The sequence below is a fragment of the Streptomyces sp. NPDC087310 genome (genome assembly GCF_044744405.1).
Classification (GTDB): Bacteria; Actinomycetota; Actinomycetes; order Streptomycetales; family Streptomycetaceae; genus Streptomyces.
The window spans coordinates 456,867-513,423 of the sequence record NZ_JBIUYF010000005.1 but is presented as its reverse complement, the minus strand read 5'-3'; the positions used below and the strand labels follow the sequence as shown (position 1 = coordinate 513,423).

The window sequence follows — 56,557 nt, the reverse complement described above, 5'->3', positions numbered from 1 at the left end:
GGGTGGTGGCCGGGCCGGCGGTGGTGACGGGCGCGCTGCTGGCGTTCCACCGGGCCGTGCCCAACTCCGTCGGCCGGCTGGGGAGTCTGCTGGAGGCGTTCCTGCCCTGGCTCGGTGTGGTGGTCGTGGTGCTGCTCGGGCTGGCGTTGTGGCGCCGCTCGGCCGTGGCGCTGGCGGCCCTGCTCCTGCCGGTGGCCGCCTGGACGTACCTGTTCGGCGGGCTGCTGCTGCCCGGGGCTGAGCCGGAATCCGACGACCTGGTGGTGGTGCAGCACAACGTCAGCGACGAGAACGCCGACCCCGCGGGTACGGCGCGTGCCCTGGCCGGTGCCGGGCCCGATCTCATCGCGCTGGAGGAGCTGGTGCCCCCGGCGCTGGCGGTCTACGAGAAGACCCTCGCCCCGGACTACCCGCACCACGAGGTCCGGGGCACCGTCGGACTCTGGTCGAAGCACCCGCTGGCCGATACCCGGCTGCTGGACATCAAACCCCGGGGGATCGGGGAGGGTTGGAGCCGTGGGCTGCGGACCGTGGTCGACACACCGCGGGGCGAGGTCGCCGCGTACGTCGCGCACCTGCCCTCGATCCGTGTCGGGGCGAGCGGTCTCGCGTCCGCCCTGCGGGACGAGAGCGCCGGCCTGCTGGGGGAGGCGGTCGCCGCCGAGAAGGTGAAGGCGGTGATTCTGCTCGGCGACCTCAACGGCACGGTCGACGACCGGGGCCTCGCCCCGCTGACCTCCCGGCTGAACGTGGCGGAACGGGGCATGGCCTTCAGCTTCCCCACCGCCCTGCCGCTGGCCAGGATCGACCAGGTCATGGCCCGTTCGGGGACGGTCGCCGATATCCGTACGCTGCCCGCCACCGGCAGCGACCACCTGCCGGTGGCCGCCCGGGTCAGGCTGGACTGAGGCCGGACTCCGTTCAGACGGCGTCGGCGCCGTGGGAGGTCTCGGCCACGTCGACCATGGCGGAGCCTTCGCGGCGTATCCGCTCGACCCCCCAGGCGCCGAGCGGCCCGAGCGCCTGGTTGAGCGTCTGCCCGTGCTCGGTCAGGGAGTACTCGACGCGGGGCGGCACCTCCGCGTACACCTGCCGGTGCACGAGACCGTCCGCCTCCATCTCGCGCAGGTGCTGGGTCAGCATCTTCTCGCTCACTCCCGGCAGCCCGCGGCGGAGTTGGGCGAAGCGGCGTACGCCATGGGCGTCGAGTTCCCAGAGGATCAGCCCCTTCCACTTGCCACTCACCACGTCGAGCCCGGCGTCGATGCCGCAGATGTAGGGCCCGAGTCTCGACGTCCTGGCCATCGCTGATCTCCTTGCTCACAGGTGACTTGAAGGCGCGTACCGCTTACGAGAAGGTAAGTACCGCAGAAAATAGTGGGTACTTCCGAGAATAGTGGCGCCCTCCGAGCATGGAGGGGTGAACGAACAGCAGAGACACACCACGCGGCAGAACAGCGCTGTCACCGTGATCGGCCTCGGCCCGATGGGGCGGGCGATGGCCCGCACCCTCCTCGCCGCCGGCCACCCGGTCACCGTCTGGAACCGCACCGCGAGCCGGGGAGACGGCCTCGTCGCCGACGGGGCGAGGCGCGCGGCGGCCCCCGGCGAGGCGGTCGAGGCGAGTGACCTCGTGATCCTCAGCCTCACCGACTACCGGGCGATGTACGACATCCTCGGCGGCGCCACCGCGTCGCTCGCCGGCCGGACGCTGGTCAACCTGAGCTCCGACACCCCGGACCGCACCCGCGAGGCAGCCGCCTGGGCGGCGGGGTACGGCGCCGCCTTCCTCACCGGGGGTGTCATGGTCCCGGCGCCGATGGTCGGCACGCAGGCGTCCTCCGTCTACTACAGCGGCCCCGCCGAGGTGATGGAGCGGCACCGCGCGGCGCTGACCCCGCTCGGCGGGGCGCGGTATCTGGGCGAGGATCCGGGGCTCGCCCAGATGATGTACCAGGCCCAGCTCACGGTGTTCCTCTCCACCCTGTCCGCGCTGATGCACGCCACCGCGATGCTGGGCACCGCGGGCATGAAGGCCGAGGAGACACTGCGGGAGCTGCTCCCCTTCGTCGACTCGATCGGCGCGATCTACCGGGCCGGCGAGGAGACCCCCGGCGCCGCGCTGGACGCCGGGGAGCACCCCGGCAGCCTCAGTACGGTCACCATGATGGGCGCGACGTCCGACCACATCGTCGAGACCAGCACCTCACTCGGCCTCGACCTCGCGCTCCCCCTGGCCGTACGGGCCCACTACCGGCGCGCGATCGAGGACGGGCACGGCGGCGACAACTGGACCCGCATCATCGACGGCATCCGGGAACCGCGCTGAGCGACGGCGGGTCGGGGAACACCCGCCCGGCCGCGGCCCGTCGTTATGCTGAAGCCGTGACACCGGGAGCCGAGCGGGGGACAGCAGGGACTGCGGGGACGGGACTGCGCGCGGACGCCGCGCGTAATCGTGCCCGGGTGTTGCAGGTGGCCCGTGAGCAGGTGGCGGCGGGGGACGACTCGCTCCAGTTGAACGCCATCGCCCGGCTCGCCGGGGTCGGCGTCGGGACCGTCTACCGGCATTTCCCCAACCGGCACGCCCTGGTCGAAGCGCTGTCCGTGGAGCGCTTCCGGGCGCTTGTCGACGAAGCGCGGGCCGCCGCCGCGGAGGACGGGCCCCTCGCGGGTCTGCACCGCCTGCTGCGGTTCGCTCTCGACCGCTTGTCGGACGATCCCGGATTCGCGGCCGTGCTGGAATCCGTCAGCGACGCCGAGGCGCGGACCTCGGAGCTGAGGGCCGAGCTGGACGGCGCGGTCGCGGACCTGCTCGACCGTGCCCGCCGCGCCGGTGCCATCCGGCCCGACATCGAGGCGGACGACGTACGCCGCCTGCTGTGCGGCATCGACCACGCCGTACGGTCCGGGGAGAGCGGCCCCCGGTATGTCGAGATCTACCTCGACGTCCTTCTTGAGGGCCTGCGCCCGCCGCGCTGAGGCGCCCTCTCCTGAACCACCGTAACCACCGTGGCCGGGGACGGACCCGGCCCGACGGCGCCGCCCCACTCCCTGGCGCCGCCCCACTCCCTCCTAACCGGATAGTCATCCGGTTATGCTACTGTCCCGACGTCAAGCGGATAGTTATCCGCTCATGGATACGGTGGAGGGCGCCCTGTGGAGCAGCGGGCAGTAGTGACGGCCGGTACCGGAGGGATCGGGCTGGAGACCGCGGTGGGGCTGGCGGCGGCCGGGCTCTCCGTCACCGTGGTCGGCCGCGACGCCGGCCGCGGCGCCCGCGCGCTGGAGCGGATCAGGGCGGTCGCCCCCGCGACGGAGCCCGCGTTCGTGGCGGCGGACCTCGCGTCGCTGGACGGTGTACGGACGCTCGCCGGGCGGCTGGCGGCCGACGGGCCGCTGAAGGTCCTGGTCAACAACGTCGGCGGGATGTTCGCTGACCACCGGCGGACCGTCGACGGCATCGAGGCGTCGTTCGTCCTCAACCACCTCTCGCCGTACCTGCTGACCGAGCTTCTGCTCGACCCGCTGCGCGCAGCGCGGCCGAGCCGGATCGTGAACGTCAACTCCGCCGCCGTCCGGGCCGCGAAGCCCCGGTTCGACGCCGTCGAGCCACCGGGCGGCTACTACGGCTTCCACTGGTACGGGCGGGCGAAGCTCGCCAACCTCGCCTACACCCTGGACCTGGCGGAGCGCCTGCGGTCCACCGGCGTCTCGGTCTTCGCGGCCGACCCCGGCGGCGCCGCCACCGAGATGACCGACCACGGCACGGCCGGCTCGTCCGCGATCGTCTCGCCGGGGCTGCGCCTGGTGTGGCCGCTGGTCCGCCGGGCCATCGAACGCTCCACCTCGGGCCCCGCGTCGCTGGCCGCCCGGTCGTCCGTCTTCGCCGCCACCGACGCCTCCCTCGACGGGCGGACGGGCCTGCTCATCGGGGCCCGGTCCCGTCCCGTGTCCCCGCACCGCAGGAGCACCGACCGGCGCACGGTCGATGACGTCCTCCGGCTCAGCCGGCAGTGGGCGCCCGTCACCTCCGGCTGACCTGTGTGCCGTTCCGGCCCGGTCACTCCTTGGTCCGGCCGCCCGCCGCCACCTTGTCGGACCGCGACGGCCTGTCGTCCTCGTCCTGCGGCCCGTACGCCGTCAGGAAGCGGTCCCTGAAGGTGTCCATGCGCCAGACCGGGGCGTCCGGGCCCGGCTTCAGGCCGTCCTGCCAGCCCCAGTCGGAGATCCGGTCCAGGACCGCCGGGTCGCGCGCGACGATCGAGATCGGGACGTCGCGGCCGGCGCCGGGACCCGTGACGGTCGCGTTGGGCTGGTGGTCGCCGAGGAAGACCAGGACCGTGTCGTCGGTGCCGTACTTCTCCACGTACGAGATGAGGCTGGTCAGCGAGTACTCGATGGCCCGGCGGTACTCGGTGCGCAGCTTCTCGGGGTCCGCCAGCACCTCCTTCGGGTCCGTGCCCGCCTTCTTGATGCCGTGGTAGACCGAGCCGTCACCGATCTCGTCCCAGTCGACCATCTCGGGGATGGGCGACCACGGGTTGTGGCTGGAGGCGAGGACGATCTCCGTCATCAGCGGTTCGCGGTCCTTCTTGCCGTGCTCCAGGCGCTCGTACGCGTCCAGGCTGTACTGGTCGGGTACGGGCGACCAACTGAACTTCGGGCCCCGGTAGCCGATGTCCCGCGAGTCGTAGATGTGGTCCAGGCCGAAGAACTTCCCCTCCGGCCAGGAGCGGGTGACGCCCGGCATGATGCCCACCGTCCGCCAGTCGCCCGTGCGGCCGAAGGCGCCGGTGAGGGTGAGGCGGTCGCTCGACGTGACGCTGCGGTAGCGCTGCTGGTTCTTGATCCACATGCCGGACATGAAGGTGGAGTGCGCCAGCCAGCTTCCCGCGCCCGCCACCGGCGAGGTGAGGAAGCCGCTCTCGGAGGCGAACCCGGCCGCCTTCAGCCGGGCGGTCCCGTCCGCCAGCACGTCGCCCACCTGCGGCGCCATCGCCGGGTCCTCGATCGCGCTGCGGCCGTAGCTCTCGATGAACGTGAAGATGACGTCCTTGCCGCGCAGCCCGGTCAGGAGCTGGTCGCTCGGGGTGTCGCGGAAGTGGTCGACGGCCGCTTCCTTGGCGAACTGCTTGCCGTCCTTCAGCCCGGCGCTCACCAGATCCGCGTGGTTCTGTACGAGGTCGGCCGCCGTCCTGGACGCGACCGGCGCCCCGGCGACCTGTACGCCGAGCGCCGTGCAGGTGACCCACACGGTCCCGAACAGCAGGGTGGTACGGGTCGTCGCGCCGCTGTGGCGCACCAGGAGACCGGCCAGCCGTACGGCCGCCAGCGTCATCAGGACGATCAGGGCGAGGGCGAGGACCACCACCCCGATCACGGCGGCGATCGCACCGGCGCGGCCGAGTGTGTCCCGGAGGAACGACTCGGCGTCGTCGAGCAGGATCCAGTCCAGCACCAGGTCGAACGGCCGGTCCAGGATCGTGTGGAAGCCCATGTCGAGGAAGTTGAGGAGCGTCACCAGCCCCAGGACCGCGCCCGCGACCGCCGCCGCCACCCGGCCCGCCCTGGGCGGCAGGACCAGCAGCACGGCGGCGGCGATGATCGCCTCCACCGGTATGTGCGCGAAGGCGCGGGGGGTGAGGAGGGAGGTCTCGTTCGGGAGGAGGAGGGCGAGGAGGACCAGCACGGCGGAGAGGCCGGTGAGCGTCCAGGACCCGGCCCGGACCAGGGCCGGGTACCGGTCCCGTACGGTGACGGGCGGGGGCTGCTCCTCCGCTGCCGCCGCCTCGTCGGGGACGGTGGTGTCCGTGGTCGCTCCGTCCGTGTTCAGCAGGCGGCGAGCGCGCGTCCAGAGCGACAACCTGAAGGTCCTTCCGTGCGAAACCCTTGGTGGCACGGCGGACCGGGCCCGTCGGGCCGGACCGCCGCCAGACTGTACGGACCTGCGACGGTTTCGGTTCAAGGCCGAACGGGCGTGGTCGGCCCGAGGAGTATATTATTTTGAATCGTGCGTCCAGTGTGTTGGACTGTCGTCGTATCGCTGAGACCGACCGGCTGCTGAGCTGTGTCTGAACTACTGATGGGAGGGGTTGTGGTGGAGGAGTCGCGTACCGCCGCCGTGGGTGCCGCCGTGCCGGTGCCCGAAGCCGTTGCGGCAGGGGTCGCCGACAGGGCCGGTTCCGGTTCGGATCCCGGCTCCGCCCCGGCCTCCGGTTCCCGGCGCCAGGCCCTCGGGCCCGTCGCGCTCGTCGTCGCGGGCGGGCTCTCCGTGCAGTTCGGGGCGGCCGTCGCCGTCATGCTGATGCCCCGCACCGGCGCCCTCGGCATCGTCACGCTCCGGCTCGGGCTCGCCGCGCTCGTCATGCTCGCCGTGTGCCGGCCGAAGCTGCGCGGGTACGCGCGCGCCGACTGGGGGACCGTCATCGCGTTCGGCGCCACCCTCGCCGCGATGAACGGCCTCTTCTACCAGGCGCTCGAACGTATCCCGCTGGGCGTCGCCGTCACCTTGGAGGTCCTCGGCCCGCTCGCGCTCTCGGTGATCGTCTCCCGGCGGCTGGTCAACCTCCTGTGGGCGGTGCTCGCGCTCGGCGGGGTGGTGCTGCTCAGCGGCGGCGGCTTCGACCGGCTCGATCCGGTCGGCGTCGGGTACGCGCTCGGCGCGGGCGCCATGTGGGCGACGTACATCGTCTTCAGCGCGCACACCGGCCGCCGCTTCCCGCAGGCGGACGGGCTGGCGCTGGCCATGGCGGTCGGCGCGCTGCTCATCCTGCCGCTGGGGATCGTGGAGTCGGGGGCGAAGCTGCTGGTGCCGTCCACGCTGGGGCTGGCCCTGGTGGTGGCGCTCATGTCGTCCGTCCTGCCGTACACCCTCGAACTGCTCGCGCTGCGGCGGCTGCCCGCCCCCACCTTCGCCGTCCTGATGAGCCTGGAACCGGGGATCGCGGCGGCCTGCGGCTTCCTCCTCCTGGACCAGGCGCTCGCCACACTCGACGCGCTGGCGATCGCGCTGGTCATCGCGGCGAGCATGGGCGCCGTACGCACCCAGACGCGGAGGCGGACACGGGGGGCGAAGGCAGCGGAGGCGGCGAAGGCGGAGAAGGTGGAGAAGGCGACGAAGGCGACGAAGTAAAGCAAGCATGCTTGCTTGTTTGTACGGGCGCTGCCATGCTCCGGGACACGCACACCGCCGTGCCCCGAGGGGAGCGCATCCGTGTCCGACGCCGTTGCCGTGTTCGGTGACCTGAAGGCCGAGAGTGATGAACTCGACCTGATCGTACGGGGGTTGGGCGAGGCGGAGTGGGCGAGGGACACCCTCGCCCCCGGCTGGACCGTCGCTCACCAGATCGCCCACCTCGCCTGGACCGACGCCATGGCGCTGCTCGCCGTGACCGACCCCGGCGCCTTCGCCGTGGAGGCGGAGCGGGCCGCCGGGGCCCCCGCCGCTTTCGTGGACGAGGCCGCGCGGGCCGGGGCCGCACAGCCGGCCCCCGTACTCCTGGCCCGGTGGCGCGACGGCCGCGAGCGCCTCGGTGCCGCCCTCGGCAAGGCCCCGCCCGGAGCGCGGTTCCCGTGGTACGGGCCGCCGATGAGCGCCCCCTCCCTGGCCACCGCGCGGCTGATGGAGACCTGGGCGCACGGCCAGGACATCGCGGACGCGCTCGGTGTGACGCGTACGCCGACGGCGCGGCTGCGGCATGTCGCCAGAATCGGCGTACGGGCCCGCGACTACGCCCATCGCGTACGGGGCGAGGAGCCGCCCGCCGAGCAGTTCCGTGTCGAACTGACCGGGCCGAGCGGTGAGTTGTGGGCGTACGGTCCCGAGGAGGCCGGCCAGTACGTGACCGGGCCCGCGCTCGACTTCTGTCTGCTGGTGACGCGACGGGCCCACCGCGCGGATCTCGCCGTACGGGCGAAGGGCGCCGACGCCGACCACTGGCTGGAGATCGCGCAGGCGTTCGCCGGGCCGCCGGGGGCGGGCCGCGCGCCCAGGGGCTTACCGGGCCGGGGCGTGTGAGCGGGGTGGGCGGCGGCGAGGGCATACCCGGTCCCGGTGCACTCCGTCCCGGTGCACTCCGTCCCGGTGTACCCGGTCCCGGTGTACCCCGTCCCGGCGTGCTGCGGATCGGGAACGCGTCCGGCTTCTACGGCGACCGCTTCGACGCCCTGCGCGAGATGCTCACCGGCGGGCCGCTCGACGTACTGACCGGGGACTACCTCGCCGAACTGACCATGCTTATCCTCGGCCGCGACCGCCTGAAGGACCCGCGCGCGGGGTACGCGAAGACCTTCCTGCGCCAGTTGGAGGAAGGGCTCGGGCTCGCCCGCGACCGGGGCGTCCGGATCGTCACCAACGCGGGCGGACTGAACCCGGCCGGACTCGCCGACGCCGTACGGGAGTTGGCCGAGCGGGTCGGTGTGCCCGTACGGGTCGCCCATGTCGAGGGCGACGACCTGCTGCGGCGGCGGGAGTGGGGCGACGGCGTCCTCACCGCCAACGCCTACCTCGGCGGCGCCGGGATCGCCGCCTGTCTGCGGGCCGGCGCGGAGGTCGTCGTCACCGGGCGCGTCACGGACGCGGCCCTGGTCACCGGGCCCGCCGCCGCCCACTTCGGCTGGTACGAGGCGGGACCGGCCGACAGTCCCGTTCGCGGTCGTGGCCCAGCTCCAGGCCCCGGCCCCGACCTCGACGCGCTCGCGGGGGCCGTCGTCGCCGGGCATGTGCTGGAGTGCGGCACGCAGGCGACCGGCGGGAACTACTCCTTCTTCACCCGGCACGACGTACGCCGCCCCGGCTTCCCCCTCGCCGAGATCCACGCCGACGGCTCGGCGGTCATCACCAAGCACGACGGTACGGGCGGGGTCGTGGACCTCGGCACCGTCACCGCCCAACTGCTCTACGAGACCGGCGGCGGCCGGTACCCGGGCCCCGACGTGACCGCCAGGATCGACACCGTACGGCTCCACCAGGAGGGCCCCGACCGCGTCAGGATCACGGGCGTACGCGGTGAACCGCCGCCCCCGGCGCTCAAGGTCGGGCTCAACCGGATCGGCGGCTGGCGCAACGAGATCGTCTTCGTCCTCACCGGACTCGACATCGAGGCCAAGGCCCGTCTCGTACGCGCCCAGGTGGAGGACGCCCTCGGCGCGCCTGTCGTGCCTGTCGCGCCCGGCGCATCGGACGCGCGCCGCCGCCCGTCCGAGGTCCGCTGGGAGCTGTCCCGTACGGACCGGCCGGACGCCGCCACCGAGGAGACCGCGAGTGCCCTGCTCCGGCTCGTCGTGCGCGACAGCGACCCGGAGGCGGTGGGGCGGGCGGTCACCGGGGCGGCGGTCGAGCTGGCGCTCGCCAGCTACCCGGGCTTCCATGTGACGGCCCCGCCGGGCAAGGGCGCGCCGTACGGGGTCTTCGAGGCGGCGTACCTCGACGCGGGCGAGGTGACGCAGACGGCCGTACTGCCGGACGGGACCCGCCTCGCCATCCCGACCTCCTTATGGAGCAAGGCAGTTGACGACATACCCCTGCCGCCGCCCGGACTTCCCGAGCCGCTGCCCGCCGGGCTGCCCACCCGCCGCGTCCCCCTCGGCGCCGTCGCGGGCGCCCGCAGCGGGGACAAGGGCGGGGACGCCAATGTCGGGGTCTGGGTGGAGGGCGAGGCCGCGTGGCGGTGGCTGGCGCATGAGCTGACCGTCGACCGGTTCCGCCAACTCCTGCCGGAGACCGACGGGTTGACCGTCGGGCGGCATCTCCTGCCGCACCTCCGCGCGGTCAACTTCACCGTCGTGGGGCTGCTCGGCGAGGGCGTCGCCGCGCGGGCCCGGTTCGATCCCCAGGCCAAGGCGCTGGGGGAGTGGCTGCGTTCGCGCCATGTCGATCTTCCCGTGTCGCTGATCGCCAGATCTCCGGAGGTTCCGCAGTGACCGTGCTTCCCTCCGCCCTCGACACCACCTCCGCCGAGTACGCGGCCCACCGCGACGCCATGCTCGCCAAGCTCGCGCAACTGGACGCCGAGCACGCCAAGGCCCTCGCGGGCGGCGGCGAGAAGTACACCGCCCGCCACCGCGCGCGCGGCAAGCTCCTTGCCCGGGAGCGGGTCGAGCTGCTGCTCGACCCCGACACCCCGTTCCTGGAGCTCTCCCCGCTGGCCGCCTGGGGCAGCGAGTATCCCGTCGGCGCGTCCATGGTCACCGGTGTCGGTGTGGTCGAGGGCGTCGAGTGCGTGATCACCGCCAACGACCCGACCGTACGCGGTGGTTCGTCCAACCCCTGGACCCTGCGCAAGGCGCTGCGCGCCAACGAGATCGCGTACGCCAACCGCCTCCCCCTCATCAGCCTGGTCGAGTCGGGCGGCGCCGATCTCCCCTCCCAGAAGGAGATCTTCATTCCGGGCGGGGCGCTCTTCCGCGATCTCACCCGGCTCTCCGCCGCCGGGATCCCCACCGTCGCCGTCGTGTTCGGCAACTCCACGGCGGGCGGCGCGTACGTCCCCGGGATGTCCGACCACACCGTCATGATCGAGGAGCGGTCGAAGGTCTTCCTCGGCGGGCCGCCGCTGGTGAGGATGGCCACCGGCGAGGAGAGCGACGACGAGTCCCTGGGCGGCGCCGCGATGCACGCCCGCACGTCGGGGCTCGCCGACCACTTCGCGCGCGACGAACCCGACGCGATCCGGCAGGCCCGGCGCATCGTCGCACGCCTCAACTGGCGCAAGGCGCACCCGGATCCGGATCCGGCGCCGGGTCAGGTGGAGCCGCCACGGTACGACGAGGACGAGCTCCTCGGGATCGTCCCCGGCGACCTGAGGACCCCCTTCGATCCGCACGAGGTCGTCGCCCGGATCGTGGACGGCTCCGACTTCGACGCGTTCAAGCCGCTGTACGGGCCGAGTCTGGTGACGGGCTGGGCCCGGCTGCACGGCTTTCCGGTCGGCATCCTCGCCAACGCGCAGGGGGTGCTGTTCTCCGCCGAGTCGCAGAAGGCCGCGCAGTTCATCCAGCTCGCCAACCAGCGCGACATCCCCCTCGTCTTCCTCCACAACACCACCGGCTACATGGTCGGCAAGGAGTACGAGCAGGGCGGCATCATCAAGCACGGCGCGATGATGATCAACGCGGTGGCGAACTCGAAGGTCCCGCACCTCTCGGTCCTGATGGGCGCGTCGTACGGCGCCGGCCACTACGGCATGTGCGGCCGGGCCTACGATCCGCGCTTCCTCTTCGCCTGGCCGAGCGCCAAGTCCGCCGTCATGGGCCCGCAGCAGCTCGCGGGGGTCCTGTCGATCGTGGCGCGCGCCTCGGCCCAGGCGAAGGGCCAGGTGTACGACGAGGAGGGGGACGCGGCGCTGCGCGCGGTGGTGGAGCGGCAGATCGAGTCCGAGTCGCTGCCGGCGTTCCTGTCGGGGCGGCTGTACGACGACGGGGTCATCGATCCGCGCGACACCCGCACCGTCCTCGGCCTGTGCCTGTCCGCCGTGCACAGCGCCCCGGTCGAGGGCGTGCGCGGCGGCTTCGGCGTCTTCCGGATGTGAGGTCCCGTGCGGTCCTGTGAGGTTCCGTGAGGTTCCGTGAGATCCCCTGTGAGGTCCCAGATGATCGAGTCCGTGCTCGTCGCCAACCGGGGCGAGATCGCCTGCCGTGTCTTCCGCACCTGCCGTGAGCTGGGGATCTCGACCGTCGCCGTGTACGCGGACCCCGACGCGGGCGCGCTGCACGTACGGGAGGCCGACGCCGCCGTACGGCTGCCGGGGGCCGCGCCCGCCGACACCTATCTGCGCGGCGACCTGATCGTGGCGGCGGCGCTCGCGGCGGGCGCGGACGCCGTCCATCCGGGGTACGGATTCCTCTCCGAGAACGCGGAGTTCGCGCGGGCCGTCCTCGGCGCGGGGCTGGTGTGGATCGGGCCGCCGCCGGAGGCGATCGCCGCGATGGCGTCGAAGACCCGGGCCAAGAAGCTGATGGCGGCGGCCGGCGTGCCGCTGCTCGCGCCCGTCGACCCGGCCGCCGCCACCGGGGCCGAACTGCCCCTGCTGCTGAAGGCGGCGGCGGGCGGCGGTGGGCGCGGTATGCGCGTCGTCCGCGAACTGGACGATCTGGACCAGGAGTTGATGGCGGCATCGGCGGAGGCGCGGGCCGCGTTCGGGGACGGCGAGGTCTTCGCCGAGCCGTATGTGACGGGGGCCCGCCATGTGGAGGTGCAGGTGCTCGCCGACGCGCACGGCACGGTGTGGGCGCTCGGCACCCGCGACTGCTCGCTCCAGCGCCGCCACCAGAAGGTGATCGAGGAGTGCCCGGCGCCCGGCCTGCCCGACGCGCTCCGTACGGAACTGGCCGGGGCGGCCGTCGCCGCCGCCCGCGCGGTCGGCTACCGGGGCGCGGGCACGGTCGAGTTCCTGATCGCGGAGGGCGGACGCCCCTACTTCCTGGAGATGAACACCCGCCTCCAGGTCGAACACCCGGTCACGGAGGAGGTGTTCGGCCTGGATCTGGTCGCCCTGCAACTCTCCGTCGCGGAGGGCGCCGCCCTCCCGCCGCGGCCACCGGCCGCGCGCGGGCATGCGGTGGAGGCGCGGCTCTGCGCGGAGGACCCGGCGGACGGCTGGGCCCCGCGCACCGGCCGCCTGCACGCGCTGGAGGTGCCGGGGGCCAGTGGTGTCGCCGGGAGTGGGGGTACCACCGCGCCCCGGCTGCGTCTCGACACCGGGTACACCGGGGGCGACACCATCGGCGTCCACTACGACCCGCTCCTCGCCAAGGTCATCGCCTGGGCGCCCACCCGGGAGGCCGCCCTGCGCCGCCTCCGGGACGCGCTGCGCCGGGCCAGGGTGCACGGCCCCGTCACCAACAGGGAGCTGCTCGTACGGTCGCTGGGCCACCCGGACTTCGCCGCGGGGCGTCTCGACACCGGCTTCTACGACCGCCACCTGGACGCCCTGACCGCCCAGGACCCCGGCCCCGGCGCGTGGCACGCCGCCGTCGCCGCCGCGCTCGCCGACGCGGCGTCCCGGTCCCTGCGCGGCGGGGTCCCCGCCCGGCTCGGCGGCTGGCGGAACGTACCGTCGGCGCCGCAGAGCAAGACGTACGGCGACCACGAGGTCCGCTACCGGGCGACCCGCGACGGATTCGTGGTCGAGGCCGAGGCCGGAGGAGTAGGGGATGCCGGGGATGTATGGGTCGTCGCCGTCTCGCCCTCCCGCGTCAGCCTCCGCATCGGCGGCGTCGTACGCCACTTCGACGTCACCGCGTACGGCGACGAGGTCCATGTCGACTCCGCCACCGGCGCCCACCGGCTGCTCGCCCGGCCCCGGTTCGCCGGTCCCGGCCGTACCGCCGAGGCGGGCTCGCTGCTCGCGCCGATGCCCGGGACCGTCGTACGCGTCGCTGACGGGCTGACCGAGGGGGCGCGGGTCGGTGCGGGCCAGCCGCTCGTCTGGCTGGAGGCCATGAAGATGGAGCACCGCGTCGTCGCGCCCGCCTCCGGCACGCTCACCGCACTCCTCGCCGTCCCCGGCCGCCAGGTCGAGGTCGGCGCCCTGCTCGCCGTCGTCACCGCCACCGACGCACCGGAGGAAGATCCCTCATGAGCGGCCCCAGCACCGGCACCGGCACGATCCCCCCTTTCCTGACCGAGAGCGAGGAGCACACCGCGCTCCGCGCCGCCGTGGCCGCCCTCGGCCGCCGCCACGGACGCGGCTACGACCGCGAGACCCTGTGGCGCGAGGCCGGCGCCCTCGGCTACCTCGGGGTGAACCTGCCCGAGGAGTACGGCGGCGGAGGCGGCGGTATCGCCGAACTCTCCCTGGTCCTCGAAGAGTTGGGCGCGGCGGGCTGTCCGCTCCTGCTGATGATCGTGTCGCCCGCCATCTGCGGCACGGTGATCGCCCGCTTCGGTACCCAGGCTCAGAAGCGGCAGTGGCTTCCCGGCCTCGCCGACGGCTCCCGCACCATGGCCTTCGGCATCACGGAGCCCGACGCCGGATCCAACTCCCACCGCATCACCACCACCGCCCGCCGGGACGACCAGGGCGACGGCTGGATCCTGAACGGCCGCAAGGTCTTCGTCTCCGGCGTCGACATCGCGGACGCCACACTCGTCGTCGGCCGGACCGAGGGTCGTACCGGGAACGGGACGACCGGCTCCCTCAAGCCCTGCCTCTTCATCGTCCCGCGCGACGCCGACGGCTTCACCCGTACCCCCATCGACATGGAACTCCAGGCCGTGGAGAAGCAGTTCGAGCTGGTCCTCGACGATGTACGGCTGCCCGCCGACGCGCTCGTCGGCGACGAGGACGCCGGGCTGCGCCAGCTCTTCGCCGGGCTCAACCCGGAACGCGTGATGACGGCCGCGTACGCCCTCGGTATGGCGCGGTACGCGCTCGACCGCGCCGTCGAGTACGCGAAGACCCGCCAGGTCTGGGCGGCGCCCATCGGCGCCCACCAGGCCATCGCGCACCCCCTGGCGCAGTCCCACATCGAGATCGAACTCGCCGGGCTGATGCTGCGCAAGGCCGCCCACCTCCACGACGCGGGCGACGGCGCGGGCGAGGGAACCGGCGCGGGCGAGGCTGCCAACATGGCCAAGTACGCCGCCGGGGAAGCCTGTGTACGCGCCGTCGACCGGGCCGTGCACACTCTTGGCGGCAACGGTCTCACCCGCGAGTACGGTCTCGCCTCGCTCGTCACCGCCGCCCGGGTGGCCCGGATCGCGCCCGTCAGCCGCGAGATGATCCTGAATTACGTATCCCACCAGTCCCTGGGTCTCCCCAAGTCGTACTGAGACAGGCGATTCTGGCCCTCCTGACGCCGACGCCCCGCGCCCCCGGTGCGGCCGTCCGCGCCGAGCCCGCAGCGAAGGGGATCCGCCATGGTGCACCACGGGGTTGACGGGGTCCGGGAGGGCCACGGGGTCCATGTGTTCCGCAGCGAGTACGCGGACGTCCCGGCCGTCGATCTGCCCATCCACGAGGCCGTGCTCGGCCGCGCCACCGAGTACGCAGACACCGTCGCGCTCATCGACGGGACGACCGGCGTGTCCACCACGTACGCCCAACTCGACGCCGCGCACCGGCGGATCGCCGCCGCCTTCGCCGACGCGGGGGTGCGCAAGGGCGATGTCCTCGCCCTGCACAGCCCGAACACCGTGGCGTATCCGGCGGTGTTCCACGCGGCGACCCGCGCCGGGGCCTCCGTCACCACCGCCCACCCCCTCGCCACCCCGGAAGAACTCGCCGCCCAGCTCCGCGACTCCGCCGCCCGCTGGATCGTCACCGTCTCGCCCTTACTCGAAGTGGCCAGAAGAGCCGCCGAGTTGGTCGGCGGGATCGAGGAGATCTTCGTCTGCGACCGGGCGCGCGGACACCGCTCGGTCCTCGACCTGGCGCGGTCGACCGCGCCCTTACCCGAGATCGCCATCGACCCCGGCGAGGACATCGCGGCGCTCCCGTACTCCTCGGGCACCACCGGCGTCCCCAAGGGCGTGATGCTCACGCACCGTTCGATCGCCACCAACCTGGCGCAGCTCGAACCCGTCATGGGGATGGGCCCCGGCGACCGGATCCTCGCCGTACTTCCTTTTTTCCACATATATGGCCTTACCGCGCTGATGAACGCGCCCCTGCGGCACGGCGCGACCGTCGTCGTCCTGCCCCGCTTCGACCTCGACCAGTTCCTCGCGGCCATCGAGAAGTACCGCGTCAACGGGTTGTACGTGGCCCCGCCCATCGTGCTCGCCCTGGCCAAGCACCCGGCCGTCGCCCGGTACGACCTCTCCTCGCTCGACTACGTCCTGAGCGCCGCCGCCCCGCTGGCCCACCCGCTCGCCGCCGCGTGTGCGGCCCGGCTCGGCCTGCCGCCCCTGCGGCAGGCGTACGGCCTGACGGAGCTGTCGCCCGGCAGCCATGTCGTCCCGCTCACCGCCGAGCACCCGCCGCCCGGCACCGTCGGCAAGCTGCTGCCCGGCACCGAGATGCGCCTCCTCGACCTGGCGGCCGGGGAAGGGACGGAGCGCGACGCCGCCCCCGGCGCCGAGGGCGAGATCCTGGTGCGCGGCCCGCAGGTCATGAAGGGCTACCTCGGCCGCCCCGAGGCCACGGCCGGGATGATCGACGCGGCGGGCTGGGTGCACACCGGCGATGTCGGACGGGTGGACGCGGAGGGCTGGCTCTTCGTCGTCGACCGGGTCAAGGAACTCATCAAGTACAAGGGTTTCCAGGTCGCCCCGGCCGATCTGGAGGCCCTGCTGCTCACCCACGACGCCATCGCGGACGCGGCGGTGATCGGGGTGTACGAGGACGACGGCAACGAGGTGCCCAAGGCGTTCGTCGTCCGCCGCCCGGGCGCGGAGGAGCTGACCGAGTCCGAGGTCATGAGGTTCGTCGCCGACCGCGTCGCCCCGTACAAGAAGGTCCGCCGGGTCGAGTTCGTCGGGGGCGTGCCGCGCGCCGCGTCGGGCAAGATTCTCCGACGGGAACTGCGGGACCGTGAGGCGCGGGAGCGGGACGTGCGGGAGCGTACGGTGCGCGACCGCGAAAGGGAGAACACGTGACACCGAACACACCGTCCGCCCGGCCGACGGAATCCCGGGAGTCCCCGGACGCGCCGGTGACGACCGCCCACGACCGGGGCATCACCACACTGACCCTCGACTCACCCGCGAACCGCAACGCCCTGTCGGCGCGCCTGGTCGACGCGCTCTCCGACGCGCTGACGGCCTGCGGCGCGGACCCGGCCGTACGGGCGGTGGTGCTCACGCACACCGGCACCACCTTCAGCTCCGGCGCCGACCTCAAGGCCCCGGCCAACCCGTACACCTTCGTCGGTCTGATGCGGCAGATCGTCGCCCTGCCCAAGCCCGTCGTCGCGCGCGTCAGCGGCCATGTCCGGGCCGGCGGGCTCGGGCTGCTCGGCGCGTGCGACCTCGCGCTCGCCGACCGTACGTCCGACTTCGCGTTCACGGAGGTACGGATCGGGGTCGCCCCGGCCGTGATCTCGCTGCCGCTGCTGCCCCGGATCGCACCGCGCGCGGCGGCCCGCCATGTCCTCACCGCAGAGCGCTTCGACGCCGTACAGGCGGTGGAGGCCGGGCTGATCACCGAGGCGGCCGACGATGTGGACGCCGCGCTCGCCCCCGTCCTCGACGCGCTGCGCGCCGCCTCGCCGCAGGGGCTCGCGGAGTCCAAGCGGCTGCTGACGGTCGATGTCCTGGACGCCTTCGACCGGTACGCGGAGGACCTCGTCCAGCGCTCCGCCACGCTCTTCATGACGCCGGAGGCGCGCGAGGGCATCGCGGCGTTCCTCGAACGGCGGGACGCGGCATGGGTGATCTAGGACCACCGGCGCCGGTGGGACCACCGGAGGCGGTGGCGTTCGGGCCGAAGCAGGAGCGCAGCCGCGCCACCCGGCAGCGGCTGCTGGAGGCCGCCGTGGCCTGCCTCGCCGCGTACGGCTGGGCGGGCTCCACGGTCTCCGTCGTCGCCGAGCGGGCGGGCGTCTCGCGCGGCGCGGCGCAGCACCACTTCCCGACCAGGGAGGACCTGTTCACGGCCGCCGTCGAGCAGGTCGCGGAGGAACGGTCCGCCGCGCTGCGCGCCCTGGTCCCGGCGGGCCCGGGACACCGGCGCGCGGCGGTGGAGGGCATCGTGGCGCTCTACACGGGCCCGCTGTTCCGCGCCGCGCTCCACCTGTGGGTCGCGGCCTCGGACGAGGAGCGGCTACGTCCCCGGGTCACCGAGCTGGAGGCCCGGATCGGCCGGGAGACGCACCGGATCGCGGTGGAGCTGCTGGGCGCGGACGAATCCGTGCCGGGCGTACGGGAGACGGTGCAGGGGCTGCTGGACATGGCGCGCGGGCTGGGGCTCGCGACGCTGCTGACGGACGACCGGCGGCGGCGCGAACGGGTCGTGGCCGAGTGGGCGCGGATCCTGGACGCGACGCTGGGCTGAGCGGCCCCGGCGGGACAGCGGCCCCTCCGGGGCCGGAGGCCGGAGGCGGCCCGGCCCCGGACGGCCCCGGAGGCCGGAGGCGGCCCGGTCTCAGACGATCCCGGTGATGTCGTCGAACCCGTCGATCTCCCGGGGGTCGCGCGTCCCCGGCCCGACGTACCGTGCCGACGGGCGCACCAGCCGCCCCGTCCGCTTCTGCTCCAGGATGTGCGCGGACCAGCCGGCGGTCCTGGCGCAGGTGAACATCGACGTGAACATGTGCGCGGGGACCTCCGCGAAGTCCAGCACGATCGCCGCCCAGAACTCCACGTTCGTCGCCAGCACCCGGTCGGGCCTGCGCGCGTGCAGCTCCTCCAGCGCGGCCTTCTCCAGCGCCTCCGCCACCTCGAAGCGCGGCGCCGCCAGCTCCCGGGCCGTACGCCGCAGCACCCGGGCCCGCGGGTCCTCAGCCCGGTACACCCGGTGGCCGAAACCCATCAGCCGCTCGCCCCGGTCGAGCGCCTGCTTGACGTACGCCGTCGCGTCGCCCGTGCGCTCGATCTCCTCGATCATGCCGAGGACGCGCGAGGGCGCGCCCCCGTGCAGCGGCCCGGACATCGCGCCGACGGCGCCGGAGAGCGCGGCGGCGACATCGGCGCCGGTGGAGGCGATGACCCGGGCGGTGAAGGTGGAGGCGTTCATGCCGTGCTCGGCGGCCGACGTCCAGTAGGCGTCGACGGCCTTGACATGCCGGGGGTCCGGCTCGCCGCGCCAGCGGATCATGAAGCGCTCCACGACCGAGTGCGCCTGGTCGATCTCGCGCTGCGGGACCATCGGCAGCCCCTGCCCGCGGGCCGACTGGGCGACGTACGAGAGCGCCATCACGGCGGCGCGCGCCAGATCGTCCCTGGCCGTGCGCTCGTCGATGTCGAGGAGCGGCTTCAGCCCCCAGACGGGCGCGAGCATCGCCAGGGCGGACTGCACGTCGACACGGATGTCCCCGGAGTGGACCGGGATCGGGAAGGGCTCGGCGGGCGGCAGACCGGGGTTGAACGCCCCGTCGACCAGCAGACCCCAGACGTTGCCGAAGGACACCTGCCCGACCAGGTCCTCGATGTCGACGCCCCGGTAACGCAGGGAGCCGCCCTCCTTGTCCGGTTCGGCGATCTCCGTCTCGAACGCGACGACGCCTTCGAGTCCTGGGACGAAGGAGGTGTCGAAGTCGGACATCGGGCGGCTCCTCGCGTGGTGTGCGGCGTCACGTGTGCGGTGGCGTGACGTGTGGGGTGGCGACATGTGCGGTGGTGACGTGTGGGGTGGTGACGTGTGCGGTGGTGACCTGAGGGGTGGGGGAGGGCCACAGGGGTGTGGCCTGCCCCAGATTTTGGCGGGTTTCGACGGTACGGAAAGACGCGGCGGCGCGTGATAACCGGCACACTGCCAGATTTTGTCCCCCGAGGGTTGGCGGTCCTCCGTGCGGGGCAAACTCGGCCCTGCGGCAGGATGAACCCGTGCCTCACGAGACCCCGGAATCCTCCGCAGCTTCCGCCGTTCCCGCCGTGCCCGCAGATCCCGCCACGATGCGTGAGCAGTACCGCACCACTCCCCTGCTGGACACGGACCTCGCCGCCACCCCCATGGACCAGTTCGCCCGCTGGTTCGAGGAGGCCGCGGCCTGCGGCTTCCCCGAGCCGAACGCGATGGTGGTCTCCACGGCGACCCCCGAGGGCCGCCCGTCCTCGCGCACGGTGCTGCTGAAGGGGTACGACGGCCGCGGCTTCGTCTTCTTCACGAACTACACCTCGCGCAAGGGCCGGGAGATCGCCGCCAACCGCCAGGTCTCGCTGCTCTTCCCCTGGCACCCGCTGTCCCGGCAGATCATCGTCACGGGCACGGCGGCCCGCACCGGCCGCGACGAGACGGCCGCGTACTTCCGCACCCGCCCGCACGGCTCCCAGCTCGGCGCCTGGGCCAGCGACCAGTCCACCCCGATCGGCTCCCGCGAGGACCTGCTCCAGCGGTACGAGGCCCTGGCGGCCCGGTATCCGGAGGGCGAGCAGGTCCCGGTGCCGCCGCACTGGGGCGGTTTCCGGGTCACGCCGGAGACGGTCGAGTTCTGGCAGGGCCACGAGAACCGGCTCCACGACCGGCTGCGCTACGTCCACGGCGAGGGCCCGGGCGGACGGCCCGGCTGGCGCGTGGAACGGCTCTGCCCGTAGCCCCGTAGGACGGCCTGGCCCCGTAGCCCCGTAGGACGGCAGGAGGGGGCCGGGAACAGCAGAACCCCGCAGGCTCTGGTTCCTCCGAGGAGGAGCCGGCCGGACGTACCGGCGAGCCTGCGGGGTGGTGACTGCTGTGGATTGGGCCGGCGGGTTCACCGGCTCCGCACGGAGTGCGACGTCGGGCTGTCAGCCCGCAGCCACCTCACGAGTCCGGAAAGAAATCACTTCCGAATCACCTCCTTTCGGTGTGCTCACCACTCTAGGAAGCGGATCCCCACCGCTCAACCCAATTAACGGGTCGCTTCCGGAGCCGGTGATCGGGAACGATTTCGGGGAACGACGTGTGAGGTGGGCCACTATCGAGTTGAATGATCGTAGGTGCGGCAGCAGAGTCGGCAGCACAGGCGGAGACGTCCCGCAGGGGGTACCAGCATGAGTGCTTCTCGGAGTGAGACCGCCAATGCTCCCGGGCCGGACGAACCGGGCTCCGATTCCGGGGCGGACAGCGGCGCCGGATCCGGGGGCCGGGCGGCGCCGGGCCGGGACGGGCCGGGGTCCGATCTGCTCGCGGCGCTGCTCGACGGGATGGACGCGGCGCTCTGCGCGTTCGACGCGGACGGCGTGATCACGCACTGGAACCGCGAGGCGGAGCGGATACTCGGCTGGTCCGCCGCGGAGGCCGTCGGCCGGCACGGCTTCGCCGGGTGGGCCGTACGGACCGCCGACGCGGACGAGGTCCAGGCGCGGCTGATGGCCGTGATGGACGGCCCCGACCGGCAGGTGGACGAGTTCGCGCTGCTGCGCAAGGACGGCGGCCGGGTCCTGATCCGTACGCAGTCGTCCGGGATGCGCGGAGTGGACGGCAAGCCCGCCGGGGTGTACAGCGCCTTCAGCGAGGTCCATGAGCAGATCGACCTCGAACGGTCCATCGCGCTCAGCGAGGCGCTCTTCGAGGACGCGGCCTGGGGTGTCGTCCTCGTCGACGTCGATCTGCGGCCGACCGTCGTCAATGTCCACGCGGCGCGGCTGCTCGGCTCCGGGCGCGCCTCCGTGCTGGGACGGCCGCTGGGCGAGCTGATCACGCAGGGCGTGGAGGAGCTGGAGTCGGCGCTCCACCATGTGCTGTCGGAGGGCGCGTCGTCCGCCGTCGCCGAGCTGTGGATGACGGTCCGCACCCCGGACGGCGAGCGCCGGCGCTGCTGGCGGTGCGGCTTCCTGCGGCTGGCGTCACCGCTGGCGGAGGAGCCGGTTCCGCTGGGTGTGGGCTGGATGTTCCAGGACGTGACGGAGCAGAAGCTGGCCGTGCAGGAGGCGGACCGGCTGCGGTTCCGCGGCAGCCAGTTGCACCGGGCGGGCCGGGCGGCCGCCGAGTGCGAGGACCCGATGGAGGCGGCGACGGTCTATCTGGACTTCGCGCTGGCGGGCTTCGCCGACCACGCCCTGATCGACCTGGTGGCGGAGGGCCGGGGCCCCGGAGGGCTCGCTTCCGGTACGGCCGGTCCCGTACGCCTCGTCCGTACGGTCGCGACGCCGGGCGGCGGAGCCTCCGGGCCCAGCACACAGACCGGGTCGGGCTCCATACCGGTGCGGTACGCGGCCGGGCATCCGGCGCTCCAGGCGATGGACCGTACCGGCTCGGTCCGGGCCAGCGCCCCGACGGGCAGGAACGGTGCGAACGGGGGCGGCGACGCGTACGGCACCGCCGACGCAGCCCCGAAGCCGGTGCCGGCGCCCGTGTGGGCGGCGTCCCGGCAGTGGCCGGAGGACTCCGTCCACGCCCTGTGCACGGTGCTGCGCAGCCGCGGCAGGTCGCTGGGCGTGGTGACCTTCCTCCGGGGCGCGAGCCGTACCGAGTTCGAACGGCCCGACGCGGTGTACGCGGAGGACGTGACCGTACGGATAGCCGCCTGCCTGGACCTCAGGGCCCTGCTGCCGGACGCGGACGCCTGAGCGGGAGCGCCGGGGCGGTGGACGCCTGAGCGGGAGCGCGGCCGGAGCGATGGGGCCGGGAGCTCCCGAGCGGTGGGCGGACGCCCGTACGGGGCACGGCGCCGGACAGGCTGAGCCGTCCGGCGCCGTACCTCAGGCTGTGCCCGAGCTGTTCTCCGCCGCCGCCACCGGCGGCAGCATCCTGACCGGCTCGGTCTCCGCGTCGTTGTGCCGCAGTGCCCAGTTCTCCAGGGCGATACGGCACGCGTGGTCGACATGGCGCAGACCCGACAGGTCCAGCTCGATCGGCTTGTCCTTCGGCAGGGCTTCGAGCTGCTCCATGATCCGGGGCAGCCGCAGGAACGTCGCGTTCCCCGTCACGGAGACCACCAGCCGGCCGCCGGTGAGTTCCCGCACGTCGACGTGGAGGTGCGAGATCTCCCAGGCCGTCTTGACCACCGCGAGCAGCAGCCCGAGCACCACGCCCTCGAAGAGGTTGGTGACCAGGACCGCGATCGCCGTGATGGCGAGGATCACGGCCTCGCCGCGGTGCTCCCGCCACAGCGGGGCCAGCTCCTTGACGGGGATGAGCTTGCACCCCGCGTGCACCAGGACGCCCGCGAGCGCCGCCAGCGGGATCACGCCGATCGCCGCGGGCAGCAGCGCCGCGAAGAGCAGCAGCCACACGCCGTGCAGGACCCGGGAGAGCGAGGTGCGCGCCCCCGCCTGGACATTGGCGGCGCTGCGCACGATGACCGCGGTCATGGGCAGCGCGCCGAGGGCGCCGCAGATCGTGTTGCCGACGCCCTGGGCCATCAGCTCCTTGTTGTAGTCGGTGCGCGGCCCGTCGTGCATACGGTCGACGGCGGCGGCGCTGAACAGGCTCTCCGCCGAGGCGATCAGGGTGAAGGCGAGGACGGTGCCGAGTACGGCGACGCCGCCGAGCTGGCTGAAGTCGCCGAGCCCGGGCGGGCTGATGGACTCCAGCAGGCCCTTCACCTCGACCTTGGCGATCGACAGGTCGAACAGCAGCGTCGCGCCGGTGGCGAGCGCCACGGCGGCCAGCGGTCCCGGCACCACGCGGACCTTCGCGGGGAGCTTGGGCCACAGGACGAGGACGGCGACCGTACCGGCGCCGACGGCGAACGCGGTCAGCGCCGTACCGTTCGTGAAGATCTCGCCGACCAGCCCGGGCAGGCCGGTGAGCTTGGGGATGCCGCCGGACGGCTGGGCGGTGTCGGCCATCGCGTACACCTGGCCCAGGACCAGCACCAGGCCGATGCCGGCCAGCATGCCCTGCACCACGGCGACGGAGATGGCCCGGAACCAGCGGCCGAGGCCGAACGCCCCGAGCGCGAGCTGGAGCAGCCCGGAGACGAGGACGATGACGCCGAGCGTGCCCAGACCGAAGTCCTGGACGGCTTGGTAGACGAGGACGGTGAGCCCGGCGGCGGGACCGCTCACCTGGAGCGAGCTGCCGGGCAGGAAGCCCACGACGATGCCGCCGACGATGCCGGTGACCAGGCCGAGTTCGGCGGGCACCCCGGAGGCGACGGCGACGCCCACGCAGAGCGGTAGAGCGACGAGGAAGACGACGAGTGACGCGAGGATGTCGCGCCTGAGGACCTGACGGTCCTTCAAGAGGGTGAGCATGAGGGTGTCCTAGCTGTGAGACGGGGACGAACGACGCGGTGCGGCCAGGGGCCGACGACCTCAGCCACGGCCGGTCGCCGTGGCTGAGGTCGCGCCCTGGGCCGTGCTCACAGCGGTCTGAAGTCCCCGTCCAGCTCGGGCCGGTGGCTGCTCACGGCCCCGGTGTCCACTTCGTAGTACCAGGCGTGCAGCGAGAGTTGTCCCTCGGCGAGCTTCTCCCGTACGGCGGGATAGCCGCGCAGGGTGTCGAGCTGCGCCGCCGCGTGCTGCTGCACGGCGTGGGCGAGCTCCCGCGCGGAGGGCTGCCCCGTCGCGCAGTTGTCCAGCCAGCCGCGCACGGCCGGGACGGCGGACAGGTCGTCGCCACGCACCATGGCTCCCACCGCGCCGCAGTGTGAATGACCGCAGACGACGATGTCGCGGACGTTGAGCACGCGCAGTGCGTACTCGATGGTGGCGGTCTCCCCGCCGGGCCGCTGTTCGTCGTACGAGGGGACGATGTTGCCCGCCGTACGCAGTTCGAACAGCTCCCCCGGGCGGGCGCCGGTGATGAGGGAGGGGATGACTCGGGAATCCGAGCAGGTGATGAAGAGGGCTTGGGGTGCCTGCCCCGCGGCGAGTTCACGGAACTCGTCGGGGCGCTCCGCCACCTGGACGGAGAACGAACGGGCGTGGTCGATGAGTGACTTCATGATGGCCTGCCTCCTGCACCCCCGGTCTTGCCGGGGCGCGGTGTGGTCGGGTCAGTGGGGGGGGTGAAACGAGATAAGAGCGAGATAAGGGCCGGCCGGGTCAGGCGACGTGAATCCCGCGTCTCGGGGTGAGCGCGTGGCTCGGTCGGAATCTCACTGCTCGCCCTTTCCTTCGCGTGGATACGTGGATACACGGATGCCCGGTGCCGAAGCTCCAATGATGCAGCACCGCAGCCTCCACCACTTTGCCTGAACATTACCTGTAGATGAAAGCTCAAAATTCCGCCAAGTGTTCCTTTCGTGACGCAAAGTGGCGGTTCTGGATCGTGTGTGCGAGCAGAGTTCATGCGAACGGTTCCCGCAGACCCCGGTATTCACCGGGAGTCCCGTGGCTATCCCGTCGCGCGGGCGAAAGAACGTTGCATTGGTGACGCGGAGCCACCCGGGCGCGTCCCGGCGATAGTTTCGGGCGCGTGTCGCGGAAGGCGTCGGAGCGCCGCTTCGAGGCGTGTCGCGGCCGTGGCGGAGCCGAGGCGTGGAGAAACGGGAGGGCGCGGAGGAGCGGGAGGAAGCGAAGGAGCGGGCGGGACAGTGGGATGAGCGGCGGATCAGCGGCAGAACAGCGGCAGATCCGTGGCGGATCAGTGGCGGTAGAAGATCCGGTCCCGGTTCTCGGTCATCACCCGGCCGTTCCATTCGGTGCCGCCGTCGACATTGCCCGACCGCAGCAGCGGCGGCTCGATGCCGCGCCCGGCCAGCTCCCCGGCGCCCGCGGCCATCATCGCCTGCATCAGGGCGCTGGTGACGACCGTGGAGGCGGGCGCGAACGGCGCCTCGACGCCCGGGGCCGTCAGCTCCGCGTCGCCGACCGCGATCCCGTTGTCGAGGACGATGTCGCAGTGGTCCTTCAGGAACGTCCCGCTGCGGTGCCGGGAGCGGGTGTCCTTCGCGTACGCCAGGGAGGTCACCCCGATCACCGTCAGCCCCAGGTCCCGCGCGTTCATGGCCATCTCGACGGGCAGCGCGTTCCGCCCGGAGAGGGAGACGATCACCAGCAGGTCCCCGGCGGTGGCGGGGCTGGAGTCCAGCACGGCGGCCGCCAGGCCCTCGACCCGTTCCAGCGCGGAGCCGAGCGGGGCGGGCATGACGTCGACGCCGACGACGCCGGGGACGACGAGCAGATTCATGGTGGCGAAGCCGCCGGACCGGTAGACGATGTCCTGCGCGGCGAGCGAGGAGTGCCCGGCGCCGAAGGCGAAGAGCCGGCCCCCGGAGGCGACCGTGTCGGCGACCGCGGCGCCGGCCGCGGCGATCCGCCCGGACTGCTCCTCGCGTACCCGCCTGAGCAGGCCGATCGCCGCGTCGAAGAACTGGTCGGCAGGCTTGCTCTCGCTCGTCGAGCTCATCGAGGAGCCCCTTCCGGAGGTGGGGGTCAGGGGCGGGTTCCCGGGCGGGAATGTCTGTGCCGCGGATCACGTTGAGGTCTGGACCATTGCTCTGTCAATACCGCTGTCCGCACCGCTGTCCGCCCGGGAGGGGCCCGGCTCCGCCGGGTCTCCCCGGCCGGTCTTCGCGCGGCCTCCGCGCGACTGTCCCAAGGGCTGTGCTCTCCTGCGAGGCACGCTTGTCGGTGGCATGCGTCAGAATTGAGTCAGGGCCAGCGCACGATTTATTCGAGGGGCACGAATGTCCGGACTGATCGACACGACGGAGATGTATCTCCGCACCATCCTTGAGCTGGAAGAGGAAGGTGTGGTCCCGATGCGCGCCCGGATCGCGGAGCGGCTCGATCAGAGCGGCCCGACGGTCAGCCAGACCGTGGCGCGCATGGAGCGCGACGGCCTGGTGACGGTCGCGGGCGACCGGCATCTGGAGCTGACGGAGGAAGGGCGCAGGCTGGCGACGCGCGTCATGCGCAAGCACCGGCTCGCGGAATGCCTCCTGGTCGATGTCATCGGCCTGGAGTGGGAGCAGGTGCACGCCGAGGCGTGTCGCTGGGAGCACGTGATGAGCGAGGCGGTGGAGCGCCGGGTGCTCGAACTGCTCCGCCACCCGACGGAGTCGCCGTACGGGAACCCGATCCCGGGGCTGGAGGAGCTGGGCGAGAAGGCCGAGGCCGACCCCTTCCTCGACGCGGGGATGGTGAGCCTGGCGGAGCTGGATCCGGGCGCCGAGGGCAAGACCGTCGTCGTACGGCGGATCGGTGAGCCGATCCAGACGGACGCCCAGCTCATGTACACCCTGCGGCGGGCGGGCGTACAGCCCGGCTCTGTGGTGAGTGTGACGGAGTCGCCTGGTGGGGTACTGGTAGGGAGCAGTGGCGAGGCGGCGGAGCTGGTGTCCGAGGTGGCGTCGCACGTCTTCGTCGCCAAGCGCTGAGACCGGCGGACCCGGTCGCGGGCCGGCGGTGGTGAGGGCGCCCGAGGGCGCTCGGGGGTGACGCGGCGGACGTGGGGAGCGTCCGTGGCGGCGGGGGGAGGGACGGCTGATGCGTGGCGTGATCTGCTCGTACGGCGAGGGGGGCCGGTGGCGGCGCGCCCTGGCGCGCGCTTCTCGCGAGCCGGGCCCCGGCGCCTCGCGGCACCGGAGCCCGGCCGCCCCCACGCCGACCCGGAGCCCCGAGCTCCCAGGGTCGTCCCCTTCGGACCGTCATCCCCGAGCGGCCCGCCTCCCGGAGAAGATCTCCCCTGAAGGCCGCCCGGCAATCCTGGAGCGTGGTCACTCGAACGAGCGGTGTTACACACGAGAACCGCGTGTTCGAATAAGAGTTCGATAGCCTGACGTGGTGCGGGTCCAGGACCGGTCGGTCCGGGACCCGGGCCCCGAGTCCGTGAGCGAGTCGGTGAGACCGAAGGGGGTGCCGGGACGCATGGTGCGGCGTATCGATGTGACCGGAGCGGACGGCGTACGTCTCGCTGCCTGGGAGTTCGCCGACCCGCCGGGGGCCGCGGCGGACGGCCGGGCGGACGGCTCCGGGGTCTTACTGCTGCACGGCCTGATGGGCCGAGCCTCGCACTGGGACGGCACGGCGCGCTGGCTCGCGGCCCGGCACCGGGTGGTCGCGTTCGACCAGCGGGGCCACGGCCACAGCGAGAAGCCGCCGGAGGGCCCCTTCACCCGTGAGGCGTACGTCGACGACGCGGAGACCGTGATCGAGCGCCTCGGCCTCGCGCCCGTCACGCTCATAGGCCACTCGATGGGCGCGCTCACGGCCTGGCAGTTGGCCGCCAAGCGCCCCGACCTGGTCCGCGCCCTGGTCATCTGCGACATGCGGGCCTCGGCGCTGGGCGCGGCCTCGCAGCGGGAGTGGGGCGACTGGTTCCGCACCTGGCCGGTGCCGTTCGCCTCGCTCGCCGACGTCCGGAAGTGGTTCGGCGAGGAGGACCCCTGGCTGGAGCGCCCCACGCCGGCCCGCGGGGACTTCTTCGCGGAGGTCATGACCGAACGCCCCGACGGCTGGCGCCCGGTCTTCTCGCGCCGCCAGATGATGACCTCCCGCGACACCTGGGTTTATGACGCGCACTGGGACGAACTGGCCCAGGTCCAGTGCCCCACGCTGGTGGTCAGAGGTCTGGACGGCGAGCTGGGCAGGGCCGAGGCCCAGGAAATGGTCCGGGTGCTCCCGAGAGGCCGGTACGCGGAGGTGCCGGACGCGGGCCATCTCGTCCACTACGACCGGCCGGAGGAGTGGCGGGCGGCGATAGAGCCGTTCCTGGAGGGGGTGCTGACGGGGTGACCGGGGGCCGCGGCGCAGGCGGCCGTGCTCAGCGCACGGAGCGGAAAGTGGCCCGGACGTCATCGGTGAAGCGTTTCGGCTGCTCCAGGGCCGCGAAGTGGCCTCCCGCTGCGGGCTCGCTGAAGTGGATCACGTTGCTGTAGCGGCGCTCGATCCAGCGCCTGGACTTCCGCACGTGTTCCTCGGGGAACATGCTGAATCCGGTGGGCACGGTGAGGGGTTCGGCGGGGGTCGGCGCGGAGGGGCGGGGTGCCCGGGCCATCTCCCAGTACGTCCGGGCGGAGGACGCTCCGGTGTTGGGAAGCCAGTACAGCATGATGGTGTCGAGCAGTTCGTCCAGGGTGAATGACGCTTCCGCGTCTCCTGGTGTGCCGCAGGTGTCCTGGTACATCGCGTAGATCCAGGCGGCCAAACCGATGGGGGACTCCGCGAGGGAGTAGCCGATGGTCTGCGGACGGGTCGCCTGTTGTCTGGCGTAGCCCGAAAGGTTCTCCCAGAACCGGCCGGCGCTGTCGAGCATGGCCCGTTCCTGCGCGGTGGCGTCCTCGATCTCCTCGGGTGTGGGTGGGAACATGGCGAAGTTGAGGTGCAGTCCGACGCAGCCGTCCGGGGCCGCGCGACCGATCTCGTCGGTGACCGCACAGCCGAGATCGCCGCCCTGTGCACCCCACCGCCGGTACCCGAGCCGGTCCATCAGGGTGATCCAGGCGTCGGCGATCCGGGGAAATCCCCAGCCGGGTGCGGTCGGCCGGTCGGAGAATCCGAATCCCGGCAGCGAGGGCACCACGAGGTGGAAGGCGTCACGCGGATCGCCGCCGTGGGCCGCGGGGTCGGTCAGCGGGCCGATGACCTTGTGGAAGTCGAGGACCGAGCTGGGCCATCCGTGGGTCATGACCAAGGGGAGGGCGTCCGGTTCCGGCGAGCGCACGTGGAGGAAGTGGATTCCCAGGCCGTCGATGGTGGTGCGGGACTGACCGAAGCCGTTGAGGGTTCTCTCGCACCGCCGCCAGTCGTAGGTGTGGAGCCAGTAGTCGTGCAGGGCGCGCACCTTGGCCAGTTGGGGGCCCTGGCTCGTGTCGGGCACGGTTTCGGCGTCGGGCCACCGGGTGCGGGCGAGGCGTTCGCCCAGGTCGGTCAGTTGCTCGTCGGGTATGGACAGCGTGAAGGGCTCGATCAGTTCCGACATGGCGCGTGCTCCATAGGGTCCGCAGATTGATCGTGCGGGTCGCAGGGTGGTACGTGCTGGTGTGGTGCCCGGCGATCAGGGGGTGCCGGGCCGGCGGCTCCGCTCGTCGGCCACGATCGCGGGCACCGCGTCCAGGACTTCTTGGAGCCAGGCGACTTCGGCGCGCAGCCGGTGCGCGCCGTGGCTGACCGCGAGGGACTCGCTCACCGTCAGGTAGCCGCCGTCGATGGCACCCGCGTTCAGCGCCTCGGTGGTGGACAGCATGGAGGAGAGCTCGTCCAGCCGGGAGGCGATGACGGCGTGGAGATCATCCAGTTTCCCGGGGTCCAGGCGGGTGAGGGCCAGGTCGAAGGGGTCCGGTTTCCTCCAGATGTGGGTCAGCCCCTGCGACTGCAGTTCCCGGAGCCGCCGCCGCCCTTCGTCCGTGATGCCGTAGACCTGACGCTCGGGCAGATTGCCCTCCCGCTCGACCCGGACCTCGGCGAGCAGCCCCTCGGACAGCAGCCGTTTGATCGCCTGGTACAGGCTGCCCACCGACACGTCCGTCCACAGGTGCAGATGTTCCTGCTCCGCCTGGAGACGGACCCTGTGCCCGTGCATCTCGCCGTTCCTCGCGAACGTGTCGAGGATGAACAACCTGATCGATGACATACGAGTACTCTTGCATGAGTACTCGCTCGTGGCAAACGTGGGCGGAGAGACGCGGGCGGAGAGACGTGGACGGAGAGAAGTGGACGGAGAGAAGGTCGGTCGGTCTTGGAGATCCCTGTGCCCTGAGACCGCGTGGGGCGGGGCGGCTACGGAAACGCCCCGCCCCCTCACCCCTTGCTGACCGCCGTCAGGATCTCCGGGAGGCGTGTCGCCGTCTGCGGGGCCGCCAGGCGCAGCCCGCCGAGGGCGATCAGGGCGCCGTACGCCGTGCCCACGGGGAGCAGCAGCCAGGTGCGGTCGCCCAGGTTCGCGGTGTGCAGCCAGATCGTCAGGGCGAGGACCGGGGCACAGAGCAGGGCCGCGCCGAGCATGCCGCCGAAGATGGAGATCCAGGCGAGCCCCGCCTGGCCCGGGGCGACGTTCTTGTAGCCGCTGTCCTGGGGGATGGAGTACGGGAAGCGCGCCGAGGCCACCGCGCCCGTCGCCAGCATCGCGCCGAGCAGGGCGAAGGAGAGGCCGAGCGCCTCCGGGAGGGCGGTCCAGTCGCCCAGCACGGCCGCCGTGGCGACGGTGACCAGCGCCGAGTAGGGCAGCGTGACCACCAGCAGGGCGAGCGCGCGTGCCCGCAACTCCAGATAGGCGTCCCGGGTCGAGGAGATCGTCAGCGCGACCATCCAGAACGCCGAGGTGTCCTGGCCGAACTGGTTGTACATCTGGATGCCGAGCATGCCGGCCGCGAAGCACGCGAAGTAGATCGTGCCCGTGCCCTGGAGCGCGTTGAACAGCGGCACGATCAGACCGATGGCCAGCGAGGTCGCCCACGCGGCCTTCGTCTTCGGGTCGCGCCACACGTACCGCAGACTGCGCTTCATCACCGTGGCCGTACGCCCCTCGGGGAACGCCGCCGCCAGCACGCGTCCCGGGCCCCGGCCCGCCGTCGCCTCCCTGCGGCCCTGCTGTCCGGCGCCCAGGGTCGAGCCGTCCGGGGCCGTCATCAGCTTCACCAGCGACCGCTGCCACGCGTACAGCAGCGCCGCCAGCGCGACGCCCGTCAGCAGCAGTTGCGCCACGGCGCGTCCGTACGCGCCCTCGCTCACGGAGCCGACCGCGCCGAGCGCCGCCGCGGGCGGCAGCCACCGTACGACGGCCGTCACCGGGTCGAGCGCCGCGAGGCCGCCCGCGTCGCCCAGGCGCTGCGCGGCGAAGTTGACGATCTGGACGCCGACGGCGATCACCAGTCCGCTCAGCACGGCCAGGTCGCGGCCCTTGCGCGAGGTCAGCAGCCGGATGTTGGCCGCCGCGACGGCCCGCGCGAGCGCGACGCACACCAGCAGCGCCAGCGGTACGGCGAGGACCGCGACGGCCACTGCGCCCGCGCCGTGCGCCGTCGCGGCGGCCGAGCCGGTCAGCAGGCAGAGCGTGAACAGCGGCCCGATCCCCACCAGGGACGTCACCAGCAGCGCCCGCACCAGGGGCTCCGGCCGCAACGGCAGCATCACCAGCCGCGTCGGGTCCAGGGTCTCGTCACCGCTGGGGAAGAACAGCGGCAGCACCGCCCAGCCCAGCGCCAGCACGGCGGTCAGCAGCACCACGACCGTGTCCACATGGGCGGTGTCGCGCAGCAGCACCAGGCCGAGGACCTGCGCCGCCGTGACCAGCAGGACGAGGACCACGGTCGTGACGTACGCGGCGGTACGGCCCGAGGACTGGCGCAGCCCGTTGCGCAGCAGGGAGAGTTTGAGCGATACGAGGACGGGGGTGAGCGGGGGCGCGGCCGGCCCGGTGCGTGCGGCGCTCATCGTGCACCGCCGCCCAGCCAGTCGAGGTGGTCCCCGCCGCCCTGTCCCTGCGCGCCGACGAGTTCGAGGAAGGCGCTCTGGAGGGACGCCGCGTCGCCCCGTACCTCCGCGAGGGTGCCCTGCGCGCGGATCCGGCCCGCCGCCATCACCGCGACCCAGTCGCACAGCGACTCCACCAGCTCCATGACATGGCTGGAGAAGACGACGGTGGCGCCCGAGGCGGTGTAGCGCTCCAGGACGCCCCGGATCGTCTGCGCGGAGACCGGGTCGACGCCCTCGAACGGCTCGTCCAGGAAGAGGACCTGCGGGTTGTGCAGCAGCGCCGCCGCCAGCCCGATCTTCTTCCGCATGCCGGTCGAGTAGTCGACGACCAGCTTGTGCTGCGCGCCCGCCAGGTCGAGCACGTCGAGGAGTTGCGTGGCCCGCTTGTCCACCTCGGGTCCTGGCAGCCCCCGCAACCGTCCGTTGTAGCCGAGGAGTTCGCGCCCCGAGAGCCGTTCGAAGAGCCGCAGCCCCTCCGGCAGGACCCCGATCCGCGCCTTGACCTCGGCCGGGTCCCGCCAGACGTCGTGTCCGGCGACCACGACCCGGCCCTGGTCGGGACGGAGCAGACCGGTGATCATGGAGAGGGTGGTGGTCTTGCCCGCGCCGTTCGGTCCGACCAGCCCGATGAACTGGCCTGCGGGCAGCTCCAGATCGATGCCCGCGACGGCGATCTGCTCACCGAAGCGCTTCCACAGCCCCTCGACCCGCACGGCCGCCCCCGTGACCGCCTCCGCCTCTCGTGTTGTCCGGTCCGGCATGACGCACGACCTCCCCGTGTCCCGTAATTCCCTGACATCCCTTTTCCGGGAGTACGGGAACCACCCTACGTACGCCGTCTGCGCCTGCCCCCGCCGTGCCGTGCCTACCCGTTCCCGTGCCTACCCGTTCCCGCCCCGCCCGCGCCGGGCCCGTACCGCCGCCGCCTCCTGGCCGCACGCGTACGCCAGCGGGCTGATCAGCTCCGCCACGTCCGGCAGCCAGCGGTTGGCCGGGGTCGGCCCGCACGCCCACTGCACCGCGCCCCTGCCGCCCACCCGGGTCGGCGGCGCCGCCACGTAGTGCCCCTCGCCGCGCGCGACCAGGTCGACCGACTCCGGGGCCCAGCCCAGTTGCCGTACGAGGGCGTCCGCCTTCGCCGCCCCGCCGGTCAGCACGAAGAAGACCATCCGCCGGTCCGGGGTGCAGATCACCGGGCCCAGCGTCAGCGCCATCCGCTCCATCCTGGCCAGCGCCAGGAAGCCCGCCGACTCCGGAACGTCCAGCACGTCGAAGGCGCGCCCCGTCGGCAGCAGGACCGACGCGCCCGGCTGCTTCGACCACAGCCTCCGTACCGCCGCCGGGCTGCCCGTCGCCAGGCCGGCCCACCCGGGGCCCGTGGCGTGCGCCCCGGGCGCGGCGCACTCCGTCCGCTCGCAGGAGCACCGCTCCCCGCCCGCCACCGGCACCAGCCGGGTGCCGGGGAACACCTCCCAGTGCCGCTCTTCCGCGTACCGCACCGCACTGTCGAGCAGCAGGTCGCCCCGCTGCCCGGGGATCCGGGCGGTGTCCGTGACTCCGATGGTCTCTTCCACGCAGAACACAACTCCCGCCACCAGCGCGGGTTACGGGCGCGGGACGGCGCGCCGCGCGCCTTGATCACGCAAATGGGGCGCATCGATGCATGTATGGGGGCGCGCGGGAAGGGGTGGAGCGGTACGCGGGTAACCACCCTCGGGGGTCGGACACCATATGGGCAGCGCGGGGCCGCCACGACCGGTGCTCGGTCGTGGGCCGGTCGTGGGCCGGCTGTGAGTCGGCCGTGGTCATGGAGGTTTCCGGAAAGACCTAGATTATTTGCGTTATTGCCGAACATGCGCATTCTCCGCACATTTGCCGGGCAGTGTTCACAGAGTTGATCACTGCGGCCACAGGGGGTATTCCATTGGCAGCCAGGCCACTCGTCGCGCGCCAGCCGAACGAACGGCTCCAGGCGCTCATCCAGGAAGCCGGGTGCTCCAACGCCGGGCTCGCGCGGCGCGTCAACATGGTGGGAGCGGAGCGCGGGTTGGACCTGCGCTACGACAAGACATCGGTGGCCCGCTGGTTACGCGGCCAGCAGCCGCGCGGCCGGGCCCCGGGCATCATCGCCGAGGCGCTGGGCCGCAAGCTGGGCCGTACGGTCACGATCGACGAGATCGGCATGGCCAACGGGAAGAACCTCGCCTCGGGGGTCGGCCTGCAGTTCTCGCCGACGGTCATGGGGGCGATCGAGCAGGTCTGTGAGCTGTGGCGCAGCGACGTCGGGCGCCGCGACTTCCTCTCCGGCTCGGCCGTGGCCTCCTCGGCGCTCGTCGAGCCCAGCCGGGACTGGCTGATCACGGGCGCCGACTCGGCGGTCGCGCGCAACACCGGGGCGCGGGTGGGTGATTCGGACGTCGAGGCGGTACGGGCGATGACCCGCGCGCTCATCGCGCTGGACCACCGCTTCGGCAGCGGCCATGTCAGGCCGGTCGTCGTGCACTACCTGAACAGCGTGGTGGCGGGGCTGCTGGCCGGTTCGTACCGGGAGACGGTCGGCCGCCGGCTCTTCTCCGCCGTGTCCCGGCTGACCGAACTGGCCGGGTACATGGCGGTCGACACCGGCCAGCCGGGGCTCGCCCAGCGCTACTACATCCAGGCGCTGCGCCTCGCCCAGGCCGCCGGGGACCGGGGGTACGGGGGGTACGTCCTGGCCGCGTCCATGAGCCATCTCGCCGCCCAGCTCGGAAACCCGCGTGAGATCGCCCAGTTGGCGCGCGCGGCGCAGGAGGGGACGCGCGGTCAGGTGCCGCCGCGGGCCCAGGCCATGTTCCACGCGGCGGAGGCGCGCGGCCACGCGCTGCTCGGCGACACCCGTACCTGCGAGGCGGCGGCGGGCCGGGCGATCACGGCGCTGGAACACGTGGACGACGGCGCGGGGGAGGACCCGGACTGGATCGAGCACTTCGACCACGCCTACCTCTCCGACGAACTGGCGCACTGCTACCGGGATCTGGGCCGCCCCGAAGCGGCGGCGCGGCACGCCTCGGCGGCGCTGGAGGGCCATCCGGAGTCCCGGGCGCGGCGCCGGGCGATCGGCCTCGTCCTGCTGGCGACGGCACAGGTCCAGCAGCGCGAGGTGGAGCAGGCGTGCCAGACCGGCACGCGCGCCGTGGAGTTGCTGGGGACGCTGCGCTCCAGCCGGGGCGCGGAGTATCTGGAGGACCTCCAGCAGCGGCTGGAGCCGTACGGGGACGAGCCGGCGGTACGGGAGTTCGGGGCGCGGCTGGAGATCCAGGCGGCCTGAGGACCGGTCGGGATTCGTGGGGGTGTCGTGAGGGCGCGGTGCGGACACCGTGCCCTCTGCCAATTCCGCCGGGACGCGTACGACTTCACGCCCTCCACCTGCGTCTTTGCAGGTCGGGGCGTTACCGGTCCGACACCCTCCCGACGCGCGTGTTCGAAGGCGCGATTCACCCGGTAGCGTGAACCGACGATTCGGTAGGTCCAGACGTTCCACACGTAGGAGTCCCGGTGACGCACAGCGGACAAGGGGATGAGCCGCAGTATCCCGCCGCTCGCCCCGCGCACGAAGGCGTCGTGCTGCCCAGCGACGGCAGCGGGCCCTGGATCCCCGGCTCGGCCGCGGACCAGACCCCGCCCGCACCGACGCCGGTGCCGCCCGCGCTGCCGCCGACCGGTGCCCACCAGCCGGGCGCCCAGCCGTGGGGGCAGCCGCAGCAGCCTCAGCCGCCGCAGCAGGCGTACGGGCAGGATCCGCACGCCCCGCATGCGCCCCACGGAGCGCAGGGCATACCGCAGGGCCCGCAGCAGGGGTACGGGGCGCCCGCGGGATCACCGTCGTACGACCAGCCCTACCAGCAGCCCTACCAGCAGGGCGGCCAGGAACCGTACGGGGCGTACGGCGCGCCGGAGCCCACGCCGTCGTACGGGAGACCGGGGGGCGCTCCGTACGACGCGCCCCAGCCGCCGCAGCAGACGTACGGGCAGCCCCTGCCGCCGTCCCACGCGCAGCCGCTGCCCCAGCAGTACGGGGAGACCCCGCCGTACCCCGAGCCCCAGCCGTACCCCCAGTCACAGCCGCCCCAGCAGTACGGGGAGCCCCAGCCTCCGCAGCAGGGCGGCTACGGGCAGCCGATGCCGCTGCCCGCCGAGGCGCCAGCGCCCGGCAGCGCGGACGCCACCCAGTACCTGCCGCCCGTCGCCGCCGCGCCCGGACCCGACGCGGACGCCACCCAGTTCATCCCGCCGGTCCCGCCCGCCCCTGCCGCCTCGCCGGGCTCGCGGGGGCCCGGCGTGCTGCCGCCCGAGAGCCGGGACACCGGGGCCGACGCGACCCAGTTCCTGCCGCCCGTCGCGGCGGCGCGGGGCTCCGACGCGGAGGCCACGCAGTTCATCGCCCCCGTCCCCGCCGGGCCCGCGCCCGCCGCCGCTGGACCGGCTCCGTACGGCGTACGGCCCGGCGCCCCCGGCGACCGGCCGCCGCCCGCCGAGTTCGACAACCTCTTCCGCTCGGACGGCGAGGCGTCCGGGTCCACCCAGAAGATGCCCCGGATCGAGACCCCGGCGCCGCCCGTCGGCGGTCGGCGGGCCGCCCGGGGCGGCGGCGCCGGATACCAGCCGCAGCCGCAACCCCAGCCCCCGTCCCCGCAGTACGGCGCCCACGCCACGCCCGGCGGCCCCGGGCCGCACGAGCCGCGCGGACGCTCCGCCGGCCGCCGTACGTCCTCACGGGTCCCGCTGATCGCCGCCGTCACCGCCGGCATCGTCGCCCTCGGTCTGGGCGCGGGCGCGCTGATGAGCGGCGGGGGCGACGACGACCCGTCCCAGGACGACAGCAGGACGGTGGCGTCGGCGACCTCGCCGCCGGCCACCGAATCGACCACCCAGGCCGCCCCGGACCCGGTGAAGACCCAGGCCCAGGAGCTCGACAAGCTGCTCGCCGACAGCAGCAGCAGCCGTGAGTCGGTGATCAACGCCGTCAACTCCATCAGGTCCTGCGACAACCTCGGCCAGGCCGCCACCGATCTGCACGCCGCCGCCGAGCAGCGCCGCGGTCTGGTGACCCGGCTGGACGCGCTGACGGTGGACAAGCTGCCCGGCCACACCGAGCTGACGTCCTCCCTCACCGACGCGTGGGAGGCGTCCGCCTCCGCCGACGACCACTACGCGGCGTGGGCCAAGCAGGTCGGCAAGAAGAAGGGGTGCAAGGACGGCCAGGCGCGCGTCACCTCGGAGCGCTCCAAGGGCGACCGGGCGAGCGGCGAGGCGACGGCCGCGAAGAAGAAGGCGTCGGGCCTGTGGAACAGCATCGCGACGGAGTACGAGCTGACGAAGCGGGCCCCGACCCAGCTCTGACGGCGCGGACCGCCGGGCGGGGCAGCCGCCGGGCGGGGGAGCCGCCGGGCGGGGGAGCCGTACCCCCCGCCCGGCGCGTACGGCTCCGCGTAAGGCCGTAAGTCCGTAGGCCGTAAGTCCGTACGGCCTTACGGCTCCCGGGCCGCGCCGCCCAGCAGCGTCTCGCCCACGTCCACGAACCCCTTCCGCTGGCTCACCAGCCGCCCCTGCTTCACCACTTGGAACGTCACGTTCCCGTTGACGATCCGCGGGAAGTTCGGCGTCCCGAGCATGTCCTCGTACCGCCAGCGCAGCGTCGGCGTGAGGCCGCCCGTGTTCACCGCCACGCCCCGGTCCAGGGTGTCCGTGATCTTCTCGGGGGTGATCTCGTCGGTGTCGAGCGACTCGACGACCTTCTTCAGCACCGTGTACGCGATCCACGTGGTCTGCGTGCCCGGGTCCGTCGGGTCGATGTCGTTGTTCCCGAAGGCGAACTGGTCGATCACACCGCGCATCGGCCCCCACGCCCGGTCGTTCGCCACCGGGTACCAGCCGGTGAGGTACGCGTTCTCGAAGATCCCGTCCTTGCCGCCCGTGCGGTCGATGAGCGACTGGTCGACGCTGCCCAGCACGGAGGAGACCCGGATGGACCGGCCGTCGTCGGGGAGCCTGCGGTAGGAGTCGAGGAAGGTCTCGGTGCGGTCCCCGAGCACCGCCGTGACGCAGCCGCCGTCCCGGGCCCGCTCGCGCGCCAGCTCCGCCTGCCGGGTGTAGTCGGTGGCGTCCTCCGCCGCGCGGATGTCGGAGACGGGCCCGCGGCCGCCCCGGGAGAGCCCGGCGTCGATCAGGGCGGGCAGGTTGTCGCCGCCGATCGTGTCGGGCCGTACCAGCGCCGTACGGGCGCAGTTGCGCGCGACCTGCCGGCCGCTGCCCGCGAGGAGCGTGGCCTGCCCGCCGTTGACGGGGTAGGAGAGGAAGCTCGTGAACTCCTCCTCGCTGATGCCGTATCCGCCGATGTACGGGATGCCCGCGGCCTCCAGCGGTGCCATGAACTCACGGCCGAACTGGCTGTACGAGCCGACGACCGCGACGGCCTTCGCCTTCACGGCCCGGCGGGCGCACTCGGCGGCGCCCGCCGAGTCGTTGCGCTCGTTGCAGGTCAGGACGCGCAGCTCGTGGCCGCCGATGCCGCCGGAGGAGTTGACCCAGCGGGCGTACGCCTGCGCCATGGCCGGCATGCCGGGCAGATTGGTCGCGTTGGTGTCGATCGGCGCCCAGGTCATGACGGTGACAGGGGGCCGGGAGCCGCCGGAGTCCCCTGGCAGGAGGCCGCAGCCGGACAACAGGGTGGCGACGGCGAACAGGGCACCGCTCTGGAAGGTGCGGAGGGAGGAGAAACGTCGCCGACCGGTCATAGCCCCTCACGCTCCCGGCCCGGAGGGAACTGCACAGTGAGCGCTCGTCAACGGTGGGTGACGTGGAGGTGAACAGCGGGGGCCCTGGGTGACATCGCCCGGCGGACCGTAAAGTCGGGGCTGTGCAGCCAGCTTCCGAGAACCCTTCCCGTCGCGGCCGTCGCTCCCCCACCATGGGCGGCATGCCGCTCAACGACATGCCGTGGTGGCGCTGGCGCAGCAATGTGCGCTCGGCGCTGCACATGCTTTCCGATCCCGTCTTCCACCACGAGTGCTGGCTGGCCGGCCGCGAGGGGTACGGGGATGTCACCGACGCCGTGTACCGGCTGGTCGAGGACACCTGGCTCGACAACTGGTCCGCCGAGAAGTACGTCGGAACGATCTTCCGCGACTCCGGCGAGGCCGCCCTCGTCGATCTCGCCGTGCTGCGGGTGCTGCGCATCATGCACCAGGTCGGCGCGGACGCGCCCGTCTCCGCCTACCTGGAGCACCACGGCTGGCCGGAGGCGGTCCGCGCGGCCCGCGAGGCGCACGTACGGCTGGCGGCGGGCGACGGCGACGACCCGGACGCGCCGCCGCAGACCCTGGACGTGCTGCGCATCATGACGCGGTCCGCCTGAGACGGCGCGGCGATGTGGGATCCTTTGTGGTCATGAGCACCGCCGCGCAGCCCTCCGCCACGCCTGCCCCGTCCGGCCGCACCGGCCACCGGGACCGCACCGATCAGTACGTGCTGACGCTGTCCTGCCCGGACAAACAGGGCATCGTGCACGCCGTGTCGAGCTACCTCTTCATGACCGGCTGCAACATCGAGGACAGCCAGCAGTTCGGGGACCACGACACCGGGCTCTTCTTCATGCGGGTGCACTTCTCGGCGGAGGAGCCGGTGACGGTGGAGAAGCTGCGCGCGAGCTTCGCCGCGATCGGCGACTCCTTCCGGATGGACTGGGCGATCCACCGTCCCGAGGACCGGATGCGGATCGTCCTCATGGTCAGCAGGTTCGGCCACTGCCTGAACGATCTCCTCTTCCGGGCGAACATCGGCGCGCTGCCGGTGGAGATCGTGGCCGTCGTCTCGAACCACACGGACTTCGCCGAGCTCGCCGCCTCGTACGACATCCCCTTCCACCACATCCCGGTGACGAGGGACACGAAGGCGGCGGCGGAGGCGGAGCTGCTGGAGCTGGTCAGGGCCGAGCAGGTCGAGCTGGTCGTCCTCGCCCGCTACATGCAGGTCATCTCCGACGACCTGTGCAAGCAGCTCAACGGCCGGATCATCAACATCCACCACTCCTTCCTGCCGAGCTTCAAGGGCGCGAAGCCGTACCACCAGGCGCACGCGCGGGGCGTGAAGCTGATCGGCGCGACCGCGCACTATGTGACGGCCGACCTCGACGAGGGCCCGATCATCGAGCAGGAGGTCGAGCGCGTCGGCCACCAGGTCACACCGGAGCAGCTCGTGGCGATCGGCCGGGACGTGGAGTGCCAGGCGCTGGCGCGCGCGGTGAAGTGGCACGCGGAGCACCGGATCCTGCTGAACGGCCACCGTACGGTCGTCTTCGCCTGAGCCGGTCCACCTGCCGGAGGCGCGGCGGGCGGCTCAGAGCCGGCTCATCGCCGCCGCCGCGAACAGCACGTCCCTGATCGCCTCGCGGTCGCCGTCCTGACCCGCCGCCGCGTCCTCCGGCGAGACGCGCCCGGCCACCACCTGGCAGAACTCGACGGCGTCCAGCGCGACCTGGCCCACGGACAGCTCCCGGCAGCCGACCGCAGCCGGGGAGTCCAGCGGGATGTACCAGTCACCGCCGCCCACCCCCTCGACCAGCAGATGCAGCGACCTGCCGGGCGAGCCCGCCGCCACGAGCTGCTGCGCCGGGCCCGCCAGACCCGCCCGGCGGCGCAGCGCGAGGGCGGCAGGGAGCAGCCGCGCGCCCAGGTCGATCATCGAGCGGAGATGGGGCCCGCTCGGCGGCTTGTACGGGTAGGCGACCGCCTCCGCGATGTCCGTGCCGTGGATCCAGCACTCGAAGGCCCGCTCCAGCAGCGCGTCGCGCAGCGGAAGGGCGAATTCCCCGTACGTCACGGAGAGTTCGGCCACGCCCCGGCCCGCGAAGGAGACCGTACGGATCAGGGCGTGGTTCTGCTCGCGCCAGGGTTCGTGGAGCGCCCGGGTGGGCGGCGGCGTCGCCGAGCGCCAGAAGGTCTCCGTACGGTCGGTGGGGCCGGCCGGTGCCCCGGGGCCCAGCGGGTCCTCCAGCCCGAGGGCCGCCGCGACCACGCCGTCCACGGTCATCAGATGGCCCATGACCCCGGCGACCGTCGTCCTGCGGAAGGCCGCCCGCTCGTTCTCGAACCACTGGAGCCGGACGGGCGCGTGCCAGTCCTGGGCGCCGATGTCACGGAGCAGCGCGTCGAGCCGGGCGGTCTCGGCGTCGTACGGGGCGGCCCAGCCGGGCACCGGGACGCGGGCGGGGCGGCGGCCGAGGCAGTCCTCCAGCACACGGGAGCGCAGCAGCGGGTCGAGGTCCAGATTCCCCTCGGCGTGCAGCAGCCCGACGGCGTCGCGCAGCCGCAGCGCCTCCTCGGCGCAGGGCGCGCACTCGGTGAGGTGGTCCTCGACGAGCCCGGTCTCGGCGGCCGAGCAGGCGGAGAGCGCCCAGGCTCCGAGGAGGGACTTCAGCACCTTGTGGGTGAGCCGGGGTATTCCGGGTGCGGGTGATCCCGGTTCCGGCGCCGATTCCCGTTCCGGTTCCCGTTCCCGTTCCCGTTCCGGTTTCGGTTCCGGTTCCGGCGGGGCCTGGTCGTCGCCCGCCGGCCTCGGGCCGGGTATCCGGAGGAAGGGCGTCGGTTCGCCCGGGTCGCGGTCGTCGTGGGAGCCGCCGTCCAGCGGGCCGGTCACCGGGAGCGCCCGGTTTCCGGCGGCGGGAGACCGTCCCCGGTCCGGCTGTTGGCCGTGGAGAGCAGTTGCAGGCCCAGCCGCAGCCGGCGCCGCGCCTCGTCCTCCGTGACGCCCAGGTCCTCCGCCGTCTGACGGCAGTCCCGGCGCTGGAAGTACGCCAGCTCCAACGCGCTGAGCAGGGGCTTCGGCATCGACCTGACGATGTAGTCCGCACGGGCCGCCGCCGAGGCCCGGCGTATCTTCTGCTCCATCTCCTCCGTGGTGCCCTCGCCGCGCGCCTCGAACGCCTGGCGTTCGCTCTCGCGGAGCCGCCGCACGGCGAGGTCCTGTGTGACATTCGCCACCCAGGAGCGCAGGGAGCCCTGCCGGGGGTCGTAGGTGTCCAGGTTCTCCCAGACGTGGCCGAACACGTCGCGGGTGACGCGGTCCGCCGCCGCGTCGTCGTCCAGTACGCGGTGGGCGAGGCTGTGCACCAGGGACGCGTACCGGTCGTACAGCTCACCGAGCGCCGCCGCCTCGCCCCGCGCGAGCCGCTGCTGCATCCTGCGGTCCCAGCGGGGCGGTGTGTTCTTCGCCATCCGACCCCCAGCCCTGTTCCTCTGGCCCTCGCCCTGTTCCTCCGGCCCTCTTCGGTTTCCTCATGATGCCGAATTCCTCATGATGCCGAAGTCAGGACCCCGCCGTCCCGTCGAATGTAGTGGGCACCACCGACAGCGCACGCCCCTTTGCGGTAAGTGCGCCCCATACGCCGACCAGCACGTCCCCGTACGCCGACCCACGACGTTTCGGCCACGGCTAAAAGGGCAGGGGCGATCAGGAAGGAATACTTCCGGATCGTCCCATCCGTCGAGGAGAAGGGCATCAGACGCGTGACGCTCAAGGTGAACGAGTCCGAGCAGGGCGCGTGGACCGTCCTGCACATCACCGGCGAGCTGGATCTCGTGACATCGCCGGAGGTCCGTCAGCGGGTCCATGACGCGGTGGCCGAGGGACAGCACGAACTCGTGCTCGATCTGTCGCACGTGTTCTTCTGCGACTCCAGCGGTGTCGGCGTACTGATCGCCTCCCGCAGACTGCTCCACTCCTGTCGCGGCAACCTCCGTCTCATCCTGCCCGCACGGGGATCGGAGGAGGGCTCGCACGTGAACCGCGTGCTCGCGGCGCTCGGCGTACGCCGGCTCTTCGACGTCTTTCCCGATGTGCCGAGCGCCGTCGACACCCAGGCGCAACCGCTGTCGGCGTAGTCTTCCCGGCCCCTCCGCTCCCCGTTCATCTGCGCTTTCTCCGTGGGCCTTCCGGGCAAGCGGACACACGGCGGCCCTCCGTCGTCGTACGCTCCGGGCATGGACAGCGCAGAATACGAGGGCAAGATCGCCTCCAGGTTCGCCGCATTCGACCAGGACGGCAGCGGTTACATCGACCGGGAGGATTTCAGCGGGGCCGCGGCGGCGCTGCTCGCCGAGTTCGGCACGACTGCCCGCTCCGACAAGGGCCAGGCGCTCTACAGCGGGGCCGAGGCGTTCTGGCAGGGGATGGCCGGGATCGCGGACGTGGACGGTGATCAGCGGGTCAGCCGCCAGGAGTTCGTCACGGGCGCGGTGAAGCGGCTGCGCGACAACCCGGAGCGGTTCGCGGAGATCGCCCGGCCGTTCCTGAGCGCCGCGATCGATGTCGCGGGCGGGGACGGCGCGGCGCCCGCCGGTGGCCGCTCCGTGACACCGGCGGCGGCCGAACGCGCGCTGCGGGTGCTGGGGGTCGAGCCGGAGGCGGCGGCCCGGGTGGCCGGCGAGTTGGACGCGGACGGCGACGGCAGGATCGACGAGGCGGAGATCCTGAAGGGGTTCGCCGCGTACTACGTGACGCCGGAGCCCTGATCGGACCGGACACGCCACGGAAGTTGACCGGCTCAGGACCGAATCGAACCGGTCCTGAGCCGCTGTTCGTCCGGTTCCGACCGTACGGAAAGCGTTGGCCTCAGCCCTCTGGTGCGTCACCGTGTGTGGTGAGGGAGCGACCGTCGCGGTCGATACCGGGTTGTGTCCTTACGGTTCGCCGTCACGCGCCGGAGTCACCACCGGGCTCCGGTACGCTCCCTTGGGTGCGAGAGGTAGTGAGGCGCGAAGGGCGCGGTGTTGCCGGTACGGCGGCTCCCGCGTCGCGTATGTGCGCCGCTCGGGCGCCGCGAGTGCGCCGTGCGCGCCCGTGTTCGACTCCCCGCAGCGTGCGTCGCACAGTATGCACCACGCCTACTCCTTCGCGCTGGAATATGCCCGAAGCGCTTGTTGCGGTGACTGTACGTCAACCATGCTGTCCCGTAAGGGAATCACGTTGGGTGATCTCGTCGAGGACCCTGTCGAGGCGCGAGGCGATGTGTCCGCCGGTTCGGATGGTGTGAGCGGTGCAGGTGCTTCAGGTTCAGTTGGAGATCGGGCCCGACCCCGCGGAGGTGGGGCGGGCGCGCAGATGGGCCAGATCCAGGCTCGTCGGTTCGGGCATGGGGGATGACGAGCCGGTCGCGGAGACGCTGATCCTCCTCATCTCCGAGCTGGTCACGAACGCCGTGGTGCACACCGGCTGTCCGGCCGTGCTGCGGATGCTCTTCGGCTCGGGAGCGGCGGAGGCGGGCACCGTACGGGTGGAGGTCGCCGACATCAGCGCCTGCCCGCCGCGCCCGCGCCACGCCGCGGGCGAGGACACCAACGGCCGCGGCCTGGAGCTGGTCGACGGCCTCGCCGACCGGTGGGGATGGCAGCCGGAGGGCGCGGGCAAGCGGATCTGGTGCGAGGTCGACCGGGGCGCGCCGGGGTGCGCGGCGGACGGTCCCGAGGAGCCCCCGGGGGCGACGGCGCGTGCCACGAGCGTGACGGGCCCGGCGAGCGGTCCGGCAAGCGGCCCGGCGAGCGCGTCCGACGCCGGTTCCCGGGCCGGCTCAGGCTCCGGCTCCGGTTCCCCGAACGGCTCCGGTGGGTACGGCGCGACGGCGGGATACGGCTCCCCGCCCCGCAAGCCGTCGTACGGCGTCCCGCGCCCGGCCTAGGGGGTCAGGAGGGCTCGGGTCTCGGGGGGCGACCGCCTAGGGGGCGCCCGCCCGGAACGTACGCCGGTACACCGTCGGCGGGACGCCCAGCGCCGCCTGGAGGTGCTGGCGCATCGACTGCGCCGTACCGAACCCGGCGTCCCGCGCCACCTGGTCAACCGACAGTTCCGTCGACTCCAGCAAGTGACGGGCCCGTTCGACCCGCTGCCGCAGCAGCCACTGCCCGGGGCTGACGCCCGCCTCCTCGCGGAACCGGCGCGTGAACGTCCGTACGGACACGGACTCCCGCTCGGCCATGTCCCGTAGCTGGATGGGCTCGTGGAGGCGGGTGAGCGCCCAGGCCCGCGCCGCCGCGGTGGTCGCCGCGTGCGGCTCGGGGACGGGGCGCCGGATGTACTGCGCCTGGCCGCCGTCCCGGTGCGGCGGGACGACCGTGCGGCGCGCGACGTCGTTGGCGACCGCCGCGCCGTGGTCGCGGCGCACGATGTGCAGGCAGAGGTCGATCCCGGCGGCGACCCCGGCCGAGGTGAGCACGTCGCCGTCGTCGATGAAGAGCACGTCGGGGTCGACGGCGACGCGCGGGAACAGGCGCTGGAAGCGGTCGGCGGAGGCCCAGTGGGTGGTGGCGGGCCGCCCGTCGAGGAGCCCGGCGGCGGCCAGGACGAAACCGCCGGTGCAGATCGACACCAGGCGGGTGCCCGGCCGGATACGGGCGAGGGCGGCGGCCAGTTCGTCGGTGAGGACGCCCTCCTCGTGAACGGGGCCGAGTTCGTACGACGCCGGGACGACGACGGTGTCGGCGGTGGCGAGCGCCTCGGGGCCGTGCTCCAGCAGGATCGCGAAGTCGGCGTCGGTGGCGACCGGGCCCGGCGCCCCGACCCCGCAGGTCACGGTCGCGTAGAGCGGCTGCCCCGTGGCGTCCCGGGCGCGGCCGAAGATCCGCTGCGGGATGCCCAGTTCGAAGGGGATGACGCCGGGGAGGGCGAGCACGACGACACGGTGCGGACGCGCGGGGCGCTGCGGTGTGCGGTGCGGTCGGTGGGCCATGGCCCGATCCTAGCGAAGAGTGTCCTCCGGGCCACTCGTACGACCGGGGCCCGCGCTCGATGCTGGTGGACGTGACGCAGTCAACGGATCTCTCCCCGAAGGACCCTCCGAAGGATTCCCCGAAGGATTCCCCGAAGGATTCCCCGAAGGCGCCTGTGAAGGGCCTCCCGCCCGTGCGCGCCCCGCGCGCGCCGGGGCGGGTCCACCGGGCGTGGTTCGTCGCCGCCGTCACCTTCGTGACGATCATCGGCGCCGCCGCCTTCGCCTCGCTCCCCGGACTGCTGATCGAGCCGCTGCACGCGGAGTTCGACTGGTCACGCGGCACGATCGGGTTCGCCGTCTCCGTCAACCTGGCGCTGTACGGGCTGACCGCGCCGTTCGCCGCCGCGCTGATGGACCGCTTCGGGATCCGGAAGGTCGTCGCCGTCGCGCTGACCATGATCTCGGTCGGCGCGGTGCTGACGGTCTGGATGACCACGGCCTGGCAACTGGTGATGTACTGGGGCGTTCTGGTCGGCCTGGGCAGCGGCTCGATGGCGCTGGCCTTCGCGGCGACGGTGACCAACCGCTGGTTCGTGGCCCGCCGCGGCCTGGTGACCGGCGTGCTGACGGCCGCGGGCGCCTCCGGGCAGTTGGTCTTCCTGCCGCTGCTGTCCTGGCTGGTCGAGGACCACGGCTGGCGCCCGGCCGCCGTCACGGTCTCGCTGACCGCGCTCGCCGTCGTCCCGTTCGTCTGGCTGCTGCTGCGCGACCACCCGGCGGACGTGGGCCTCGCCGCCTACGGGGCCCCGGAGTTCACCCCGAAGCCCGCACCGGTGCGGGGCGCCGCGCGGCGGGCGCTGTCGGTGCTGGCGTCGGCGGCGCGCACGGGTCCTTTCTGGCTGCTCGCCGGTACGTTCGCGATCTGCGGCGCCTCGACCAACGGCCTGGTCAAGACCCACTTCGTACCGGCCGCGCACGACCACGGCATGCCGATCACGGCCGCCGCCTCGCTGCTCGCGGTGATCGGTGTCTTCGACGTCGTCGGCACGATCGCCTCCGGCTGGTTCACCGACCGCTACGAGGCGCGCCGCCTGCTCGCCGTCTACTACGCGCTGCGCGGCGTCTCGCTGCTCTTCCTGCCGATGCTGCTGGCGCCGACCGTCCACCCGCCGATGCTCTTCTTCATCGTGTTCTACGGCCTGGACTGGGTCGCCACCGTCCCCCCGACGCTCGCCCTGTGCCGTGAGCACTACGGCGAGGACAGCGCGATCGTCTTCGGCTGGGTCCTCGCCTCGCACCAGGTCGGCGCGGCCGTCGTCGCCTTCGCGGGCGGGGTGACGCGGGACGTCTTCGGCTCGTACGACGTGGTCTGGTACGCCTCGGGCGCCCTGTGCGCGGTGGCGGCGCTGATGGCGCTGGTGATCAGGCGCCGGCCGGCGGTGGCGTAGCGGCCGTCGGCCGGGGCCCGCCCGCGCGGGCCGTGCCGCGGGTCCGGCGGGCGACCGCCTTCCCGATGCGGTGCGCGTCGAGCGCCATCTCGCGGAAGTTGCCGCTGATGGGGTTGGTGAAGCCGGTGAAGTACAGGCCGGGCGCCTGCTTCGGGGTCCTGCGGCCGTGGGCCACCGGGCGGCCCCGGGCGTCCAGTACGCCCAGGTGGCCCACCAGGCCCTCCAGCGCGCGGTGGTAGCCGGTCGCGGCGATGACGGCCTCGGGGGTGACGCGTGAGCCGTCCGCCAGGACGACCTCGTTCCCCTCGAAGGACTCCACCGCGGCCACCGGCTCGACTCTCCCTCTCCGTACGGCCTTGACCAGCCCCACGTCCTGCACCGGGATCGCCCCCTGGCGCGCCCGCGTGTAGAGCCCCGTGTCCGGGCGGGGAAGCCCCTTCGCCGACAGGTCGGGCAGCGCGATCCGGCACATGACCGCGGCTCCCAGGTCGACCAGCCGGGTCGGCAGCCGGCGGACCAGGATCCCGGTCATCTGCGCGGGCCAGCCGAGCGTGGAGCGGCGCAGGATGTGCGGGACGGTCCTGATGGCGAGGCGCACCCGCGCGGCGCCGCCCTCGGCGAGGTCGACGGCTATCTCGGCGCCCGTGTTGCCCACGCCGACGACCAGGACGTCCTTCCCGGCGTACGGCGCGGGGTCGCGGTACGCGGCGGCGTGCAGCACCGTGCCGCCCGCCTCCTCGTACGCGGCCAGCCCCGGCCAGGACGGCAGCCGGGGCGTGTGGTTGAAGCCGGTGGCCACGACGACCGCGCGCCCGGTCAGCTCCCGTCCGCCGGTGGCGTGCAGCAGCCATCCCGAGCCGTCGGGGGATCGGTCGATCCGGGTGACCTCGACGCCGGTGACGATGTCCAGACCGTGGTGGACCGCGTACTTCTCCAGGTAGCGCACCACATCGGCGCGCGCCGGCCAACGCCCGAAGGAGCGCGGCATCCTGAGCCCCGGCAGCCCGGACCTGGCGCGCGTGGTGTGCAGCCGCAGCCGCTCGTAGTGGCCGCGCCAGGAGGCCCCGACGGCGCCCGACTTCTCCAGCACGACGGCCCGTACGCCCTGTTGGCGCAGGGCGGCGGCGGCGGCGAGCCCGCCCGGGCCCCCTCCGATGACGTACACGGGACGGTCGTCGGCGAGGGAGGAATCGGCACACATGAAAGCTGAGCGTAGGCTCCCGGACACTTGTTGGGGACCGGTCAACAAGGAAACCGGTTGCGAATCGGTCACGCCCCGTTCCGTGACGGCGGGCGCGGGTCACAGGTCGAGGACCAGTTTCGGGCAGGCGGCCCGGGACACGCAGATCATCATGGTGTCGTTCGCGGCCCGTTCGGCCGGGGTGAGCAGGGAGTCACGGTGGTCGACCTCTCCCGCCAGGACCTCCGTCTCGCAGGTGCCGCAGGTGCCCTCGCGGCAGGATGTGAGGACCTCGACGCCGGCCGCCTCGACCACGTCGAGCACGGACTTCCCGGGCGGTACGGCCAGGGTGCGTCCGGTACGGGCGAGATCGATCTCGAAGGTTCCGTCCCGCACGGGCGCGGTCCGTTCCCCCGGCGTGAACCGTTCCACGCGCAACGCGCCCTCCGGCCACTTCCGGCAGGCTTCCTCGACCGCCTTCAGGAGGGGGTCCGGGCCGCAGCAGTACACGAGTGTGCCGGGCCTCGGGGTGCCGAGGAGCGTGTCCAGGTCGAGCAGCCCGTGCGTCTCCTCGGGCCAGGGCCGCACCCGGTCCCCGTACCGGCCCCGCAGTTCCTCGCGGAAGGCCATGGAGCCGAGGGCACGGCCCCCGTAGACCAGTTCCCAGGTCCGGCCGTGCCGTTCGGCCTCCTCCACCATCGGGACCAGCGGGGTGATCCCGATGCCTCCCGCGAGGAAGAGGTACGCGGGTGACGGCGCCAGTTCGAAGTGGTTGCGGGGGCCACGGACGCGGACGGTGTCCCCTTCGGCGAGCCGGTCGTGCACATGGGCGGAGCCACCGCGCCCCGCCGGCTCCCGCAGGACCGCGATCCGCCAGGTCCCGCGGTCGCCCGGCGACGAGCACAGCGAGTACGGGCGGGTCAGCCCCTCGGGCCCGGCGTGCCCGGAGGCCCCGGCGGCCGCGTCCCGCCCGTCGAGCAGCAGGTCGACGTGGGCTCCGGGCTCCCAGACCGGCAGGTCGCCCCCGTCGGGCCGCCGCAGGACGAGGGAGACGACTCCGTCGGCCTCGTCCGTACGGCGGGTCACGACGAGGTCGAGTTCGGCCTCGGGCGCACGGTCCGTGCCGGTCATCGGTGGTCCTCCGGTGTTACGGGCGGAACGGGCGGAACGGGCGCCGCGCCGGCGCGGGGATGGCGCCCGGGGTGGGCGAGCAGCCACTCCCACAGCTCCTCCGGTCCTTCGCTCTCGCGTGACGCGCCGCACCAGCACCAGCCGCGCAGCCGGTCACTTCCGGGGATCCAGACGACCCGGTGGACGGTGTCGCCCCGGAGCATCCGGTTCGGGTTCATCGCAGGGCCGCCGTTCCCGTCCCGGCGCCCTCCTCGACCAGCCGCCTCAGGATGCGGCGGGCGGCCAGACCGCCGGTGTCGATGTTGATGGAGAGCTCCTGGGTGCCCTCGGGTTCGGAGGCGATGACGGTCTCCAGCCTGTCCAGGGCCACCACGTCCTGGAGGACGACGGTCCGGTTGTTCTGCGCCAGGAACGCGGAGACCTCCTCGTCGCCGAGGGCGAAGTCACGGGCGACGGCCCAGAAGTCGTGCGTGGTGTGCTCGGTCTCCGGAGTGATCGCGTAGACGACCTCGACGTGGAAGGCGTCCGGGTCACTGCCGTCGGCGGCGGGTCCCGGGGTGCCGACGGGGGCGATGCGCGAGTGCAGCAGGTAGAGGCAGGGCGCGTGGTACTCGATGTCCTGCCAGCGGGTGATCCGGCCCTCGATGCCGGTGGACTTGGCGTAGAAGGGCGGGCAGGCCGCGTCGTCCATGTGCCGGCTGACGTGGACGACGCCCGCCGCGTCGTCGACCTCGGTGGTGATGGGGGTCTCGGCGACCTCGGGGGTGCCGATGTAGCCGCCGTGCAGATACGTCTCGTGGGAGAGGTCGAGGAGGTTGTCCACGAGCAGGCCGTACCGGGCGGCCAGCGGCTCCATGCCGTACACGGTGCTGTAGCGCTCCGAGTCCAGCCAGGGCGCGCGCGGGATCAGGCCCTCGTCGGCCCGGTCGCCGTCCCCGATCCAGACCCAGACGAAGGAGTCCTGCTCCTTGACGGCGTACGTCGCCAGCCGGGCCGTGCGGGGGACGCGTTTCTGGCCGGGGACGCTGACGCAGACACCGTCGGCGCCGTACGTGAAGCCGTGGTAGCCGCACACCACGGTGTCGCCGTCGAGGCGGCTCGGCTTCTCGGAGAGCGGGAACCGGCGGTGGACGCAGCGGTCGGCCATGGCGGTCACCTCGCCGGCCCCGGTCCGCCAGAACAGGATCGACTCGCCGCACACGGTCCGCGTGAACAGGTCACGCCCGATCTCGGTGCCGTAGGCGGCCACGTACCACTGGTTGCGGGCGAAGTACGGCGATGTCACGTTGGCCGCGGTGGTCGCGTTGGTCATCGTTGACTCAACTCCCTTGCGCTGTACGGGTTTACGGTGCCGGGTCGGGAGGTGCGTGTCCAGGGTGCTGCGGGGCGGCGCCCCCGCCCAGGGGCTCTTCCGCTCAGCGGAAGGGGCAGGGCCGGGTCAGGCAGGGTCAGGGCTGGGTCACGGGGCGTGGGGCGGGCACCGGCCCCGGTGGAGGCTCCGTGGCGAGCGCGCCCTCGGCGTCCGGTGGCAGCCGCCGCTGAGCCCGGCCGAGCCCGAACAGCAGCACGATCATCAGGACCGGGCAGAGGGCGAAGACCGTGAAGGCGCCCCGCGCACCCATCCCGGTGTCGAGGAGGACACCGCCGAGCCAAGGACCCACCATCGCGCCGATCTTGGCGACGGACGAGGCCCAGGCGGCACCGTTGGCGCGGATCGCGGTCGGATAGAACGCACTGGCGATGCTGGTGATGCCGCCGTGGCCGCCGTTGACGAACATCTTGGCGCTGATGATGAAGGCGACGTACAGCGCGGGGGCGAGCGCCCCGAGCCCGAGGGTGAGCATGCAGGCCGCGGCGGCCAACGGCATCCACAGGATGACGCCCGCGCCCTTGCGGTCCACGAACCGGCTGATGGCGAGCTGCCCGAGCGCGCCGGCGACACTGGCCGCCGCGGCGATGGTGGCGGCGGAACTCACGCTGAAGCCCATGCGCTCATTGATCATCGGCGTCCAGAAGACCATGAAGTAGATCAGCGCCGACGACAGCAGATACACGGACCAGAGAAGAGGGGTGATGGCGGCGAGCGGGCCGCGGAACAGGGCGGACGGCCTGAACCCCGTGGACGCGGCCGCCTCCTGGGGATCGCCGGTGACGAAACGGGTGCCGGGGGCGAGGGGGAGCCCCGGCTGGAGCCGGCGCAGGATGCCGGCGATCCGCTCGTCGCCGCCGGGCCGGGCGCGCAGCGCGAGGAAGCGGACCGACTCGGGGACGAAGAGCCAGATCGCCACCACGGTGAGCAGCGAGCAGACCCCGCCGAGCACGAACACGGAACGCCAGCCGTGCTCGGGTATCAGCCAGTTGGAGACCGGTCCTCCGGCGGCGCCGCCGAGCGTGTAGCCGACCATGATGATCGCGACGCCCGTCGCCCGGAACCGCTTGGGCGCGTACTCGGCCGCGAGCGCCCAGGTCAGCGGGAGGACTCCGCCGAGGAAGACGCCGGAGGCGATCCGCAGCGCGAACAGGTGCGCGTAGGTGTCGGCGTAGGCGAAGGCCAGCATGAATCCGCCGAACCCGACCACCGAGACGATGATGGTGGGGCGACGGCCGATACGGTCCGCCAGATAGCCCATGATCAACGCGCCGATCATGGTGCCGAACAGACCGACCGTGCCGAGGGTGCCGAGCTGGGTGCCGGTGAGGTCGAAGTCCTTCTTGAGGTAGGTGGCGGCGAAGGACAGGATCTGGAAGTCGAAGCCGTCGAGGAAGGTGACGAGACAGCAGACGCCGTACATCAGCAGCCAGGGGCGGTTGCGGCGCTGACCTTCGACGATGGGGGCGAGCGGCACGGCGGGTGGAGTGGTCATGGGCGTCTCCTCGTCATTGCGGAGTCATGAGCCGGTGGTACGGGGACGGTGACCGGGGAGGCGGGGTGCACGGTGACGGTGCCGCGGTCGGCGTCGACGCGGACCCGGTCGCCGGTACGGATCACGGTCAGCGGGTCCCGGTCGAGCCCGGTGACGGTGGGGACGCGGGTCACGACGGCGCCGAGTGCGGCCTTGGAGGTGATCGTCACGAAGACCAGCGCGAGGGGAGCGGTGCCGGAGAGCCGGGTCGCCTGGAAGAAACCGGCCCAGCCCGACGACCCCTTGGCCCCGGGGAAGACCAGCACCTTGCCGGCGAAGGACACCCCGTACAGCGGGTGACGGCGTTCGATGACGACACCGCGCGCCGGGTCGATGCCGCCCCAGCCGGAGATCGTCTCGTACGACACCAGGGCCTCGCCCTCGGCGACGCCGGGGACGACGGTACGGCCGTGCAGGACCAGGGCGTGTTCCGGGTTCTCCCACGGCGTGACGGGATCGGGGGTCACCGCGGTTCTCCTTTCCAGCGGCCTGTGACGGCGGCGTCGACGCACTCCGCGAGCGTGCCGAACCACGCCTCGATGCCGAGGATCGCGGGCAGGTAGTGGGCCTGTTTCGCCGAATCGGTGGCGAAGACCTTGGTGCCGGGCGGCGCGGAACGGGACATCGCGGGGCACGAGTCGGTCAGCACCCGACCGCCGGCCCGCTCGATGATCTGCGTCCAGCCGTTGCGATCGGCCGTGGTGCGCAGGGCGCGCGGCACCATCAGCCACAACTGCGTACCGGAGGCCAGGCGGCGGCCGTCCAGCAGGCGGGCGGTGTCGCGGACCTGGTCCAGGGAGGCGTGCGGGCAGCCGAGGAGGACGAAGTCGACGTCGGTGCTGTCGCCCTGCGAGTTGAGGTCCGCGTAGACGGCGGCCCGCTCGCGGGCGCCGTAGACGGCGGCCTCGGGGACCGGGCGTCCGCCGAACGCCGCTTCCAGGGTGGGTGCTTCAGGGGTGATGCCGGGCAGGTGGTAGATCTCGACACCTCCCGAGGAGGCCGCCGCCGCCCCGAAGTGCTTGAGGTCGAGAAGGTCGGGCTGGGCCAACTCGCCCGTGACGACGGGGCGTTCCTCCTGGACGAGGCCGCCGGCGAAGTAGCCGAGCATGCCCCAGTCGAGAGGGCCTCCGACGGCTGTCCGTACGTCGATGTGGTGGGTGCCGAGCCGGTTGGCGGTGTGGTGGTTGCCCCAGCAGGGGATGCGGCCGGTGAGCGAGGCGGCGCCGGTGGACGCGGTGCCCTCGCAGTTGGTGCGCGCGCCGAGTACGGAGTTGGCGTAGACGACGGCTGACGACTCCATCCAGGCGAGGTGCTCGCCCCGGACGGGGATGTTGCCGACCTGGTAGGGCGTGCAGGTGGCGAGGATGCTCACGCCTTTGCGGCCGTAGAACGCCTCGGCGTCCGACTGGAGCGTGATCAGTTCCCGCGGATAGGGCGCGATGCCTTCCGCGTCGGGCCCGAAGCTCTGCTGGAGCTGGCAGGTGGGCACCTTCATGTCGGGGATGGTGAAGTCGCCGTCGCTGTCGAGGTTGAGGACGGCGTACGCCTTGTGCCAGCCGCCCTCACGGACGAGCCGGGCCTTGATCGGTGAGGGCTGGGTCATGGTGCCGGCGACATTGCGCACGTCGCACAGTTCCTCGGCGTCCAGGGCCTGTCCGTAGCGGACGAGCAGGTCCATCGCGGCGGCGACGGCCGGGCCTTCGGCGCCGTCGAGCATCGCCTTGTCGGTGTCGTCGAGCTTCACGCGGGCCGTCCTCCTTCGGTGGGGTGCTCTCCGGCGCTCCGGGTCCGGGGTACGAGAACGGCGCCTTCCTGGAGCGGACGCACGGTGCGCCGGTACACCGACAGCCAGCCCGTCGCCGCGTGGCCGTCCTGGGCGGGCGCCGCCTCGGCCGCGCGGGCCGCGAGTACCTCGTCGGGTACGAGGAGGTCGGTGCGGCGGGCGGCGAGGTCGATGGAGATGGTGTCGCCGTCCCGTACGAGGGCGAGTGGTCCGCCGTCCGCGGCCTCCGGGGAGACCTCGCCGACGACGATGCCCTTGTTGACGAGGCCGGAGAGCTGCCCGTCGGTGACGACGGCGACCCGCCCGGTGAGCCCGGCGCCGTCGAGTGCGAAGACCGGCCGGGACGCCATGCCCATGCCCGGGGTGCCCTTGGGGCCGAGTCCGCGCAGGACCAGCACCTGACCGGGCCGGACCTCGCCGTCGCGGAGCCCGTCGAGGGCGTCCTGCGGCGTCTCGTACACCCGGGCGGGGCCGGCGAAGGCCGTCGGGCGGTCCTCGTCGACGGCGAGTTTCACGATGCCGGTCGCGGGGGCGAGGCTGCCGCGGACGAGGACGATGCCGGGGCGGCGGCCGAGCGGGCGGTCCAGGGGACGGATGACCTCGGAGGCGCCGGCGGGCCGGGGCGTGTCCCGTTCACCGGCGGCGAGATCGTCGCCGAGGGTACGGCCGGTGACCGTCACGGCGTCGGTGCGCAGGAGCGGGCGCAGTTCCCGCAGGACGGCCGCCGCACCGCCGGCCGCGTCGAACTCCTCGATGCTGTGCGGCCCGTTGGGGCGTACGGCGGTCAACAGTGGCACGGTGTCGGCGAGTTCCTCGTACAGCCGGTAGACGTCGATCCCGCTTCCGGCCTCCTCGGCGATCGCCTGGAGGTGCTTCACGGAGTTGATGGACGCGCTGACGGCGAGCATGACGGTCACCGCGTTGGTGAACGCGCCCCGGGTGAGCAGGGTGCGCGGGCGCAGGTCCTCGCGGACGAGACCGACGATCCGGCGTCCGGCGGCGCGCGCGTCGGCCCACATACGGGGGCTGCCGGCGAGTACGGGGGTGGAGCCGGGCAGCGCCATGCCCAGGGCCTCGCAGGCGATGTGCATGGAGTTCGCGGTGCCCATGCCCGCGCAGACCCCGGGTCCCGCCACGGCGTTCTCGCTCATGCCGGTCAGCTCGTCGAGTCCGATCCGGCCCTGGGCGTGGTGCCCGGCGCCGAGGAACACGTCCTCGATGTCGCAGTGCCGCCCGGCGAAGGTGCCGCAGGGCTGGTAGCCGCAGCCGACGATCACCGTGGGCAGGTTCAGCCGGGCCGCCGCCATGAGCTGCCCCGGCGCGGTCTTGTCGCAGGAGGCGAGACACACCATGCCGTCGAGCTGGGCGCCCTCCACCGCTGCCTCGATGTCATGGGTGATCAGATCGCGGGCCGAGAGGATGTAGCCGCCCCGGCCGCCCGCGCTGTGGATGAAGTCGCTGGGCGCGACCGTGCGGATCTCGAACCCGATGCCGCCGGCCTCGGCGATCGCCTCCTTCACGGCGGCGGCGATCCCGTCGAGGTGGCTGTAGCAGGTGGCGAGCTGCGACGAGGAGTTGACGATGGCGATCTTCGGTTTGGCCATGTCCTCGTCGGTGAGTCCCAGAGCCCGCCACTGGGCGCGCCGCACGGCCCACAGGGAACTGCCGACGGGGTAGTTGCTGCGGAGTTCGGTGCTGGGTTCGGTCGGGTCGGCGTCGTGCAGTTCGGTCATGGTGAGGCTCCTCAGGCGTCCACGTTGGGGGCGAGCCGGGAACGGAGCGCGGTGCGGTCCACGGTGTGGACCGTGCCGTCCGGGCCCGCCAGATCGAGGGCGTGCGCGGCGCCCGCGCCCATGGCGGCGCACGGCCCCATGACGCGGATGCTGGACAGGGCGGCGGCGTCCCCGTCGGCGCAGCGCCCGGCGGCCACGAGGTTGTCGCAGTCGGGCGAGAGCAGGGACCTGAGCGGCACGTAGTGGACGTGGTCGGCGTCGAAGGTCTCCCACACGTAGCCGTCGGCCCGGTCGTGCAGTTCGACGGGCCAGGCGGTACGGGCCACCGCGTCGTCGAAGCGGGTGCCGGCGCGGACCTCGGCCAGGGACAGTTGGTGCACGCCCTTGAGCCAGCGGGTCTGGCGGCGGCCGGGGAATCCGTACGCGCGGACCCGGGCGTCGCCGAACGCCTTCGGGAACTCGGCGCGCAGGAACTCCACGACCCGGTCGGCCTGCTCCCGTCCTTCGAGCTGCGCGGCGGACGCCTCGACCGGGTCGAGGGGGGCGGGGATGTGGGTCATGTTGAGGACGGCGGTGCCCCGGCCGGGGAAGAAGAAGGCGAGGCCGTCCCGGCGCGGCAGTCCGTACGCGTCGGCCCGCGCGTGGACGCGGTCGGCCAGTTCGTCACGTCCGGGCTGGTGCTCTTCGCGCAGGTGCTCCAGGACGATCTGCTGGGAGCCGTAGATGGTGCGTTCCGGCAGGCGGCAGGGGAGTCCGGCCTCCCAGGCGAGGGCCGCGTCGCCGGAGGCGTCCACGAAGCCGGGCGCGGTGACG

At 72.8% G+C, this 56,557-nt stretch carries 49 protein-coding genes (2 of these 49 only partly in view); 25 read left to right on the top strand and 24 right to left on the bottom strand.

Going from position 1 to position 56,557, the window contains the following annotated elements; genetic code table 11:
- Window positions 1-908 carry the 3' portion of an endonuclease/exonuclease/phosphatase family protein gene (locus ACIO3P_RS21485; RefSeq protein ID WP_401853257.1) on the top strand. Its footprint begins 64 nt before the window's first position, so the window shows 908 of its 972 coding nt (coding positions 65-972); its start codon lies off the left edge, out of view; it ends in the stop codon at window positions 906-908.
- Between the two features lie 13 nt (window positions 909-921).
- On the opposite strand, the gene ACIO3P_RS21480 is transcribed toward ACIO3P_RS21485, so the two are convergent.
- On the bottom strand, window positions 922-1,305 hold the full coding sequence (locus ACIO3P_RS21480; protein WP_329824984.1) for a helix-turn-helix domain-containing protein: 384 nt from the start codon (window positions 1,303-1,305) through the stop codon (window positions 922-924).
- A gap of 115 nt (window positions 1,306-1,420) precedes the next feature.
- Between ACIO3P_RS21480 and ACIO3P_RS21475 the strand changes: the two genes are divergently transcribed.
- From ACIO3P_RS21475 to ACIO3P_RS21465, 3 genes are all read left to right on the top strand, one after another.
- Entirely contained in the window at window positions 1,421-2,329 is a 909-nt protein-coding gene (locus ACIO3P_RS21475) for an NAD(P)-dependent oxidoreductase (RefSeq protein ID WP_401853054.1), read from the top strand.
- 56 nt (window positions 2,330-2,385) lie between these two features.
- Window positions 2,386-2,982, top strand: coding sequence for a TetR/AcrR family transcriptional regulator (locus ACIO3P_RS21470; protein ID WP_401853053.1), 597 nt, complete (start codon window positions 2,386-2,388; stop codon window positions 2,980-2,982).
- A gap of 177 nt (window positions 2,983-3,159) precedes the next feature.
- Complete coding sequence (locus ACIO3P_RS21465; RefSeq protein WP_401853051.1) at window positions 3,160-4,041, top strand: SDR family NAD(P)-dependent oxidoreductase; 882 nt, start codon at window positions 3,160-3,162, stop codon at window positions 4,039-4,041.
- A 22-nt stretch (window positions 4,042-4,063) separates the two neighbouring features.
- On the opposite strand, the gene ACIO3P_RS21460 is transcribed toward ACIO3P_RS21465, so the two are convergent.
- Window positions 4,064-5,866: a sulfatase gene (locus ACIO3P_RS21460; RefSeq protein WP_401853049.1), complete on the bottom strand. Its 1,803-nt coding sequence runs from the start codon at window positions 5,864-5,866 to the stop codon at window positions 4,064-4,066.
- Window positions 5,867-6,085: 219 nt separating this feature from the next.
- Between ACIO3P_RS21460 and ACIO3P_RS21455 the strand changes: the two genes are divergently transcribed.
- The 9 genes from ACIO3P_RS21455 to ACIO3P_RS21415 all read left to right on the top strand — a co-directional run bounded on the left by ACIO3P_RS21455 (window position 6,086) and on the right by ACIO3P_RS21415 (window position 17,939).
- Window positions 6,086-7,135: an EamA family transporter gene (locus ACIO3P_RS21455; protein WP_401853048.1), complete on the top strand. Its 1,050-nt coding sequence runs from the start codon at window positions 6,086-6,088 to the stop codon at window positions 7,133-7,135.
- Between the two features lie 81 nt (window positions 7,136-7,216).
- Window positions 7,217-8,020: a TIGR03084 family metal-binding protein gene (locus tag ACIO3P_RS21450; protein ID WP_401853046.1), complete on the top strand. Its 804-nt coding sequence runs from the start codon at window positions 7,217-7,219 to the stop codon at window positions 8,018-8,020.
- Between the two features lie 158 nt (window positions 8,021-8,178).
- A complete protein-coding gene (locus tag ACIO3P_RS21445; protein WP_401853255.1) occupies window positions 8,179-9,924 on the top strand; it encodes an acyclic terpene utilization AtuA family protein in 1,746 nt (581 codons plus the stop codon).
- Window positions 9,921-11,531 (top strand): acyl-CoA carboxylase subunit beta, encoded by a 1,611-nt coding sequence (locus ACIO3P_RS21440; RefSeq protein WP_401853045.1) that lies wholly within the window; start codon window positions 9,921-9,923, stop codon window positions 11,529-11,531. The genes ACIO3P_RS21445 and ACIO3P_RS21440 overlap by 4 nt, the downstream gene beginning before the upstream one ends.
- A gap of 60 nt (window positions 11,532-11,591) precedes the next feature.
- On the top strand, window positions 11,592-13,583 hold the full coding sequence (locus tag ACIO3P_RS21435; RefSeq protein WP_401853044.1) for a biotin carboxylase N-terminal domain-containing protein: 1,992 nt from the start codon (window positions 11,592-11,594) through the stop codon (window positions 13,581-13,583).
- Window positions 13,580-14,776 (top strand): acyl-CoA dehydrogenase family protein, encoded by a 1,197-nt coding sequence (locus ACIO3P_RS21430; RefSeq protein WP_401853042.1) that lies wholly within the window; start codon window positions 13,580-13,582, stop codon window positions 14,774-14,776. The genes ACIO3P_RS21435 and ACIO3P_RS21430 overlap by 4 nt, the downstream gene beginning before the upstream one ends.
- A gap of 87 nt (window positions 14,777-14,863) precedes the next feature.
- Window positions 14,864-16,543 (top strand): 4-coumarate--CoA ligase family protein, encoded by a 1,680-nt coding sequence (locus tag ACIO3P_RS21425; protein ID WP_401853041.1) that lies wholly within the window; start codon window positions 14,864-14,866, stop codon window positions 16,541-16,543.
- Between the two features lie 56 nt (window positions 16,544-16,599).
- Complete coding sequence (locus ACIO3P_RS21420) at window positions 16,600-17,325, top strand: enoyl-CoA hydratase family protein (RefSeq protein ID WP_329825122.1); 726 nt, start codon at window positions 16,600-16,602, stop codon at window positions 17,323-17,325.
- A complete protein-coding gene (locus ACIO3P_RS21415) occupies window positions 17,313-17,939 on the top strand; it encodes a TetR/AcrR family transcriptional regulator (protein ID WP_401853039.1) in 627 nt (208 codons plus the stop codon). Before ACIO3P_RS21420 ends, ACIO3P_RS21415 begins: the two co-directional genes overlap by 13 nt.
- A gap of 90 nt (window positions 17,940-18,029) precedes the next feature.
- Here the strand turns inward: ACIO3P_RS21415 and ACIO3P_RS21410 are convergent, their stop codons facing one another.
- Window positions 18,030-19,148 (bottom strand): citrate synthase 2, encoded by a 1,119-nt coding sequence (locus ACIO3P_RS21410; RefSeq protein ID WP_329824997.1) that lies wholly within the window; start codon window positions 19,146-19,148, stop codon window positions 18,030-18,032.
- A 350-nt stretch (window positions 19,149-19,498) separates the two neighbouring features.
- On the opposite strand from ACIO3P_RS21410, the gene pdxH reads away from it, so the two are divergent.
- Together pdxH and ACIO3P_RS21400 are read left to right on the top strand one after the other, a co-directional pair.
- Window positions 19,499-20,137 carry a pyridoxamine 5'-phosphate oxidase gene (pdxH, locus tag ACIO3P_RS21405; RefSeq protein ID WP_329824998.1) on the top strand — a complete coding sequence of 213 codons (639 nt, stop codon included), beginning with the start codon at window positions 19,499-19,501 and terminating at the stop codon, window positions 20,135-20,137.
- A 435-nt stretch (window positions 20,138-20,572) separates the two neighbouring features.
- The gene (locus ACIO3P_RS21400) at window positions 20,573-22,090 is read left to right on the top strand and encodes a PAS domain-containing protein (RefSeq protein ID WP_401853037.1); all 1,518 of its coding nucleotides are present in this window, start codon (window positions 20,573-20,575) and stop codon (window positions 22,088-22,090) included.
- A 132-nt stretch (window positions 22,091-22,222) separates the two neighbouring features.
- On the opposite strand, the gene ACIO3P_RS21395 is transcribed toward ACIO3P_RS21400, so the two are convergent.
- The 3 genes from ACIO3P_RS21395 to ACIO3P_RS21385 all read right to left on the bottom strand — a co-directional run bounded on the left by ACIO3P_RS21395 (window position 22,223) and on the right by ACIO3P_RS21385 (window position 25,820).
- Entirely contained in the window at window positions 22,223-23,722 is a 1,500-nt protein-coding gene (locus ACIO3P_RS21395) for a SulP family inorganic anion transporter (RefSeq protein ID WP_329825000.1), read from the bottom strand.
- A gap of 107 nt (window positions 23,723-23,829) precedes the next feature.
- Window positions 23,830-24,414: a carbonic anhydrase gene (locus tag ACIO3P_RS21390; protein ID WP_329825001.1), complete on the bottom strand. Its 585-nt coding sequence runs from the start codon at window positions 24,412-24,414 to the stop codon at window positions 23,830-23,832.
- Window positions 24,415-25,055: 641 nt separating this feature from the next.
- On the bottom strand, window positions 25,056-25,820 hold the full coding sequence (locus tag ACIO3P_RS21385; RefSeq protein WP_329825002.1) for an SIS domain-containing protein: 765 nt from the start codon (window positions 25,818-25,820) through the stop codon (window positions 25,056-25,058).
- Between the two features lie 280 nt (window positions 25,821-26,100).
- On the opposite strand from ACIO3P_RS21385, the gene ACIO3P_RS21380 reads away from it, so the two are divergent.
- Both ACIO3P_RS21380 and ACIO3P_RS21375 read left to right on the top strand, forming a co-directional pair.
- On the top strand, window positions 26,101-26,793 hold the full coding sequence (locus ACIO3P_RS21380; RefSeq protein ID WP_329825003.1) for a metal-dependent transcriptional regulator: 693 nt from the start codon (window positions 26,101-26,103) through the stop codon (window positions 26,791-26,793).
- Window positions 26,794-27,283: 490 nt separating this feature from the next.
- A complete protein-coding gene (locus tag ACIO3P_RS21375) occupies window positions 27,284-28,150 on the top strand; it encodes an alpha/beta hydrolase (protein ID WP_329825123.1) in 867 nt (288 codons plus the stop codon).
- A 28-nt stretch (window positions 28,151-28,178) separates the two neighbouring features.
- Here the strand turns inward: ACIO3P_RS21375 and ACIO3P_RS21370 are convergent, their stop codons facing one another.
- The 5 genes from ACIO3P_RS21370 to ACIO3P_RS21350 all read right to left on the bottom strand — a co-directional run bounded on the left by ACIO3P_RS21370 (window position 28,179) and on the right by ACIO3P_RS21350 (window position 33,402).
- Window positions 28,179-29,336 (bottom strand): epoxide hydrolase family protein, encoded by a 1,158-nt coding sequence (locus ACIO3P_RS21370; RefSeq protein ID WP_401853036.1) that lies wholly within the window; start codon window positions 29,334-29,336, stop codon window positions 28,179-28,181.
- A gap of 75 nt (window positions 29,337-29,411) precedes the next feature.
- Complete coding sequence (locus ACIO3P_RS21365; protein ID WP_329825005.1) at window positions 29,412-29,987, bottom strand: PadR family transcriptional regulator; 576 nt, start codon at window positions 29,985-29,987, stop codon at window positions 29,412-29,414.
- Window positions 29,988-30,154: 167 nt separating this feature from the next.
- Window positions 30,155-31,786 (bottom strand): transporter, encoded by a 1,632-nt coding sequence (locus ACIO3P_RS21360; RefSeq protein ID WP_401853033.1) that lies wholly within the window; start codon window positions 31,784-31,786, stop codon window positions 30,155-30,157.
- Window positions 31,783-32,589 carry an ABC transporter ATP-binding protein gene (locus ACIO3P_RS21355; protein WP_329825007.1) on the bottom strand — a complete coding sequence of 269 codons (807 nt, stop codon included), beginning with the start codon at window positions 32,587-32,589 and terminating at the stop codon, window positions 31,783-31,785. The genes ACIO3P_RS21360 and ACIO3P_RS21355 overlap by 4 nt, the downstream gene beginning before the upstream one ends.
- Before the next feature lie 120 nt (window positions 32,590-32,709).
- Complete coding sequence (locus ACIO3P_RS21350; RefSeq protein WP_401789105.1) at window positions 32,710-33,402, bottom strand: bifunctional DNA primase/polymerase; 693 nt, start codon at window positions 33,400-33,402, stop codon at window positions 32,710-32,712.
- A 350-nt stretch (window positions 33,403-33,752) separates the two neighbouring features.
- On the opposite strand from ACIO3P_RS21350, the gene ACIO3P_RS21345 reads away from it, so the two are divergent.
- Window positions 33,753-35,135: a transcriptional regulator gene (locus ACIO3P_RS21345; RefSeq protein ID WP_329825008.1), complete on the top strand. Its 1,383-nt coding sequence runs from the start codon at window positions 33,753-33,755 to the stop codon at window positions 35,133-35,135.
- Between the two features lie 293 nt (window positions 35,136-35,428).
- Window positions 35,429-37,207 carry a hypothetical protein gene (locus ACIO3P_RS21340; RefSeq protein ID WP_401853031.1) on the top strand — a complete coding sequence of 593 codons (1,779 nt, stop codon included), beginning with the start codon at window positions 35,429-35,431 and terminating at the stop codon, window positions 37,205-37,207.
- A 128-nt stretch (window positions 37,208-37,335) separates the two neighbouring features.
- Here the strand turns inward: ACIO3P_RS21340 and ACIO3P_RS21335 are convergent, their stop codons facing one another.
- Window positions 37,336-38,601, bottom strand: a complete 1,266-nt coding sequence (locus tag ACIO3P_RS21335) for an ABC transporter substrate-binding protein (protein ID WP_401853029.1) — start codon at window positions 38,599-38,601, stop codon at window positions 37,336-37,338.
- A 173-nt stretch (window positions 38,602-38,774) separates the two neighbouring features.
- Between ACIO3P_RS21335 and ACIO3P_RS21330 the strand changes: the two genes are divergently transcribed.
- Both ACIO3P_RS21330 and purU read left to right on the top strand, forming a co-directional pair.
- On the top strand, window positions 38,775-39,221 hold the full coding sequence (locus ACIO3P_RS21330) for a hypothetical protein (protein ID WP_329825125.1): 447 nt from the start codon (window positions 38,775-38,777) through the stop codon (window positions 39,219-39,221).
- Window positions 39,222-39,253: 32 nt separating this feature from the next.
- Window positions 39,254-40,168: a formyltetrahydrofolate deformylase gene (purU, locus tag ACIO3P_RS21325; protein ID WP_329825011.1), complete on the top strand. Its 915-nt coding sequence runs from the start codon at window positions 39,254-39,256 to the stop codon at window positions 40,166-40,168.
- 33 nt (window positions 40,169-40,201) lie between these two features.
- Here purU and ACIO3P_RS21320 read toward each other — a convergent pair whose 3' ends face one another.
- Both ACIO3P_RS21320 and ACIO3P_RS21315 read right to left on the bottom strand, forming a co-directional pair.
- The gene (locus ACIO3P_RS21320; RefSeq protein WP_401853027.1) at window positions 40,202-41,500 is read right to left on the bottom strand and encodes a maleylpyruvate isomerase N-terminal domain-containing protein; all 1,299 of its coding nucleotides are present in this window, start codon (window positions 41,498-41,500) and stop codon (window positions 40,202-40,204) included.
- Window positions 41,497-42,078, bottom strand: a complete 582-nt coding sequence (locus tag ACIO3P_RS21315; RefSeq protein ID WP_401853025.1) for a sigma-70 family RNA polymerase sigma factor — start codon at window positions 42,076-42,078, stop codon at window positions 41,497-41,499. The genes ACIO3P_RS21320 and ACIO3P_RS21315 overlap by 4 nt, the downstream gene beginning before the upstream one ends.
- Window positions 42,079-42,369: 291 nt before the next feature.
- Between ACIO3P_RS21315 and ACIO3P_RS21310 the strand changes: the two genes are divergently transcribed.
- The 3 genes from ACIO3P_RS21310 (at window position 42,370) to ACIO3P_RS21300 (ending at window position 44,537) form a co-directional block, all read left to right on the top strand.
- Window positions 42,370-42,744 (top strand): STAS domain-containing protein, encoded by a 375-nt coding sequence (locus ACIO3P_RS21310; protein WP_329825013.1) that lies wholly within the window; start codon window positions 42,370-42,372, stop codon window positions 42,742-42,744.
- A gap of 99 nt (window positions 42,745-42,843) precedes the next feature.
- Window positions 42,844-43,374, top strand: a complete 531-nt coding sequence (locus ACIO3P_RS21305; protein WP_329825014.1) for an EF-hand domain-containing protein — start codon at window positions 42,844-42,846, stop codon at window positions 43,372-43,374.
- A gap of 524 nt (window positions 43,375-43,898) precedes the next feature.
- Window positions 43,899-44,537, top strand: coding sequence for an ATP-binding protein (locus ACIO3P_RS21300; RefSeq protein ID WP_401853023.1), 639 nt, complete (start codon window positions 43,899-43,901; stop codon window positions 44,535-44,537).
- Between the two features lie 36 nt (window positions 44,538-44,573).
- Here the strand turns inward: ACIO3P_RS21300 and ACIO3P_RS21295 are convergent, their stop codons facing one another.
- Entirely contained in the window at window positions 44,574-45,584 is a 1,011-nt protein-coding gene (locus ACIO3P_RS21295; protein WP_401853021.1) for a GlxA family transcriptional regulator, read from the bottom strand.
- A 59-nt stretch (window positions 45,585-45,643) separates the two neighbouring features.
- Here ACIO3P_RS21295 and ACIO3P_RS21290 point away from each other — a divergent pair, with 59 nt between their 5' ends.
- Entirely contained in the window at window positions 45,644-47,014 is a 1,371-nt protein-coding gene (locus ACIO3P_RS21290; RefSeq protein ID WP_401853018.1) for an MFS transporter, read from the top strand.
- On the opposite strand, the gene ACIO3P_RS21285 is transcribed toward ACIO3P_RS21290, so the two are convergent.
- From ACIO3P_RS21285 to ACIO3P_RS21245, 9 genes are all read right to left on the bottom strand, one after another.
- A complete protein-coding gene (locus ACIO3P_RS21285; RefSeq protein ID WP_329825017.1) occupies window positions 46,989-48,215 on the bottom strand; it encodes an NAD(P)/FAD-dependent oxidoreductase in 1,227 nt (408 codons plus the stop codon). The genes ACIO3P_RS21290 and ACIO3P_RS21285 overlap by 26 nt on opposite strands.
- 99 nt (window positions 48,216-48,314) lie before the next feature.
- Window positions 48,315-49,325, bottom strand: a complete 1,011-nt coding sequence (locus ACIO3P_RS21280; protein ID WP_401853015.1) for a PDR/VanB family oxidoreductase — start codon at window positions 49,323-49,325, stop codon at window positions 48,315-48,317.
- Window positions 49,322-49,543, bottom strand: coding sequence for a hypothetical protein (locus ACIO3P_RS21275; RefSeq protein WP_329825019.1), 222 nt, complete (start codon window positions 49,541-49,543; stop codon window positions 49,322-49,324). The genes ACIO3P_RS21280 and ACIO3P_RS21275 overlap by 4 nt, the downstream gene beginning before the upstream one ends.
- Window positions 49,540-50,637, bottom strand: coding sequence for an aromatic ring-hydroxylating dioxygenase subunit alpha (locus ACIO3P_RS21270; RefSeq protein WP_401853013.1), 1,098 nt, complete (start codon window positions 50,635-50,637; stop codon window positions 49,540-49,542). The genes ACIO3P_RS21275 and ACIO3P_RS21270 overlap by 4 nt, the downstream gene beginning before the upstream one ends.
- Window positions 50,638-50,773: 136 nt before the next feature.
- Window positions 50,774-52,189, bottom strand: a complete 1,416-nt coding sequence (locus ACIO3P_RS21265) for an MFS transporter (RefSeq protein ID WP_329825021.1) — start codon at window positions 52,187-52,189, stop codon at window positions 50,774-50,776.
- Window positions 52,186-52,695: an aconitase X swivel domain-containing protein gene (locus ACIO3P_RS21260; protein ID WP_401853010.1), complete on the bottom strand. Its 510-nt coding sequence runs from the start codon at window positions 52,693-52,695 to the stop codon at window positions 52,186-52,188. The genes ACIO3P_RS21265 and ACIO3P_RS21260 overlap by 4 nt, the downstream gene beginning before the upstream one ends.
- Complete coding sequence (locus ACIO3P_RS21255) at window positions 52,692-53,972, bottom strand: aconitase X (protein WP_401853007.1); 1,281 nt, start codon at window positions 53,970-53,972, stop codon at window positions 52,692-52,694. Before ACIO3P_RS21255 ends, ACIO3P_RS21260 begins: the two co-directional genes overlap by 4 nt.
- A complete protein-coding gene (locus ACIO3P_RS21250) occupies window positions 53,969-55,744 on the bottom strand; it encodes a dihydroxy-acid dehydratase (protein WP_401853004.1) in 1,776 nt (591 codons plus the stop codon). Before ACIO3P_RS21250 ends, ACIO3P_RS21255 begins: the two co-directional genes overlap by 4 nt.
- Window positions 55,745-55,755: 11 nt before the next feature.
- Window positions 55,756-56,557, bottom strand: the 3' portion of a protein-coding gene (locus ACIO3P_RS21245; protein ID WP_401853001.1) for an FAD-dependent oxidoreductase. Its footprint extends 491 nt past the window's final position; 802 of the gene's 1,293 nt are visible here — the last part of the coding sequence; its start codon lies off the right edge, out of view; it ends in the stop codon at window positions 55,756-55,758.

Bases quoted from the DNA above. Each gene is read 5' to 3' on its own strand.
- ACIO3P_RS21480 (WP_329824984.1), bottom strand. From the start codon at position 1,305: ATGGCCAGGACGTCGAGACTCGGGCCCTACATCTGCGGCATCGACGCC.
- ACIO3P_RS21455 (WP_401853048.1), top strand. From the start codon at position 6,086: ATGGGAGGGGTTGTGGTGGAGGAGTCGCGTACCGCCGCCGTGGGTGCC.
- ACIO3P_RS21445 (WP_401853255.1), top strand. From the start codon at position 8,179: ATGCTCACCGGCGGGCCGCTCGACGTACTGACCGGGGACTACCTCGCC.
- ACIO3P_RS21435 (WP_401853044.1), top strand. From the start codon at position 11,592: ATGATCGAGTCCGTGCTCGTCGCCAACCGGGGCGAGATCGCCTGCCGT.
- ACIO3P_RS21430 (WP_401853042.1), top strand. From the start codon at position 13,580: ATGAGCGGCCCCAGCACCGGCACCGGCACGATCCCCCCTTTCCTGACC.
- ACIO3P_RS21425 (WP_401853041.1), top strand. From the start codon at position 14,864: ATGGTGCACCACGGGGTTGACGGGGTCCGGGAGGGCCACGGGGTCCAT.
- ACIO3P_RS21415 (WP_401853039.1), top strand. From the start codon at position 17,313: ATGGGTGATCTAGGACCACCGGCGCCGGTGGGACCACCGGAGGCGGTG.
- ACIO3P_RS21410 (WP_329824997.1), bottom strand. From the start codon at position 19,148: ATGTCCGACTTCGACACCTCCTTCGTCCCAGGACTCGAAGGCGTCGTC.
- pdxH (WP_329824998.1), top strand. From the start codon at position 19,499: ATGCGTGAGCAGTACCGCACCACTCCCCTGCTGGACACGGACCTCGCC.
- ACIO3P_RS21400 (WP_401853037.1), top strand. From the start codon at position 20,573: ATGAGTGCTTCTCGGAGTGAGACCGCCAATGCTCCCGGGCCGGACGAA.
- ACIO3P_RS21395 (WP_329825000.1), bottom strand. From the start codon at position 23,722: ATGCTCACCCTCTTGAAGGACCGTCAGGTCCTCAGGCGCGACATCCTC.
- ACIO3P_RS21390 (WP_329825001.1), bottom strand. From the start codon at position 24,414: ATGAAGTCACTCATCGACCACGCCCGTTCGTTCTCCGTCCAGGTGGCG.
- ACIO3P_RS21385 (WP_329825002.1), bottom strand. From the start codon at position 25,820: ATGAGCTCGACGAGCGAGAGCAAGCCTGCCGACCAGTTCTTCGACGCG.
- ACIO3P_RS21380 (WP_329825003.1), top strand. From the start codon at position 26,101: ATGTCCGGACTGATCGACACGACGGAGATGTATCTCCGCACCATCCTT.
- ACIO3P_RS21375 (WP_329825123.1), top strand. From the start codon at position 27,284: ATGGTGCGGCGTATCGATGTGACCGGAGCGGACGGCGTACGTCTCGCT.
- ACIO3P_RS21370 (WP_401853036.1), bottom strand. From the start codon at position 29,336: ATGTCGGAACTGATCGAGCCCTTCACGCTGTCCATACCCGACGAGCAA.
- ACIO3P_RS21365 (WP_329825005.1), bottom strand. From the start codon at position 29,987: ATGTCATCGATCAGGTTGTTCATCCTCGACACGTTCGCGAGGAACGGC.
- ACIO3P_RS21360 (WP_401853033.1), bottom strand. From the start codon at position 31,786: ATGAGCGCCGCACGCACCGGGCCGGCCGCGCCCCCGCTCACCCCCGTC.
- ACIO3P_RS21355 (WP_329825007.1), bottom strand. From the start codon at position 32,589: ATGCCGGACCGGACAACACGAGAGGCGGAGGCGGTCACGGGGGCGGCC.
- ACIO3P_RS21335 (WP_401853029.1), bottom strand. From the start codon at position 38,601: ATGACCGGTCGGCGACGTTTCTCCTCCCTCCGCACCTTCCAGAGCGGT.
- ACIO3P_RS21330 (WP_329825125.1), top strand. From the start codon at position 38,775: ATGGGCGGCATGCCGCTCAACGACATGCCGTGGTGGCGCTGGCGCAGC.
- purU (WP_329825011.1), top strand. From the start codon at position 39,254: ATGAGCACCGCCGCGCAGCCCTCCGCCACGCCTGCCCCGTCCGGCCGC.
- ACIO3P_RS21315 (WP_401853025.1), bottom strand. From the start codon at position 42,078: ATGGCGAAGAACACACCGCCCCGCTGGGACCGCAGGATGCAGCAGCGG.
- ACIO3P_RS21305 (WP_329825014.1), top strand. From the start codon at position 42,844: ATGGACAGCGCAGAATACGAGGGCAAGATCGCCTCCAGGTTCGCCGCA.
- ACIO3P_RS21295 (WP_401853021.1), bottom strand. From the start codon at position 45,584: ATGGCCCACCGACCGCACCGCACACCGCAGCGCCCCGCGCGTCCGCAC.
- ACIO3P_RS21290 (WP_401853018.1), top strand. From the start codon at position 45,644: ATGCTGGTGGACGTGACGCAGTCAACGGATCTCTCCCCGAAGGACCCT.
- ACIO3P_RS21285 (WP_329825017.1), bottom strand. From the start codon at position 48,215: ATGTGTGCCGATTCCTCCCTCGCCGACGACCGTCCCGTGTACGTCATC.
- ACIO3P_RS21280 (WP_401853015.1), bottom strand. From the start codon at position 49,325: ATGACCGGCACGGACCGTGCGCCCGAGGCCGAACTCGACCTCGTCGTG.
- ACIO3P_RS21275 (WP_329825019.1), bottom strand. From the start codon at position 49,543: ATGAACCCGAACCGGATGCTCCGGGGCGACACCGTCCACCGGGTCGTC.
- ACIO3P_RS21270 (WP_401853013.1), bottom strand. From the start codon at position 50,637: ATGACCAACGCGACCACCGCGGCCAACGTGACATCGCCGTACTTCGCC.
- ACIO3P_RS21265 (WP_329825021.1), bottom strand. From the start codon at position 52,189: ATGACCACTCCACCCGCCGTGCCGCTCGCCCCCATCGTCGAAGGTCAG.
- ACIO3P_RS21250 (WP_401853004.1), bottom strand. From the start codon at position 55,744: ATGACCGAACTGCACGACGCCGACCCGACCGAACCCAGCACCGAACTC.